Origin of the sequence: Nocardiopsis sp. NPDC058789 (assembly GCF_042745575.1) — a bacterium.
In the GTDB taxonomy this organism is placed as follows: domain Bacteria; phylum Actinomycetota; class Actinomycetes; order Streptosporangiales; family Streptosporangiaceae; genus Nocardiopsis; species Nocardiopsis eucommiae.
This window is the reverse complement of the sequence record NZ_JBHYOW010000004.1, coordinates 14,114-71,611: the sequence shown is the minus strand read 5'-3', so window position 1 is coordinate 71,611 and position 57,498 is coordinate 14,114. Positions and strand designations below refer to the sequence as shown.

Annotated in this window: 44 protein-coding genes; 16 read left to right on the top strand and 28 right to left on the bottom strand. The window is 71.6% G+C overall.

What is annotated here, in order from left to right; translation table 11 throughout:
* Nucleotides 1-50 precede the first annotated feature (50 nt).
* The 5 genes from ACFW3L_RS06430 (at nucleotide 51) to ACFW3L_RS06410 (ending at nucleotide 4,466) form a co-directional block, all read left to right on the top strand.
* Nucleotides 51-1,178: a helix-turn-helix domain-containing protein gene (locus ACFW3L_RS06430; protein ID WP_378737073.1), complete on the top strand. Its 1,128-nt coding sequence runs from the start codon at nucleotides 51-53 to the stop codon at nucleotides 1,176-1,178.
* A 193-nt stretch (nucleotides 1,179-1,371) separates the two neighbouring features.
* Entirely contained in the window at nucleotides 1,372-2,805 is a 1,434-nt protein-coding gene (gene rimO / locus ACFW3L_RS06425) for a 30S ribosomal protein S12 methylthiotransferase RimO (RefSeq protein WP_378737071.1), read from the top strand.
* On the top strand, nucleotides 2,802-3,413 hold the full coding sequence (gene pgsA / locus ACFW3L_RS06420; RefSeq protein ID WP_378737069.1) for a CDP-diacylglycerol--glycerol-3-phosphate 3-phosphatidyltransferase: 612 nt from the start codon (nucleotides 2,802-2,804) through the stop codon (nucleotides 3,411-3,413). The genes rimO and pgsA overlap by 4 nt, the downstream gene beginning before the upstream one ends.
* Before the next feature lie 4 nt (nucleotides 3,414-3,417).
* Nucleotides 3,418-3,951 (top strand): CinA family protein, encoded by a 534-nt coding sequence (locus ACFW3L_RS06415; RefSeq protein ID WP_378737067.1) that lies wholly within the window; start codon nucleotides 3,418-3,420, stop codon nucleotides 3,949-3,951.
* A gap of 158 nt (nucleotides 3,952-4,109) precedes the next feature.
* On the top strand, nucleotides 4,110-4,466 hold the full coding sequence (locus tag ACFW3L_RS06410; protein ID WP_378737065.1) for a helix-turn-helix domain-containing protein: 357 nt from the start codon (nucleotides 4,110-4,112) through the stop codon (nucleotides 4,464-4,466).
* A 120-nt stretch (nucleotides 4,467-4,586) separates the two neighbouring features.
* On the opposite strand, the gene ACFW3L_RS06405 is transcribed toward ACFW3L_RS06410, so the two are convergent.
* The 5 genes from ACFW3L_RS06405 to ACFW3L_RS06385 all read right to left on the bottom strand — a co-directional run bounded on the left by ACFW3L_RS06405 (nucleotide 4,587) and on the right by ACFW3L_RS06385 (nucleotide 10,169).
* Nucleotides 4,587-5,051 carry an Rrf2 family transcriptional regulator gene (locus ACFW3L_RS06405; RefSeq protein ID WP_026129576.1) on the bottom strand — a complete coding sequence of 155 codons (465 nt, stop codon included), beginning with the start codon at nucleotides 5,049-5,051 and terminating at the stop codon, nucleotides 4,587-4,589.
* Nucleotides 5,052-5,296: 245 nt separating this feature from the next.
* The gene (locus ACFW3L_RS06400; protein WP_378737062.1) at nucleotides 5,297-6,766 is read right to left on the bottom strand and encodes a glycoside hydrolase family 3 protein; all 1,470 of its coding nucleotides are present in this window, start codon (nucleotides 6,764-6,766) and stop codon (nucleotides 5,297-5,299) included.
* A 90-nt stretch (nucleotides 6,767-6,856) separates the two neighbouring features.
* A complete protein-coding gene (locus ACFW3L_RS06395; protein ID WP_378737061.1) occupies nucleotides 6,857-7,825 on the bottom strand; it encodes a carbohydrate ABC transporter permease in 969 nt (322 codons plus the stop codon).
* A complete protein-coding gene (locus ACFW3L_RS06390; protein ID WP_378737060.1) occupies nucleotides 7,822-8,802 on the bottom strand; it encodes a carbohydrate ABC transporter permease in 981 nt (326 codons plus the stop codon). Before ACFW3L_RS06390 ends, ACFW3L_RS06395 begins: the two co-directional genes overlap by 4 nt.
* An 89-nt stretch (nucleotides 8,803-8,891) precedes the next feature.
* Nucleotides 8,892-10,169 (bottom strand): extracellular solute-binding protein, encoded by a 1,278-nt coding sequence (locus ACFW3L_RS06385; RefSeq protein WP_378737058.1) that lies wholly within the window; start codon nucleotides 10,167-10,169, stop codon nucleotides 8,892-8,894.
* A 259-nt stretch (nucleotides 10,170-10,428) separates the two neighbouring features.
* On the opposite strand from ACFW3L_RS06385, the gene ACFW3L_RS06380 reads away from it, so the two are divergent.
* Nucleotides 10,429-11,643 carry an ROK family protein gene (locus tag ACFW3L_RS06380; RefSeq protein WP_378737056.1) on the top strand — a complete coding sequence of 405 codons (1,215 nt, stop codon included), beginning with the start codon at nucleotides 10,429-10,431 and terminating at the stop codon, nucleotides 11,641-11,643.
* Between the two features lie 96 nt (nucleotides 11,644-11,739).
* On the opposite strand, the gene ACFW3L_RS06375 is transcribed toward ACFW3L_RS06380, so the two are convergent.
* From ACFW3L_RS06375 to ACFW3L_RS06365, 3 genes are all read right to left on the bottom strand, one after another.
* The gene (locus ACFW3L_RS06375; protein WP_378737054.1) at nucleotides 11,740-13,383 is read right to left on the bottom strand and encodes a serine/threonine-protein kinase; all 1,644 of its coding nucleotides are present in this window, start codon (nucleotides 13,381-13,383) and stop codon (nucleotides 11,740-11,742) included.
* A 70-nt stretch (nucleotides 13,384-13,453) separates the two neighbouring features.
* Nucleotides 13,454-13,933, bottom strand: coding sequence for a GNAT family N-acetyltransferase (locus tag ACFW3L_RS06370; RefSeq protein WP_378737605.1), 480 nt, complete (start codon nucleotides 13,931-13,933; stop codon nucleotides 13,454-13,456).
* 109 nt (nucleotides 13,934-14,042) lie between these two features.
* Nucleotides 14,043-18,605, bottom strand: a complete 4,563-nt coding sequence (locus ACFW3L_RS06365) for an ATP-dependent helicase (protein WP_378737052.1) — start codon at nucleotides 18,603-18,605, stop codon at nucleotides 14,043-14,045.
* Between the two features lie 121 nt (nucleotides 18,606-18,726).
* Between ACFW3L_RS06365 and ACFW3L_RS06360 the strand changes: the two genes are divergently transcribed.
* The 4 genes from ACFW3L_RS06360 (at nucleotide 18,727) to ACFW3L_RS06345 (ending at nucleotide 21,634) form a co-directional block, all read left to right on the top strand.
* On the top strand, nucleotides 18,727-18,921 hold the full coding sequence (locus ACFW3L_RS06360; RefSeq protein ID WP_378737050.1) for a DUF3046 domain-containing protein: 195 nt from the start codon (nucleotides 18,727-18,729) through the stop codon (nucleotides 18,919-18,921).
* A gap of 181 nt (nucleotides 18,922-19,102) precedes the next feature.
* The gene (recA, locus tag ACFW3L_RS06355) at nucleotides 19,103-20,224 is read left to right on the top strand and encodes a recombinase RecA (RefSeq protein WP_378737048.1); all 1,122 of its coding nucleotides are present in this window, start codon (nucleotides 19,103-19,105) and stop codon (nucleotides 20,222-20,224) included.
* Nucleotides 20,217-20,810, top strand: a complete 594-nt coding sequence (locus tag ACFW3L_RS06350) for a regulatory protein RecX (RefSeq protein ID WP_378737046.1) — start codon at nucleotides 20,217-20,219, stop codon at nucleotides 20,808-20,810. The genes recA and ACFW3L_RS06350 overlap by 8 nt, the downstream gene beginning before the upstream one ends.
* 194 nt (nucleotides 20,811-21,004) lie before the next feature.
* Nucleotides 21,005-21,634 carry a class I SAM-dependent methyltransferase gene (locus ACFW3L_RS06345; RefSeq protein ID WP_378737044.1) on the top strand — a complete coding sequence of 210 codons (630 nt, stop codon included), beginning with the start codon at nucleotides 21,005-21,007 and terminating at the stop codon, nucleotides 21,632-21,634.
* Between the two features lie 226 nt (nucleotides 21,635-21,860).
* Here ACFW3L_RS06345 and ACFW3L_RS06340 read toward each other — a convergent pair whose 3' ends face one another.
* From ACFW3L_RS06340 to ACFW3L_RS06320, 5 genes are all read right to left on the bottom strand, one after another.
* A complete protein-coding gene (locus ACFW3L_RS06340) occupies nucleotides 21,861-23,948 on the bottom strand; it encodes a S9 family peptidase (RefSeq protein ID WP_378737041.1) in 2,088 nt (695 codons plus the stop codon).
* 230 nt (nucleotides 23,949-24,178) lie between these two features.
* Nucleotides 24,179-25,348 carry an amino acid ABC transporter permease gene (locus tag ACFW3L_RS06335; RefSeq protein ID WP_378737039.1) on the bottom strand — a complete coding sequence of 390 codons (1,170 nt, stop codon included), beginning with the start codon at nucleotides 25,346-25,348 and terminating at the stop codon, nucleotides 24,179-24,181.
* Complete coding sequence (locus ACFW3L_RS06330; protein ID WP_378737037.1) at nucleotides 25,345-26,019, bottom strand: amino acid ABC transporter permease; 675 nt, start codon at nucleotides 26,017-26,019, stop codon at nucleotides 25,345-25,347. The genes ACFW3L_RS06335 and ACFW3L_RS06330 overlap by 4 nt, the downstream gene beginning before the upstream one ends.
* A gap of 79 nt (nucleotides 26,020-26,098) precedes the next feature.
* Nucleotides 26,099-26,950, bottom strand: a complete 852-nt coding sequence (locus ACFW3L_RS06325; protein WP_378737035.1) for a glutamate ABC transporter substrate-binding protein — start codon at nucleotides 26,948-26,950, stop codon at nucleotides 26,099-26,101.
* Between the two features lie 67 nt (nucleotides 26,951-27,017).
* Nucleotides 27,018-27,761 (bottom strand): amino acid ABC transporter ATP-binding protein, encoded by a 744-nt coding sequence (locus ACFW3L_RS06320; RefSeq protein WP_378737033.1) that lies wholly within the window; start codon nucleotides 27,759-27,761, stop codon nucleotides 27,018-27,020.
* A gap of 559 nt (nucleotides 27,762-28,320) precedes the next feature.
* Here ACFW3L_RS06320 and miaB point away from each other — a divergent pair.
* Nucleotides 28,321-29,787, top strand: coding sequence for a tRNA (N6-isopentenyl adenosine(37)-C2)-methylthiotransferase MiaB (gene miaB, locus ACFW3L_RS06315; protein WP_378737603.1), 1,467 nt, complete (start codon nucleotides 28,321-28,323; stop codon nucleotides 29,785-29,787).
* Nucleotides 29,788-29,850: 63 nt separating this feature from the next.
* Here the strand turns inward: miaB and ACFW3L_RS06310 are convergent, their stop codons facing one another.
* Together ACFW3L_RS06310 and ACFW3L_RS06305 are read right to left on the bottom strand one after the other, a co-directional pair.
* On the bottom strand, nucleotides 29,851-31,149 hold the full coding sequence (locus tag ACFW3L_RS06310; RefSeq protein ID WP_378737031.1) for a cytochrome P450: 1,299 nt from the start codon (nucleotides 31,147-31,149) through the stop codon (nucleotides 29,851-29,853).
* Nucleotides 31,150-31,168: 19 nt separating this feature from the next.
* A complete protein-coding gene (locus ACFW3L_RS06305) occupies nucleotides 31,169-31,924 on the bottom strand; it encodes a TetR/AcrR family transcriptional regulator (RefSeq protein WP_378737029.1) in 756 nt (251 codons plus the stop codon).
* Nucleotides 31,925-32,168: 244 nt separating this feature from the next.
* Between ACFW3L_RS06305 and ACFW3L_RS06300 the strand changes: the two genes are divergently transcribed.
* The gene (locus ACFW3L_RS06300) at nucleotides 32,169-32,849 is read left to right on the top strand and encodes a class III extradiol dioxygenase subunit B-like domain-containing protein (protein WP_378737027.1); all 681 of its coding nucleotides are present in this window, start codon (nucleotides 32,169-32,171) and stop codon (nucleotides 32,847-32,849) included.
* A gap of 12 nt (nucleotides 32,850-32,861) precedes the next feature.
* Here the strand turns inward: ACFW3L_RS06300 and miaA are convergent, their stop codons facing one another.
* A complete protein-coding gene (gene miaA, locus ACFW3L_RS06295) occupies nucleotides 32,862-33,854 on the bottom strand; it encodes a tRNA (adenosine(37)-N6)-dimethylallyltransferase MiaA (RefSeq protein ID WP_378737025.1) in 993 nt (330 codons plus the stop codon).
* A 110-nt stretch (nucleotides 33,855-33,964) separates the two neighbouring features.
* On the opposite strand from miaA, the gene dapF reads away from it, so the two are divergent.
* Nucleotides 33,965-34,789, top strand: coding sequence for a diaminopimelate epimerase (dapF, locus tag ACFW3L_RS06290; protein ID WP_378737023.1), 825 nt, complete (start codon nucleotides 33,965-33,967; stop codon nucleotides 34,787-34,789).
* A 17-nt stretch (nucleotides 34,790-34,806) separates the two neighbouring features.
* On the opposite strand, the gene ACFW3L_RS06285 is transcribed toward dapF, so the two are convergent.
* The 4 genes from ACFW3L_RS06285 to aceB all read right to left on the bottom strand — a co-directional run bounded on the left by ACFW3L_RS06285 (nucleotide 34,807) and on the right by aceB (nucleotide 40,781).
* Nucleotides 34,807-36,156 (bottom strand): (Fe-S)-binding protein, encoded by a 1,350-nt coding sequence (locus ACFW3L_RS06285; RefSeq protein ID WP_378737021.1) that lies wholly within the window; start codon nucleotides 36,154-36,156, stop codon nucleotides 34,807-34,809.
* Between the two features lie 44 nt (nucleotides 36,157-36,200).
* Nucleotides 36,201-37,427 carry an FAD-binding oxidoreductase gene (locus ACFW3L_RS06280; protein WP_378737019.1) on the bottom strand — a complete coding sequence of 409 codons (1,227 nt, stop codon included), beginning with the start codon at nucleotides 37,425-37,427 and terminating at the stop codon, nucleotides 36,201-36,203.
* Between the two features lie 46 nt (nucleotides 37,428-37,473).
* Nucleotides 37,474-38,958, bottom strand: a complete 1,485-nt coding sequence (locus tag ACFW3L_RS06275) for an FAD-linked oxidase C-terminal domain-containing protein (protein ID WP_378737017.1) — start codon at nucleotides 38,956-38,958, stop codon at nucleotides 37,474-37,476.
* A gap of 218 nt (nucleotides 38,959-39,176) precedes the next feature.
* Nucleotides 39,177-40,781 carry a malate synthase A gene (gene aceB, locus ACFW3L_RS06270; protein ID WP_378737015.1) on the bottom strand — a complete coding sequence of 535 codons (1,605 nt, stop codon included), beginning with the start codon at nucleotides 40,779-40,781 and terminating at the stop codon, nucleotides 39,177-39,179.
* Between the two features lie 335 nt (nucleotides 40,782-41,116).
* On the opposite strand from aceB, the gene hflX reads away from it, so the two are divergent.
* Both hflX and ACFW3L_RS06260 read left to right on the top strand, forming a co-directional pair.
* Entirely contained in the window at nucleotides 41,117-42,628 is a 1,512-nt protein-coding gene (hflX, locus tag ACFW3L_RS06265; protein ID WP_378737013.1) for a GTPase HflX, read from the top strand.
* 467 nt (nucleotides 42,629-43,095) lie between these two features.
* Nucleotides 43,096-44,304 (top strand): amidohydrolase family protein, encoded by a 1,209-nt coding sequence (locus ACFW3L_RS06260; protein ID WP_378737011.1) that lies wholly within the window; start codon nucleotides 43,096-43,098, stop codon nucleotides 44,302-44,304.
* Nucleotides 44,305-44,388: 84 nt separating this feature from the next.
* Here ACFW3L_RS06260 and holA read toward each other — a convergent pair whose 3' ends face one another.
* The 5 genes from holA to ACFW3L_RS06235 all read right to left on the bottom strand — a co-directional run bounded on the left by holA (nucleotide 44,389) and on the right by ACFW3L_RS06235 (nucleotide 51,103).
* A complete protein-coding gene (holA, locus tag ACFW3L_RS06255) occupies nucleotides 44,389-45,351 on the bottom strand; it encodes a DNA polymerase III subunit delta (protein WP_378737009.1) in 963 nt (320 codons plus the stop codon).
* 62 nt (nucleotides 45,352-45,413) lie between these two features.
* Complete coding sequence (locus ACFW3L_RS06250) at nucleotides 45,414-47,756, bottom strand: ComEC/Rec2 family competence protein (RefSeq protein WP_378737007.1); 2,343 nt, start codon at nucleotides 47,754-47,756, stop codon at nucleotides 45,414-45,416.
* A gap of 6 nt (nucleotides 47,757-47,762) precedes the next feature.
* Nucleotides 47,763-49,280 carry a helix-hairpin-helix domain-containing protein gene (locus tag ACFW3L_RS06245; RefSeq protein WP_378737005.1) on the bottom strand — a complete coding sequence of 506 codons (1,518 nt, stop codon included), beginning with the start codon at nucleotides 49,278-49,280 and terminating at the stop codon, nucleotides 47,763-47,765.
* 368 nt (nucleotides 49,281-49,648) lie between these two features.
* On the bottom strand, nucleotides 49,649-49,918 hold the full coding sequence (rpsT, locus tag ACFW3L_RS06240) for a 30S ribosomal protein S20 (RefSeq protein WP_378737003.1): 270 nt from the start codon (nucleotides 49,916-49,918) through the stop codon (nucleotides 49,649-49,651).
* Between the two features lie 195 nt (nucleotides 49,919-50,113).
* A complete protein-coding gene (locus tag ACFW3L_RS06235; protein WP_378737001.1) occupies nucleotides 50,114-51,103 on the bottom strand; it encodes a hypothetical protein in 990 nt (329 codons plus the stop codon).
* Between the two features lie 270 nt (nucleotides 51,104-51,373).
* On the opposite strand from ACFW3L_RS06235, the gene lepA reads away from it, so the two are divergent.
* Complete coding sequence (lepA, locus tag ACFW3L_RS06230; protein ID WP_378736999.1) at nucleotides 51,374-53,215, top strand: translation elongation factor 4; 1,842 nt, start codon at nucleotides 51,374-51,376, stop codon at nucleotides 53,213-53,215.
* Between the two features lie 98 nt (nucleotides 53,216-53,313).
* On the opposite strand, the gene ACFW3L_RS06225 is transcribed toward lepA, so the two are convergent.
* Genes ACFW3L_RS06225 through ACFW3L_RS06215 form a run of 3 tightly spaced genes read right to left on the bottom strand, consistent with a single transcriptional unit; the run spans nucleotide 53,314 to nucleotide 57,082 of the window.
* A complete protein-coding gene (locus ACFW3L_RS06225; RefSeq protein ID WP_378736997.1) occupies nucleotides 53,314-54,219 on the bottom strand; it encodes a sugar ABC transporter permease in 906 nt (301 codons plus the stop codon).
* The gene (locus ACFW3L_RS06220; RefSeq protein WP_378736995.1) at nucleotides 54,216-55,832 is read right to left on the bottom strand and encodes an ABC transporter permease subunit; all 1,617 of its coding nucleotides are present in this window, start codon (nucleotides 55,830-55,832) and stop codon (nucleotides 54,216-54,218) included. Before ACFW3L_RS06220 ends, ACFW3L_RS06225 begins: the two co-directional genes overlap by 4 nt.
* A 2-nt stretch (nucleotides 55,833-55,834) precedes the next feature.
* A complete protein-coding gene (locus ACFW3L_RS06215) occupies nucleotides 55,835-57,082 on the bottom strand; it encodes an extracellular solute-binding protein (RefSeq protein WP_378736993.1) in 1,248 nt (415 codons plus the stop codon).
* Between the last annotated feature and the right edge of the window lie 416 nt (nucleotides 57,083-57,498).

Below are 57,498 nucleotides of genomic sequence, written 5' to 3'. Positions count from 1 at the left end.
GGTAGCAGAGTGGGTAGACGTAGGCACAGACAGTCGCGGGGGGAGTGCGCATGGCGACGATCGGCCAGACCCTGTCCGCCGCACGGATCGCGGCGGGTTGCTCCTTGGAGAACCTGAGCACACGCACACGTATCCGTATGCAGGTCCTGAGGGGGATCGAGAACGAGGACTTCGTCCCCTGCGGAGGGGACTTCTACGCGCGAGGACACATCCGGAGGATCTGCAAGCTCTTCGGTGTGGACCCCGCACCGTTGCTGGAGGAGTTCGACAGGGAACACGCGTCGCCTGAGAAGGCCACCTTCGTCCCTCCGCCCCGGCACCCGTCCGCGAAGCCCAAGGCGGCCAGGGTCGCGGCGGCCCACGGCGGACGAACCCACGCCGGAGCCGACGAGCGCCAGGCGTCCCCGGACGTTCGGCGCACCTTCGGCGACGAGGAGGCCGACCCGGAGCAGCGGGCCGAGAGCTGGGGCCACTTCGAACGCAACCAGCGGCTGGCCCGGCCGCCACAGCGCAACAGACCCCGGGGGGTCCCGACGGCCGGGGCCAACGGTGGGGCGGCGGTACCGGAACCGCGTCGACCCGGACGGCACAGCAGGCCGGAGAGCCCGCCGCCGGGGGCCCGACCGGGCGCCGCCCGAGCCGCCGCGCCCCGGAGCGGCGTCAGCAGCACCAGGACCCGCCGCGCCGAGGCGGTCCGGCGACACTGGCCCTGGGCCGTCGTCGGCATCATCCTGATCGCCGCCGTGTTCGTGGGTGTGCGCACCTGGCAGGGCTGGGAGGAGGGCAATCCCGTCCGGACCGCCTTCGAGTCGGCCCGGTCGGGCGGCGAGGGAGGTGCCGACTCCGTGCTGCTCCCGGAGGACGCGGCCGTCCCCCTCGACCGCGCCGAGACGGTCGAGGAGGCCCCGGCCGAGGTGGAGCCGGTCGAGTTCACCGTCTCCTTCACCGCCAGCGACCGCAGCTGGATCGAGGTCAGCGAGGCCGACGGCGAGGCGATCTACACCGGGTTCCTCCTGGAGGGGGAGACCCAGGACTACGCCACCGAGGTGCCGCTGAACCTGTGGATCGGCAACGCGGGCGCGATCGACGTGGCCGTGGACGGTGAGGACCACGGCCCCGCCGGCGAGATCGGAGAGGTCCGGGAGGTCACCATCGGGGCCGAGGGCCTCGAGAACTGACGGGTTCCCACGGCGCGGCACGGCACCACGTGCGACGAGGCCGGGGTACGGGCGGGTAGGTCAACCACGGTAGTGTGGGGGGCTGCGGGCGGCGACCATCGACGCCTTCGTGCGAGCACGACCCGACCGGTACCCCGGCCTTCGGCCGCGCCGCGCCCGCTGCACCCGTAGCTCTCCCACACGCTTGGAAGCCATGTCATCGCGCCGTACTGTCTCACTCGTCACCCTGGGGTGTGCGCGTAACGAGGTCGACTCCGAAGAGCTCGCCGGTCGCCTTGCCGCTGGCGGCTGGGACCTCGTCGACGACGACACCAAGGCCGACGTGACCGTCGTCAACACCTGCGGGTTCATCGACGCCGCCAAACAGGACTCCATCGAGACCCTGCTGGAGGCGGCCGAGGGCGGCGGCAAGGTCATCGCCGCCGGCTGCATGGCCGAGCGCTACGGCTCCGAGCTGGCCGAGGCCCTCCCCGAGGCCAACGTCATCGGGTTCGACGACTACGCCACCATCACCGACCGGCTCGACGACGTCGTCGCCGGACGCAAGCTGGCCCCGCACGACCCGCGCGACCGCCGCACCCTGCTGCCGATCAGCCCGGCCGAGCGCGACGCCTCCCAGGTCCACGTGCCCGGACACGCCGCCTTCACCGACTCCGAGGGCGCTGAGGGCACCGAGCTTCCCTACCGCGCGGCCACCCCGCGCCGCCGCCTGACCGGCGGCCCCGTCGCCAACCTCAAGATCGCCTCCGGCTGCGACAGACGGTGCACCTTCTGCGCCATCCCCGCCTTCCGGGGCGCCTACATCTCCCGCCAGCCCGACGAGATCGTCCGCGAGGCCGAGTGGCTGGCCAGCGAGGGCGTGCGCGAGGTCTTCCTCGTCAGCGAGAACTCCACGTCCTACGGCAAGGACCTGGGCGACGTGCGCGCGCTGGAGAAGCTGTTGCCGCGCCTGGCCGCCGTCGAGGGCCTGGAGCGGGTCCGGGTCAGCTACCTCCAGCCCGCCGAGGTCCGCCCCGGGCTGGTGGACGTGCTCACCAACACCCCCGGTGTGGTGCCCTACTTCGACCTCTCCTTCCAGCACGCCAGCGGCCCGCTGCTGCGCCGCATGCGCCGCTTCGGTGACCGCGAGCGCTTCCTCGAGCTGCTGGAGACCGCCCGCAAGGGCGCTCCGGAGGCCGGTGCGCGCTCCAACTTCATCGTCGGCTTCCCCGGCGAGACGGAGGAGGAGTTCCAGGAGCTGGTGGCCTTCCTCAGCGAGGCCCGCCTGGACGCCATCGGTGTGTTCGGCTACTCCGACGAGGACGGCACCGAGGCCCTGACCCACGAGGGCAAGGTGCCCGAGGAGGTCGTCCAGGAGCGCGTGGACACCCTCAACCGCCTGGCCGAGGAGCTCATGGTCCAGCGGGCCGAGGAGCGGATCGGTACCGAGGTGACCGTCCTGGTGGAGACCGTCCTGGAGGACGGCGCCTACGAGGGCCGCTCCGAGCACCAGGCGCCCGAGGTCGACGGCAGCACCATCCTGTACGGCGAGGGTCTGGCCGTCGGTGACCTCGTGCGCGCCACCGTCATCCAGTCGATGGGGGCCGACCTCGTCGCTGAGCAGGACGGGGAAGCCGCCGACAGATGAGCACCCACGACCCCGCGGCCTCGCCCGCCCCCCAAGCTCCGCTGTGGAACATCGCGAACATCCTCACGATGAGCCGCCTGGTCATGGTGCCGGTCTTCGTCTGGTTCATGTTCCTGGACGGGCTCGGCTGGCAGCTCGCCGCGTTCTCCGTCTTCGTGATCGCCGCCATCACGGACCGGGTGGACGGTGAGCTGGCCCGCCGTCGGAACCTGGTCACGGACTTCGGCAAGATCGCGGACCCCATCGCGGACAAGGCGCTGACCGGCGCCGCGCTGATCGTGCTCTCCGTCCAGGGAGACCTGTGGTGGTGGGTCACCATCGCGATCCTGCTGCGCGAGTGGGGGATCACCGCCCTGCGCTTCGCGGTGCTGCGCTACGGCGTCATGCCCGCCAGCAGCGGCGGCAAGCTCAAGACCGTCCTCCAGATCGTGGCGATCAGCATCTACCTGTTCCCGTTGGGGCTGCTGCCCTTCACCAGCGTGTTCATCTGGATCGCGCACGGGGTCATGGCGGCGGCGCTGGCCGTCACCCTCTGGACCGGTCTGACCTACGTGGTCGACGCCGTCCGCCTCGTGCGGGCCAGGGGCGCCGACGGCGGGAAGCAGTAGGGCCGTGGACGGAGCGGGGGACACCCGGATCGGGGGAGAGGCGCTGGAGGCCGCGCAGGCCGCCCACCGCGCCCTCCTGGAGGCCGGGTCCACCGCCGCCACAGCCGAGTCCCTCACCGGCGGTCTGATCGGCGCCCACCTCACCGCGGTCCCCGGCGCCTCCGCCACCTACCGGGGCGGGGCCGTCACCTACGCCACGGACACCAAGGCCTCCGTCCTCGGGGTCCCCGAGGCACTGCTCGCCGAGCACGGCGCCGTCCACCCGGACGTCGCCGTCCACATGGCGTGCGGGGCGCGCCGACTCACCGGAGCCGACTTCGGGGTCGCCGTCACCGGCGTGGCCGGGCCCGAACCGCAGGACGGGCGGCCCGTCGGCACCGTCTACGCGGCGGTCGCGGGACCGGAGTCACACACCCGGGTCGTCCGGTTCAGTTTCACCGGGGATCGTTCGGGTATCCGCCTTGACACGGTCACGGGTGCGCTGAGGCTCCTGGGGGCCGCCGTTCGCGGGGACGTGGCGGGAAACACCCGGGCCTGATCCCTCCGGCTGGTCCACCTCCCCCGGGGTGAGGGAACAAAACCACCCCCGGGCACGGTTCCCCCTCCAGCGAACAGGACGGCAAGAGGTGCCCGAATCGGGCGTGGGGCAGGTACGGTGTTGTATATGAAGGTCGTTACCGGTGGGAGGGAGCGCGAATGATGGTCCTGCTTCGTCACCTACTTGGTGACGTGCTCAGGCGGCTGCGCCAGCGCCAGGGTCGCACCCTCCGCGAGGTGTCGGCCGATGCACGGGTCTCCCTCGGATACCTGTCCGAGGTCGAGCGGGGACAGAAGGAAGCGTCCTCCGAACTGCTCTCCTCGATCTGTGGGGCCCTCGGGGTTCCGCTCTCGCAGGTCCTCAGGGAGGTCTCCGACCAGCTGGCACTGGCCGAGCTCCAGGAGGCCGCACTGCTGGGCGACGCGGTCACGACCGACCCCGTTCCCGCGCAGGACCTCGGCATCGCGCCCGTCCCGGATCGCGTTCCGCAGGTCGCGGACATGGCCGGTGTGTGACACCAGGTCCCACCCGCACTCGTCAGCGCGGACCGTACGAGTCCGCACTCAGGAAGCCGGTCACCCCTCGGGGTGACCGGCTTCCGGCGTTCTGGGCGGCGCCCCGGAGGGGCTGTCCGTTCAGCGGTGGGTGTGGTTGACCCAGGACTCGGGGTCCTCGGCCAGCACGCGCACCTGTTCGGGGAGTTCGTTGGTGACGAGGTGCTGGAGGTTGACCCCCTCCAGGATGGAGCGCTCACTGGCGCGCAGGGCGATCCACACCTGTTGCAGGCTGCGGGCGGCCCCGTCGTAGTCGACGTGCTCGGGGCGTTCCCCGCGCACGTTGGCGAGCGGTCCGTCGACCGCTCGGATGATGTCGGCGAGGGAGATCTCCGCCGCTGGTCGGGCCAGCCAGTAACCGCCGACGGGACCCCGTTGGCTGCGTACCAGACCGGCACGGCGTAGCTGGGTGAGGATGTTCTCTAGGAATTTTCCGGGGATGGCCTGCGCGCGTGCGAGCTGCTCGGCCGTCACCGGACCGTCGCTGGCGACAGCGAGCTCTGCGGCCGCGCGAAGCGCGTAGTCGACCCGGGCTGAAAGGCGCATGCTGTGATTATGCCGTGGTTAGAAGGGCGAATGGGGCACCGGGCGCCGACGAGTGTTGCCAGCGGCCGGGATGCTACACGCCAAGGGTACTTCTCCTACCGACTTTCGGGGACATGGGTGATGTCCCCCCTCGTGTCGGAACCGGAGAACACCCGCGGCCCGGTCCCTGGTGGAGTGGTGGGGACCGGGCCGAGGCGGAGCGTACGGGGTGGGTACGCCCTGGGAGGGGTCGAGGGGCGGGCGGCCTACCGCGCGGCCTCCAGCGCGCCCGTGGAGCCCAGGAGCTCGGCGGCGCTGAGCCCGTTGACGTGCGCGGCGCCGTAGGTGCTCACATAGGCCCCGCAGTCGGGCCGCCAGATGGGCAGGCCCATCTCGACGACCACGGCCTTCGGGTAGGCGCTGATCAGGGCGTTCACGAACGCCTGGGCGGTCGGGTACCGGTGCGCGTCGCGCACCACGACGACCAGGTCGCGGCCGGAGGCGGCGGCCAGCACGGCGGTGGGGTCGTCGGTCTCCGGGGAGACCCGGACGGTGTCGCTGAACCAGGGGCCCAGGCCCCACGGCACGTCGCCGACGGCCACCCCGGCGGGGGCGTCCACCTCGACCACGTACGGGTTCTCCAGCGGCGGGAGGTCCCCGTCCACGCGGACGGCGCGGCGGGCGCCGGTCAGGCCGACCCGCTCGGTGTCCTCCGCGTCCGCGCGGCCCTCGGCGGAGTCCCTGATCCACTGACGCAGCCGGGCGTTGCGGTCGGCCGCCTCCTCCAGCCGCTCACCGGCCAGGCGGCCCTCCCGGACGGCCTCGACCAGTGCCGTGCGGACCTGGGCGACCTGGTCCGCGTAGACGAACCGGCCCAGGCACAGCAGGTCGCACCCGGCGGCCACCGCGAGCACGCTGGCCTCGGGGATGCCGATCTCACCGCTGACCCCGCGCATGTCCATGGCGTCGCTCACCACGACCCCGTCGAACCCGAGCTCGCCGCGCAGCAGGTCGTTGAGCAGCGCCTGGTTGAGCGTGGCCGGGCCGTCGCCGCCGCCCAGACCGGGCAGCTCGATGTGCGCGGTCAGGATGGATCGGACCCCGGCGTCGATGGCCGCCCGGAAGGGCAGCAGTTCACGCCGGTGCAGCAGGTCCGCGTCGGCCTCCACACGGGGCAGGGTGTGGTGCGAGTCCTGGGAGGTGGCGCCGTGGCCGGGGAAGTGCTTGGCGCACGCGGCCACTCCGGCCTCCTGGAGGCCACGAACGGAGGCGGCGGCGTGTCGGGCGACCAGCTCGGCGTCGGCTCCGAAGGAACGGGTGCCGATCACCGGGTTGTCGTCCGCGACGTTGACGTCCACGGAGGGGGCCAGGTCCAGGTTGAAGCCCAGACCGGACAGCTGGTGGCCGAGCGCGCGCAGGGTGGCCCGGGTGAGGTCGGGGTCGTCCACCGCGCCCAGGGCGGCGTTGCCGGGGTAGTCACTGCCCCGGGCCTGGCCGATACGGGTGACGTCGCCGCCCTCCTCGTCCAGGGAGATCAACGGCGTGTCCGTGGCCTCGCACAGGCTCGCGTTGAGCGCGGTGACCTGCTCGGGGCTCTCCAGGTTGTTGTGGAAGAGACAGACGCCGGAGATCCCGTCCGCCAGCCCGTCCAAGATCCATCGGGGGGCCTGGAGGGACTCGAAGGGCACCAGCAGCGTGGCGTTGGCCAGACGCTCCAGTGTCGGGTCGTGCGGCATGACGAACTCCGTTCGGTGAGCAAGGGTGCCCAGGGGAGGGCAGACGCGTGGCGGGGATGGTGTGGTGTGACGGTCGGTCGTGTCGGGCGGTCAGCCCTTGACGGCCCCCATGGTCAGGCCGGAGACCATGCGGCGCTGGACGAAGAGGAAGAAGATCATCACCGGGATGGTCAGCAGGGTCGAGGCGGCCATGATCGGACCCCACTCCGTGCCGAAGCGGCCGAAGTAGTAGGAGAGGGTCAGCGGCAGCGTGTAGTTGTCCGTGCTCCGGCCGAGGAAGGTCAGGGCGACGATGAACTCGTTCCACGCCGTGATGAACGCGAAGATGCTGGCCGCCACCAGGCCGGGTGCGACGAGCGGCATCAGGATGCGCCAGAAGATGGTCCAGCCGCTGGCGCCGTCGATGGCCGCGGCCTCCTCCAGCTCCTTGGGGACCGCGGCGACGAAGCCGCGGAGCATCAGGATGGTGATCGGCAGCGACACGGCGGTGTAGACGATCAGCAGGCCGGAGAGGTTGCCGAGCAGCTGCACCCCGGTGGCCTCCGAGAGCGACCGGAAGTTGATGAAGATCGAGATGATCATCGCTTCCATCGGCACCATCTGGATGACGATGAGCAGCATGATGAAGGCGGAGCGGAGCTTGAACCGGAACCTGGCGACGGCCACCGCCGCCAGCAGGGAGAACAGGGCTCCCATGGCCACGGCGCCGAGGGTGACCAGGAGACTGTTGGCGAGGAAGGTCCCGAAGTTCACCCCGGGGATGAGCTGGCCGTTGATCACCCGGTCGAAGTGTTCCAGCGTGGGCGCCTGGGGGAACAGCCGCTGGTCCCGGGTGAAGATCTCGCCGGTCGGCTTGAAGGCCGTCGAGACCATCCAGTAGACGGGGAAGACCGAGAACAGGAAGACGGCGATCCCGGCCAGGTACAGGGGGAGGTCGCGCAGGCGGCGCAGCGGGCTGCGGCGGTGGACGCGTCGCGGGGTCCCGGTGCCGCCGGAACCACCCGACGTGGAGCCGGGAGCGGCGGTCGCGGGACGAGCGGTCTTGTCGACGGCGGTCATCGGGTCTCCCCCTGGCGGATCATGATGCGCAGGTAGTACGCGGTGACGGCGAGGATCATGACGGTCATGACCACCGCGATGGCCGAACCCATGCCGTAGTTGGCCGGGCTGGCGCTGAACCCCTGCTGGTAGATGTAGTAGGAGAGCAGGTAGACGTCCTTGTTCTGGAAGCTGTTCGCCAGGATGTACAGCTGGGTGAACACGCGCAGGTCCCAGATGATCTGGAGGACCAGCAGGAGCGCGAACAGCGGACGCAGCATCGGGAAGGTGACGTTCCAGAACGACTTCCAGGCGTTGGCGCCGTCCATCCGGGCCGCCTCGTAGAGCTCGGACGGGATGCTCTTGAGACCGGCGAGCACCGACACCGCGACGAACGGGAACGACTGCCAGACGATCACCATGATGAGGATGCTGAACAGCGACAGCGGTTCGAGGAACCAGTTGTACTGGAGCCATCCGTCACCGACGAGCCAGTTCGGCAGACGGTCGAGGACGACGTTGACGAGGCCGCGCTCGGGCAGGAACAGCCACCGGAACACCAGGGAGGCGCTCAGGGCCGGCGTCGACCAGGCCAGCATCATGCCGATGGCCACGAAGGTGGAGAACCACTTGGGCAGCTTGTGCAGCAGGATGCCGATCAGCGTTCCGAGCACCATGGTGATGCCCACCATGAGGACGCAGACGACGACCGTGTTGCGCAGGATCGACCAGAAGGCGGGGTCGGTGAGCAGGCTCTGGTAGTGAGCGAAGTCGTTCCACTCCGGACCCGGCTGGTTGGGCATCAGGTTGCGGGTGGTGAAACTCGTGAACGAGTACCAGACCATCTGGACGATCGGCCAGAGCAGGACGACCGCCAGCAGGATCACCGACGGGATGATGAGCAGGTACGGGATCGGCTTGGGCCGCCTGGCTCGGGCGGGGGCCTGACCCACGGCGCCGTCCGGTTCGGCTGACGCTTTGTCGACGGTTCTCGGCATGGGCTTCTCAATCAGGGCGGGTTCGACCGGAAGGGGCGGGCGCGGGGTCCGCGCCCGCCCTCACGGCTGTGCTCAGAAGGGACGGGCTCTTACTCGACCGGCTCGTTGAGGATGGTGGTCAGCTGCTCGTTGGCGCCTTCCATGACCTCTTCGGGGTCGCCGCCCCGCACGATGTCGAGCACGGCGCCGGGCAGGATCTTGTTGTCCAGGTCGGCGGCGTTCCAGCGCGGGGTGCTGGGGAAGAAGCGCGTGTTCTGCATGCTCGTGGCCGCGGCGGCGCGGGCGGGGTCGTTCTGGTACTCGTCCGCCTGGAGCAGCTCCGGGTAGGCCGGGAAGAAGCCCGCGACGTCGGCGTAGGCCTTGCCGCCCTCCTGGTCGCCCAGGACGCCGAGCAGGTCGAAGGCCTGGTCCGGGTACGAGGTGAGACCGAAGACGGTCAGGGCCGAACCACCGGCGAAGACCGGGGCGTTGCCCTCGGCGCCGGGGATCGGGGCGGAGGCGATGTTCTCCAGGACCTCCGGGTCCTCGGCCTGCTCCTCGATGGAGCCCAGGGCCCAGCCGCCGTCGATGTACATGCCGAGCTGGCTGTTGGCGATGTCGGCCAGGGCGACCAGCTCGGTCTCACCGACGTAGCTCTGCGGGGAGATGCCGTCCTGGGTGAGCCCGGCGTAGAACTCCACGGCCTCGACGGTCTCGGGGTCGGTGAGCCGACCCGTCCACTCCTCGCCGTCCTGGACGGCGATCTCGCCGCCGTTGCCCCAGATGAAGCTGGCGATGCCGTTGGTGAAGTCGGTGGGCGCGGCGAAACCGGGGACGCCGTACTCCTCCTCGATAGCCTCGGAGACCTCGATGAGCTCGTCCCAGGTCGCGGGCGGCTCGTGGCCGATCTCCTGGAGCCAGTCGGCGCGGTAGTAGAGGGTGCGCACGCCGGAGAACCACGGGACGCCGTACTGGACGCCGTTGTACGTGCCGTACTCCAGGGCTTCCTGGTCCATGTCGGCGGCGGGGGCCCACTCGCCGACGTGGTCGCCGATGTCGAGCAGCGCGCCCTGGGAGGCCCAGCTGGAGACCTGGTCGTTGCCGACCTCGAGGACGTCGGGAGCGTCGCCGCCCGCGATGGCGTTGGTGATCGACTCCTGGGCGTCACCCCACGGGATGAACTCGACGTTGACGGCGGTGTCCGGGTACTGCTCCTGGAAGCGGGTCTCGGCTTCGTCGAAGTACGCGACCAGGTCGTCCTGGGAGGTGCCCATGACCCACACGGTCAGGGAATCAGGATTCTCGCCGGAAGAACTGTCGTCGCCACCGCCGCAGGCGGCCGCGAGCATCACCACGGCCGAGGCCAGAGCGATCTTGGGGAACCTCATGTGAACGTATCTCCCTTCGCACGTCACGCCGGGGCTCGGCGCCTGTGCTCGAAACGACCTGGGATCATGAACGGACCCGGGCGCCTCGACGTCTCTTATGGGGGTGTGCTGGGACAGCACTGGTTGTGGCCGCCCCGCCGGCGCGGGTACCGGTGGCCCGAATACAGCCTCGGACCTGCCGGGACGTGACCTCCTGTGAGGTTGTCAGCTAAATTAACAGGAAACTTTCCTAATAAAAACAGGGTGAGGTGTCACGGTTATGTCTCAACGTCCGGGGACTCCCCGGCTGCTGCGCCAGCTCAACGATCGCGCGGCACTGGAACTCCTCTTGTCCGGCGGTCCGTTGACCAGGACCCAACTCGGCACGAGGACGGGCCTGTCCAAGGTGACGGCGTCCCAGCTCCTCTCCCGTCTGGAGGAACGCGACCTGGTCCGGGTCGTCGGCAGCCAGGCGGGGGGCAGGGGGCCCAACGCGGCCCTCTACGCGGTCGTCCCGGAGAGCGCCTACGTGGCGGCGCTCGACGTCAGCGCGGGACGGGTCACCGCCACGATCGCGGACATCACCGGCCGGGTCATCAGCGAGGTGACGGTCGACCCCAGCGCCTCCGACGATCCCGTCGCCCTGGTGCACACCGCCGTGATGCGCCTGGCCGAGACCGCCGAGGTGCCGCTGGACAAGGTCCGCGCCTGCGTGATCGGCACCCCCGGTGTCGTCGACCCCCGCACCGGTGACATCCGGTTCTCCTTCGACCTCATGTCCTGGCACGAGGGTGTCCTGGAGGCCCTGCGCAGCGACCTCAAGCGCTCGGTCATGCTGGAGAACGACGTCAACCTGGCGGCGCTGGCCGAGTACTCCGAGGGCGCGGCCGAGGGCGCGGACGAGTTCGTGCTCATCTGGCTCAGCGCGGCGGGCGGCGTCGGTATGTCCACGATGATCGACGGCCGTATCCTCCGGGGCCGTTCCGGTGGCGCGGGGGAGATCGGCTACCTGCCGGTGCCCGGCGCCCCCATGCCGGTCGACGTGGGCCTGACCGGGAGCTACGAATCCCACCTGGCCCAGGGGGACCGGGAGCTGCCGCACGGCTTCCAGGCACTGGTCAAGGCCAAGCAGGTGGTCCAGCTCGCCGCCGAGCACGGCATCCCCGGCGACGGCGTCACCGAGGTCGTGGCCGCGGCCTCGGCCGGTGACACTCCCGAGAGCGACGCGTTCCTCGACGCCTTCGCCGACCGTCTCGCCCGGGGCGTGGCGGCGGTCAGCGTCATCATCGACCCGGGCCTGGTGGTCCTGGGCGGCGACGTCGCCAAGGCGGGCGGCCCCAAGCTCGCGGAGCGGGTCCAGGCGGCCACCGCGCGGATAGCCCCCAACGTCACCGAGGTGGCCATGGGCACCGTCGAGGGCAGCCCCGTGGTGCGGGGCGCCCTGCTGCACGCCCTGGAACGCGCCCGGGACGAGGTCTTCTCCTCCACCGTCTGAACCCCCGTCCCCCACCGACTCCGCGCCCCGGCACCTCACCCGCCGGGGCGCGCGGGCGTGGTCGCGCCCGGCGGGACGTGGACGCGCGCGGTGGGGTCAGTTCCCGGTGTCGGGGCCGAAGGAGTCGATGACGGCCTGGAACTCGTCCTGGCGCTCCTCGCGGAGGTCGGCCGGGAAGTTGAAGCTGATCCGGTAGGAGATCCCCCGGCTCTCGTCGGTGATCTCCCGGGTGAACATCCACCGGTCCGGCGACTCGCGCTCCTCGTGGCGGAACAGCACCTCGTAGACGGCGCTCTGGAGGCGGCCCTCCAGCTGTTCGGTCTCCAGCCGCTGCTGCCGGACGTCGCTGAAGTCCTCGTCCTCCTGGAGCAGCTCCTCCATCCGCACCATGGCGCCCTCGGCGTCGCGGACCAGGAAGTCGTACTCGGTGGCCACGACCGTGACGGACCCGTGCTCGTCACCGGTGACCAGGTCGTACGAGGCCAGCCGGGTGGCTGACTCGCCGCCGCCCTGGAGGTCCCCGTCGCGCACCGTCCAGTCCTCCGGCATGACCAGCCCCACCACGCCGTCCCCGAGGCGGACGTGTCCCTCGGGCGCGTCGTCCGAGAGGGTCTCGGGAAGCGTGTCGGACGCGCCCTCGGCGTCGGAGGGGGCACCGCTCGGCTCGGGGGTCGGCTCCTCCTCGGTGAGCTGGGCCTCCGCCTCGTTCCAGTCCCCGTCGGCCAACAGGGCCGGGACGGTGAACCAGCCCAGCACCAGCACCCCCGCGAGCACGGCGGAGCCGATCCACAGCGGGGCGCGGGAGCGCCGGGAGCCGCCCGCCGGAGCGGTGGGCGGTGCCACCGCGAACACCCGGGGTGCCGAGGCGGTGGGAGCGGGCGCGTCGAGCAGCTCCAGCGCCCGCTCCGGGAGCAGGCGCCGCCGGGGGTCCCGCACCAGCAGCCCGGCGACCACGGCGGCCACCGGTCCACGCGCGGGCACCGGGGGAACGGGCTGGGTGAGCACCGCCGTGAGGGTCCCCGTGAGCGTGTCCCGCTTGAACGGGGACTCCCCGGACAGCGCCGCGAACAGGGTGGCGCCCAGGCTCCAGAGGTCCGAGACCGCGCTCGTCTCGTCGTCCTCCAGCCGCTCCGGAGCCGCGTAGGCCGCCGTGCCGAGGATGGTCCCGGTCCCGGTGAGCGCGGTGCCCTCGTGGTCGGGCAGGTTGGCGATCCCGAAGTCGGTCAGGACCGGCCGGGCACCGCCCTCGCTCAGCATGATGTTGGCGGGCTTGACGTCGCGGTGGATCACCCCGGCCCGGTGGGCGGCCCACAGGGCCCCCAGCAGCGGTCGGGCGATCCGCTCCACCTCGTCCTCGGACAGGGGCCCGGTACGCCGGAGCCGGTCCCGCAGTGACTCACCGTCCAGCAGCTCCATGACGATGAACGTGACGCCGCCCTCGTCCAGGACGTCGTGCACGGTCACCACCGAGGGGTGGGAGACCCGCGCCGCCGCCTGGGCCTCGCGCACCATCCGGGCCCGGGCGCGCTCGCGCTCGCGCGGCGGCATGTCGTGGGGGAGGTGGACCTCCTTGACCGCGACCTCCCGGTTCAGCCCGGTGTCGTGGGCCCGCCACACCGTCCCCATGGCCCCGCTGCCCAGTTCGCCGAGGAACGTGTAACGCCCGACCGATCCGCGCGGGGAGGTCTGGCTGAGGTCGGCGGTCGGGCCGGAGGGGTCCGAGGGATCGGTGGGGTGCATGACCCCATCCTCTCAACACCGCGAAGCGGGACGAAAGCGAAGGTGGCCCTCCGGGGCGGAACGCCCTCGGTCAGCCGCGCCCGAGCGGCCGCGCCATCGCGATCCTGGGCCGGACCATGATCCCCGCCTCCTCCTCGACCTCCCACTGCCGTTCCAGCTCGGGGCCCCACCGTTCCCGAGGGAGCTCCTCGAAGCCCCGGCGCCCGTACCAGGGGCCGTTCCACGGCAGGTCCCGGAAGGTGGTGAGGGTGACCCGGTCGTACCCGTCCTCCTCGGCGTGGGCGCACACCGCGTCCAGCAGGGCCCCGCCGATCCCGCGCCGCCCGTGGTCCGGGTGCACGGCGAGCTGTTCGAGGTGGACGGCCCCGTCCAGGACGACCGTGGCGGCCAGACCGCACACGCCCTGGTCGGTGACGGCCACCAGCACCCGCTCCACGTGGTCGAGCATCTCCCGGGGATCGTCCGGCGGGAGTTCCAGCCCGGCCTCGGCGAAGAGGGTGTCCGCGGCGAGGGACACCTCCACCAGGGCGTCGGTGTCCCCCGGCTCCATGGGACGGATCACGAGTGGCAAGGCCACCTCCTGCGTAGGGTGCGTGTGGTCGAGGCTGATCCTCGCACCATGACGCGGCTCGGTCAGGGGTCCCACCGCCGTGCCGCGCTCAGCGGCGCAGACGCAGCCCCTTCGGGGTGACGTGGAACCCGGCCGCGACCAGCGCGGTGTCCGCCGGGGTCCCGAAGACCTCCGCGCCGTCCGCCCGCTCCACCGTGAGCGACTCCACCCCGCCCGCGTCCACCAGTTCCGCCACCGCGCGGGCGGCCCGCTCCAGCAGCGCCGGAGTGGAGCCGAAGGTCAGCACCGACCGCCCGCCCCGGCCCACGAACAGGGTCGGGCGGCCGCCGTCCAGCACCACCAGTGCGCCCGCGACCCGTCCCGGCCGGTGGGACGCCTCCACACCCGCCGCGCCCGCGGGCCAGGACAGCGCCGCGCCGAACGGGTTGGCCGGATCCGTGGCGGCCAGCACCACGGGCGGGGTCGGACCGCCCGGATCCTCACCGGACAGCGCCCGCAACCGGTCCACCGCCCCGGGCAGCGCGAACTGCGCCCCGCCCAGCCCCTCCACGAAGTACCCCCGGCGCACCCGCCCCGCCTCCTCCATGGACCGCAGCACCCGGTACTCGTCCGACGAGATGCCCCGGCCCTGCTGCCCCTTGAGCAGGAGCCCGTCCCGTTCGAGCCGGGCCTCCACCCGCGCTAGCGTGCGCCGGGTCGGGTCCGGGTCGGGCACCGGCAGCGCCGACCAGCGGCCCGCCGCCGTGGGAGGACCGGACCGCGTCGGCATCACCGGACGGCGCCGGGCACGGGAGGAGCCCCGGCGCGTGACGGGGCCCGCACCCAGCGCGGCGCGCAGCGGGGCCAGGGTGTCGTTGGTGACGCACCCCGACCACACCAGGAGCCACACGGCCGCCACCAGGTCCGCGTCGGAGACCACCGCCCCGCCCAGGGCACGGGCCACGCGGTCGGACACGTCCCGGAAGAACAGGGCACCGCCCTCCCGCAGCACCTCCAGGACGGTCTCGGCCAGGGAACCCTCCTCCGGCGGGACCGGATCGGGCAGCAGCAGCGGGGCCTCGTCCGCCGGGGCCAGCGCCAGCCAGCCGTCCTCGCCCGGCAGCGACCCGGTCCCCGCCCAGACGACCTCACCGGCCTGCGTGAGCGCGTCCAGGGACACCGGGGAGTAGCCCTCCACCCGGGCGGGCAGCACCGTCGACTCCAGCGACGAGGCGACCAGTGCCGTCCCGCGCAACGACTCCACCGCCTCGAACACCGCGTCGGGGCCGCGCAGTCGCGCGTCCGGGACGGCACGCTGCCACAGGGGCACGAACCGGGCCAGCGCCCGTGGTTCGACCGGTTCGACCTCCCTGCGCAGCCGGGCGACCGAACCCCGCCGCAGACGGCGCAGCACGTCGTCGTCGCACCACTCGGTACCGCTGCCGCCGGGCCGGAACCCGCCCCTGACCACCCGTCCGCGTCCCGCCAGCTCCCGCAGGGCACCCTCCACCGCGTCGCGCCCCAACCCGAGCCGCGCGGCCGCCCGCGCCGAGGTGAACGGCGCGTGCGTGCGCGCGTACCGGGAGACCAGGTCGACCAGCGGCTCCGCCACCGGCTCCAGGAACACCTCCGGGACACCGGGCGGGGGCTCCGCGCCCAGGGCGTCACGCAGCCGGGCCACGTCCTCCACCGCGCACCACCGCTCGGCCCCGGCCACCCGCATCCGGACCACGCGGCCGGAACCCTCCAGCTCCTCCAGCCACTCCCGCCGCGCGCCCCGCTCGGCCGCCTCGGCCGTGGTCAGCGGCCCCACCTCCCGCAGCAGGTCGGCGGAGCCCTCCAGGTCCCGCACCGGCGCGGCGATCCGCTGCAACAGGGCGTCGGTGTGCTCCACCACCTCCGGGTCCAGCAGCTCCCGCAGGTCCGCGCTGCCCAACAGGTCCGCCAGCAGCGACGGGTCCAGGGTGAGCGCCTGCGCGCGCAGCTCGGCGGCGGGCGCGTCCCCCTCGTACAGGAACGCCGCCGTGTACTCCATCAGCAGCGACCGGGCGAACGGTGAGGCCTGCGGGGTCTCCACCTCCACCACCCGCACCCGCCGCGCCCGCACGTCGGTGAGCACCTCGGCCAGCGCGGGCACGTCGAACACGTCCCGCAGGCACTCCCGCACCGTCTCCAACACGATCGGGAACGACCCGTACCGGCCCGCCACCGACAACAGGTGCTGGGCGCGCAACCGCTGCTGCCACAGCGGCATCCGCCGGTCCGGGCGCTGGCGGGGCAGCAGCAGCGCCCGCGCCGCGCACTCACGGAACCGGGACGCGAACAGCGCCGAGCCGGTGAGCTCGTCGGTGACCACGGCCTCCACGGTCCCGGGGTCCAACGACACCAGGTCGGTCAGCTCACCCGCACGCAGGAGGCCGCCCGCCTCCACGTCCGGCAGCCGCAGCACGATCCCGTCGTCACCGTGCACCACCTGCGCGTCCGTGCCGAACCGCTCCCGCACGCGCCCGGCGATCGCCAGCGCCCACGGGGCGTGCACCCGGGCACCCAGCGGAGAGTGCACCACCGCCCGCCAGTCGCCCACCTGGTCCCGGAAGCGCTCGATCACCACCGTGCGGTCGTCGGGCACGCTCCCGGTCGCCTCCCGCTGGTCGGCCACGTACTCCACGAGGTTGTCGGCGGCCCAGCCGTCCAGCCCGGCCTCCGTGGCCAGCTCGCGCCCGGCGACCCGGTCGCGATCGGCCAGCTCGCGGGTCATCGCGCCCACCGCCCGGCCCAGCTCCGCCGGGCGCCCCAGGGCGTCCGCCTTCCAGAACGGCATCCGGCCCGGCCTGCCCGGGGCGGGGGAGACCATCACGCGGTCGGCGGTGATCGCCTCGATCCGCCACGAGGTCGAACCCAGCACGAACACGTCGCCCACCCGCGACTCGTACACCATCTCCTCGTCCAGCTCACCGACACGCGTCGGTGCCCTGCTCGACGACTCCGAGGCCAGGTGCACGCCGTACATGCCCCGGTCCGGGATGGTGCCGCCGCTGATCACCGCCAGCCGCTGGGCGCCGGGTCGGGCCCGCAGCACGTCCTCGTCGCGGTCCCACACCAGGCGCGGGCGCAGCTCGGCGAACTCGTCCGAGGGATAGCGGCCCGACAGCATGTCGAGCACCGACTCCAGGACCGCGTCGCTCAGGCGGGCGAAGGGCGCCGCCCGGCGCACCAGCGCCGCCAGCTCGGGCACCGTCCAGTCGTCCATCGCCACCATCGCCACGACCTGCTGTGACAGCACGTCCAGGGGGTCGCTCGGCATCTCCAGCCGTTCGATCCCGCCCGCGCGCATGCGCTCGGTCACCACGGTGGTCGCCAGCAGGTCGCCCCGGTACTGCGGCAGGAACACCCCGCGCGAGGTCTCACCCACCTGGTGACCCGCGCGGCCCACCCGCTGGAGGCCGCTGGCCACGGACGGGGGAGCGGCCACCTGGACCACCAGGTCCACCGCGCCCATGTCCACCCCGAGTTCGAGGCTGGAGGTGGCCACCACACACCGCAGCCGCCCCGCCTTGAGGTCGTCCTCGATGAGCTCCCGCTCGGCCTTGGACACGGACCCGTGGTGGGCGCGCGCGATCACCGGGGCACCGCCACGGCTCTGCTCCGACTGGCCGATCACCTGGGCGGCGACCTCCTCACCGGGCAGACCGCCGTCGACGCGTTCGGCGTGGAGGTCGTTGAGCCGGGCACACAGCTTCTCGGCGGTACGGCGGCCGTTGGTGAACACGATGGTGGAGCGGTTGGCCTCGACCAGGTCCAGGACCCGGCGCTCCATGTGCGGCCACACCGAGCCCCGGCTCATGGTGTTGCCCGCGCGCGGGTCCGGGGGCAGGCCCTCGGCGGTGGCGGGCGGGCTCCCGGGTTCGTCCAGGTCGGGGACGGACGCCTCCACCCGCAGGTCCATGCGCGGGGTGTCCGGCGGTGCGACGATCACGGCGCCCGCACCGGGGGTGCCCCCACCGGTTCCGGTCAGGTAGGAGGCGACGGTCTCGCGCGGGCGCACGGTGGCGGACAGGCCGATCCGCTGGGCCGGGCGGTCCAGCAGGGCGGCCAGGCGCTCCAGGCTCAGCGCCAGGTGGGCGCCGCGCTTGGTCCCGGCCAGGGCGTGCACCTCGTCGACGATGACCGTCTCCACCCCCGCCAGTCCCTCGCGCGCCCGGGAGGTCAGGACCAGGAAGAGCGACTCGGGCGTGGTGATGAGGACGTCCGGCGGGTGGGTGGCCATCCGGCGCCGCTCCTGGGCCGGGGTGTCGCCGGTGCGCACCCCCACGGTGACCGGGGACAGGGCCTCCCCGCCGCGCTCGGCGGCGGCCGCGATCCCCGCCAGCGGCTGGCGGAGGTTGCGTTCCACGTCCACGGCGAGCGCCTTGAGCGGTGACACGTACAGGACCCGGCAGCGCCTCGTCCGGTCCGTCGGCACGGGGGCGTGGGTGAGGCGGTCCAGGGACCACAGGAAGGCCGACAGTGTCTTGCCGGACCCGGTCGGCGCCACCACCAGCGTGTCGCGGCCGGAGGCGATCGTCCGCCAGGCCTCGGTCTGGGCGGCCGTGGGACCGTGCGGGAAGGCCCGTCCGAACCAGGTCCGGGTCGCCGTTCCGAAGGGTGCCAGGGGGTCGGTCGCTCCGCTCATCGCACCAGTCTGCCCAAGGGGGCCGACAGATCGGCGCAGGACACCCGGTGCCCGGGACCCGGTGGAACCCGTCCTGTGGACGAGTCCCACCGGCTCCCTCCGGTCACTCATACTGGGGCCGATGAGACTCACTGTTTTCTGGCACAACATGCACGCCCAGTTCGGCGAGGCCTACGCGGACAGCCTGGCCAAGGACTACGTCATCGAGAAGCTCGGCTCCCGCACGGTCAACCAGGCGCTGGCCGACGGGATCTCGGCCAAGGAGGTGTGGCGGGCCGTGTGTGACGCGTTCGACCTTCCCGCCTCCGTGCGCTGACCCGTCCTTCGCCAAGCCCGCGTAAAAACCGGGACGCCAGGGGTTCGCACCGGATTTCGAACATGAGTTCGGGTAGTCTGGGTTCTCGACGGGCGGACGCCGAGCGTCGCGATTGTCGTACCGACCGCGTAGCGTCATGCGCATCATGAAGAAAAAGGCATCAACCCAACAGGGGAATCCCGTGGCATCTGGAGACCGAGACAAGGCTCTCGAAACAGCGCTCGCGCAGATCGAGCGGCAGTTCGGCAAGGGCTCCGTCATGCGCTTGGGGGACGACGACCGTCCGCCGATCGAGGCGATCCCCACCGGCGCCATCGCGCTGGACGTCGCCCTGGGTATCGGCGGCCTGCCCAAGGGCCGGGTCGTCGAGGTCTACGGCCCCGAGTCCAGCGGTAAGACCACCGTCGCGCTGCACGCGGTGGCCAGCGCCCAGAAGATGGGCGGCATCGCCGCCTTCGTCGACGCCGAGCACGCGCTCGACCCCGAGTACGCCAAGAAGATCGGCGTCGACACCGACAACCTCCTCCTCTCCCAGCCGGACACCGGTGAGCAGGCGCTGGAGATCGTCGACATGCTCATCCGCTCCGGCGCCGTCTCGATCATCGTGATCGACTCCGTGGCGGCCCTGGTGCCCCGCGCCGAGATCGAGGGCGAGATGGGCGACAGCCACGTCGGCCTCCAGGCCCGGCTCATGTCCCAGGCGCTGCGCAAGATCGCCGGTGCCCTGCACTCCACCGGCACCACCGCGATCTTCATCAACCAGCTCCGCGAGAAGGTCGGCGTCATGTTCGGCTCGCCGGAGACCACCACCGGTGGCAAGGCGCTGAAGTTCTACGCCTCGGTCCGCCTGGACGTGCGTCGCATCGAGACGCTCAAGGACGGCACCGACGCGGTCGGCAACCGCACCCGCGTCAAGGTCGTCAAGAACAAGGTCGCGCCGCCCTTCAAGCAGGCCGAGTTCGACATCCTCTACGGTGTCGGCGTCTCCCGTGAGGGCAGCCTCATCGACCTGGGCGTGGAGCACGCCATCGTGCGCAAGTCCGGTGCCTGGTACACCTACGACGGCACCCAGCTCGGGCAGGGCAAGGAGAACGCCCGCAACTTCCTGCGCGAGAACGTGGACGTGGCCAAGGAGATCGAGAAGAAGATCAAGGAGAAGCTGGGCATCCCCGGACAGGGTGACGACAGCGCCTCCGGCCCCGCGGAGCCCGCCAAGACCGACCCGGTCAAGGTCGAGGAGCCCAAGGCGCCCGCCAAGCGGGCCGCCGCCAAGACCACCAAGGCCGCCGCCCCGGATGCGTGAGGGGCGCCGGTCAGCCGACCGCGCCGGAGCGGCCGAGGCCGACCCGGTGAGCGCCGACGAGGAGGCCGCTCCGGGCGGGAGACCCGGAGCGGACCTCGAGAACAAGGCCAGGAACCTGGTCCTGAGGATGCTCACCCACTCCCCGCGCACCCGTGCCCAGCTGGAACGCTCCCTGCACCGCAGGGAGTACCCGGACGAGGTGGTGGAACAGGTCCTCAACGGCCTCGACGAGGCCGGGCTGATCGACGACGCCGCCTTCGCCCAGGCCTGGGTCTCCTCCCGGCAGCACGGCAGACACCTGTCCCGCCGGGCCCTGACCCAGGAACTGCGCACCCGGGGAGTGGAGGAGGAGACCGTCCGTGAGGCGGTCTCCGAGGTCAGCGACGAGGACGAGCAGGAGGCGGCCCGCGCCCTGGCCCGCAAGAGCCTGCGCGGAAGTCGTGGCAAGGACAAGGAGTCCCGGATCCGCCGCGCCCTGGGTGTCCTGGGTCGCAAGGGCTACCCGGGCGGTCTGTCCTACCGCATCGTGCGCGAGGAGATGGAACAGGAAGGCCTGGAGGCCGACCTGGACCACCCCGACCTCTAGCCGCCCGCTCGGGGGTGCGCTCATCCGTGCGACGTGGGTTCCGGCGGGTGATCACGCCGTGCCGGCCGCCCTCGGGCGCACCGGTCCCCACGGGACGCGGGTCGGAACGGCCCCGGTCGCCGTGAGCGTGGGCGGGGGCGGGGAGCGACGGCCCGCGCGACGCGGGCCACGCGCGGATGCTAGCTTCCCTTCCCATGACGGAGCACCAGGACCGGACCAGGGCGGCCTACGACGGGGTCGTCGAACTGTACGCGTCGTTGTTCGCCGGTCGGCTGGAGACCCAACCGTTCGCGCGGAACATGATCGGCACCTTCGCCGAGCTGGTGCGCGGGACGGGGAACCCACGGGCGGCCGATGTCGGCTGCGGTCCCGGGCATCTGACGGCCATGCTGGACGACCTGGGGTTGGACGCCTTCGGCCTGGACCTCTCCCCGGCCATGGTCGAGCACGCGCGGCGGGCGTACCCGTCCCTGCGGTTCGACGAGGCGCGGATGGAGGCGCTGCCGGTCGAGGACGGCGCGCTCGGCGGCGTGCTGGCCCACTACTCGATGATCCACACCCCGCCCGAGGAGCTGCCCGCGCTTCTGGCCGAGCAGGCGCGCGTCCTGACCACAGGGGGACTGCTGCTGGTCTCGTTCTTCGCCACGGACGGGCCGGAGACGATCCGCTTCGACCACAGGGTGGCACCCGCCCACAGCTGGCCCGCGGACCGGCTCGCCGGGCTGCTGACCGGGGCCGGGTTCACCGTGGTGGCCCGACTGCTCCACGATCCGGCCTCCGAACGCGGCTTCCTCGACGCCCACCTCCTCGCCCGCCTCGGCTAGGGCGTGCCTGTGCGGGTGCCTTCGCCGGTGGTGGTGGGGCCGCCGTCGTGTGCGCTGGACGCGGGCTCGCACAGCGGGGCCCGACCGGGTCTGGCCGTCCGGGCCTCATCGGCGCGGCGAGAGGCAGCGTGGCGACGCGAGCGCCGCGGAACGATCCGGGAAACACGCCCCAGAGCCCGTCCCAGCGCGCCTCACTCGGCCCGCCCCGACCGGGGCCGCACGGCGATCAGGACGGTTCCGTGGCTTCCCGGATCACGGGCTCACCGGTCACGGCGGTCACACCGGCCTCCGGGGTCACCTCGGGCAGCTGCTCCACGACGGGGAGATCGTCCTCCGGCTCCTCGCGCGGCGCGGGAGGATCGGTGGTGAGCTCCAACGGGGCCACGTCCGGCGTGAAACCGAAGACCCCCGCGTAGAAGGCCAGCTCAGCCTCCAGGGTGCGAACGCGCGCGGCCTCGGACCGGAAGCCGTGCGCCTCACCCTCGAACTCCAGCAGCGCGTACGGCACCTCCCGCCTGCTGAGCCCCGTGGCCATGCGGGTCGCCTGGTCCGGGGTGACCACCCGGTCCTCCAGACCCTGGAAGAGCAGTACGGGGGCCGTGATCTCACCGATCCGGTTGATCGGTGACCGCTCCCGGTAGGTTTCCACGAACCCCGGCAGGGTGCCCACCAGCGTGTCCGTGAAGCGGGACTCGAAGTCGTGGGTGGACTTGACCAGCCCCAGCAGGTCCGTGACACCGAAGTACGACACCCCGCAGGCGAAGGTGTCACCGGTCAGGGCGAGCAGGGCCGTGAGTCCGCCCGCGCTCGGGCCCCGGATGGCCAGACGCTCGGGGTCGGCCAGCCCCTGCTCCACCAGGGCTCGGGCGGCGGCGGTGCAGTCCTCGACGTCCACCGCGCCCCACTGCTTGTGCAGGCGCTTGCGGTAGGAGCGCCCGTAGCCCGTCGAACCGCCGTAGTCCACGTCCACGACGCCGATCCCACGGCTGGTGAAGTAGGCCTTGACCAGGTCCAGCGAGCGCGAGGCCTGCCCCACCGGGCCGCCGTGCGCCCACACCACGTAGGGGGCCGGACCCTCCGAGGAGACCTCGGGGTTGGTGGGCGGGTACACGTTGGCGTGCACCGTCGCCCCGTAGCGGCCGGGGAGCGTCTCCGTGCGGGGAACGGGCAGGTACGCGGGGTCCACCGGCACGTCGGAGCCCACGAGGACCTCCACCGTGCGGCGGTCCGGGTCCAGCCGCACCAGGCACGGGGCGGTGTCCGCCGAGGCGGCGAGGGCCACCACGCTGGTCCCGTCGGAGTCCAGGTGCGACCACGCGGTCAGGTCGGTGCCGACCGGTTCCAGGTCGAGGGTGTCCGGGTCGTACACGCTCGGCCGCATCGCGGTGTCACCGTGCAGGGTCACGATCCGACCGTCGTCCAGCAGTCGGAAGCAGCGCTCGCCCAGGCGCCACGGCGGGGAGTGGAACTCCTCCTCGGCCGGGTACAGCGCGATGGCCTGGCCCTTCAGACCCGCCTGGTAGAGGTTCCAGAAGCCCGGCCAGTCCGAGGCCACGTACAGTGTGGAGTCGTCCGCCCAGACGGGGGCGAGCACGGACTCGTCCACGCCGCCCTTGAGCGTGTACTCCCCGAGCAGCCCGTTCTCGGTGAGCTCGCCCACCCGCAGCTCGGTGCCGTCCCAGGGCATCCTCGGATGGTTCCACCGTACGTAGGCGAGGTGGGTGCCGTCCGGTGAGACGGTGGGGGAGGCGTAGAAGTGCGCGCCGGAGACCAGCTCGCGGATCGCGGACGGGTCGTGCCCGCCCCGCCCCGAGAGCGGCACCGCGACGATGGAACGGCGCACGCCGCCGTCGACGTGCTGCTCCCGCACACACAGCAGCTGCCGGCCGTCGGCGCCCAGCGCCGGGTCGGCGTAGCGCAGGGCCCCGGGCGCCTCGGGTTCGGGTGTCAGCGGGACCGGGTCCTTCGCACCGCGTTCGAGCAGGTAGAGGCGCTGGTCCTCGGCGTTGGCGAAGACCACGCCCACCCGGGCGATGGCCTTGTCGTCACGGCGGGGGACCGGCAGGTGGGAGCGGCCGCCGTACTCGTGCACCCTCGTGCCCACGCTCCACGGGGCGGGGAGCAGGTCGCGCACGGTGCCGTCCGCGTCCCGGCGCACGAGCGTGGTGCGCCCCTCCTCCCCTGGTCGGTACTCCTCCCACCAGACCTCCTCGCCCAGGACGGAGGGGTACGCCATCTGGCGCACTCCTCGGGCGACGTCACCGGCACTGATGGGTGATGGCCAGGAGCCGTGGGGGCTCGACAGTTCAGACATGTCCCGCTCAGGATGGGTCGTGGGTGTGATCAGATGACATGTCGACCTTAGTGCTCCATGGCCTTCGTGTGCAGTCCCGGTGGGGCCACCTGTGGACGGTGGGGCGCGGTGGGGGTCGGTGGGAGACCCCGTCGCCGCCCCCGTGCGTCCACGGGCCCACGACGACGGCCCCGCGGAACGCACTCGGGGGTGCGTCCACGGGGCCGTCGCGGGGTGCTCTGGGGGCTCGGTTACGAGCTCGAACCCCCGTCGCCGCCGGAGCCTCCGCCGGAACCGGAGTCCCCACCGGAGCCCGAGCCCCCGTCAGGAGCGGAACCGCCCTCGCCTGGCTCGGGACGCGGCTCGGGCTCGGGACGCGACTCGTCCCGCTCGGAGCCCTCCTCGGTCTCGACCACGACGACGTCGCCACGGGGCTGGGCCGCCGCCCCGCCGGGCTGACCGCTCGGTGCGGCGGTCGGGCCGGTCACGTCGGTGGGCGCGCCGCCCGCCGCCGTCGCCTTGGCGGAGGGCCGGCCCCGTCGGGCGTTGCGGCGCTCCAGCCAGATCGCGAACCGGCTGAGCGACAGGTTGATGATGATGTAGATGACCGCGCAGATGATCGCCGCGGGGATCACGTTGCTCTCCCGGGTGGCGACCAGCGTGAAGCTGCGCAGGAGCTCCGGGAAGGCGATGATGTAACCCAGCGCGGAGTCCTTGAGCAGGACCACCAGCTGCGCCACGATCGCGGGCATCATCGAGGTGACGGCCTGCGGGATCAGGATCGTCCACATCGTCTGGGTCCGGCTCATACCGATGGACTGCGCGGCCTCGGCCTGCCCCTTCGGCACGGCGAGGATGCCCGCGCGGAACACCTCGGCCAGCACCGAACCGTTGTACAGCGTCAGGCCCGTGACCACCGCGACCAGCGCGGTCACCTGGAAGGTGCCCGTCGGGATGTCGAAGAGCTGCCAGGCGACGATGGGCAGCGCCATCGTGAAGAAGATCAGCATCAGCAGCGGGATGCCGCGGAAGAACTCCACGACGGCCCCGGACGGGATGCGGATCCACCAGCGCTCGGAGAGCCGTCCGATGCCGAAGACCAGGCCGAACAGCACCGCGAGCACCGACGCGGTCAGCGCCGCAGTCAGCGTGTTCTGGAGACCGGGGAGGACGTAGCCCGTCCACGTCTCCGGCCGCAGGAACGGTTCCCACTTCTCCGCGGCCCACTGCCCGGACGGATTGACCGCCCAGGTCTGCGCCGAGAAGAGGGGGGACTCGCGCTCGCTCAGGGTCCGGTTGAACCCCAGGTACAGCACGGCCAGACCGACCAGCCCGAGGGCCACGGTGACGATCGTGTAGAGGACGTTGCGCGCCCGGGCCCTGGGCCCCGGAGCGTCGAAGAGAACGGACTGCGCGCTCATCGGACCACCGCCACTCGCTTGGCGAGCCAGCCGAAGAAGTAACCCATCGGCAGGGTCAGGATCAGGAACCCGATCGCGAATCCGACGAAGGTCGGCAGGACCGGGGCGACGCCCTGGTCGAACATGAGCTTCATCTCCCGGGACGCCTCCTGGACGCCCAGCCCCGCGACGGAGGCGACGGTGGTGTTCTTGGTCAGCGCGATCAGCACGCTGCCCAGCGGGCCGACGACGGTGCGCAGCGCCTGCGGGATGACGATCAGCCGCAGGTTCTGGGTGAAGGTCAGGCCCAGGGAACGGGCCGCCTCGACCTGGCCCAGCGGGATGGTGTTGATACCGGCGCGCAGCGATTCGGACACGAAGCACGCGGTGTAGGCGGACAGTCCGATGACCGCCCACCAGAACACGTCCCAGGCCACGCTGTCGGCCAGGCTCAGCCCGAGGGCGCTGTTCAGGCCCAGTCCGCAGAAGAGCAGGACCAGGGTGAGGGGCGAGTTCCGGATGCCCTCGACGTAGGCGGTGGACAGACCGCGCAGCAGCGGGACGGGGGAGACCCGCATGGCGGTGAGCAGGACACCGAGGACGAACGAGAAGACGGCGCTGAACAGGGTGAGCCGGACGGTCCATGAGAAACCGTCGACGACTTTGTCGATGTTGCTGAGAAAGGCTTCCATAGGTCCCAGCCGGTCAAGGCTCGGAAGGTGGGGCCGGGCGGTCCCGACCCCACCTTCCGAACAAGGTCAGATGACGGTTTTAGGCGCAGGCCTCGAGCTCGGGGACGGACTCCTCGAAGGCGAAGTCGGTCTCACCGAAGGCGCTCTCCAGGTACTCGACGGCCGAACCGTCCTCCCACATCTTGGTGATGGCCGCGTTGACCTCCTCGCAGCGCTCGGTGGAGCCGGCGGGCAGGCCGACGCCGTACTTCTCCTCGCCGAACGGGTTGTTCACCAGCCGGTAGTCCTCGGGGTTCTGGGCGGCGAAGCCCGCGAGGATGGTGTTGTCGGTGGTGACGGCGTCGACGGTGCCGTTGCTGAGCAGCTCCAGGCACTCGGAGTAGTTGCCCGCCTCGCGCAGCTCGGCGTCGATCTCCATCTCCTCGGTGATGTTGTGCGCCGAGCGGGAGCCGGAGGCCGAGCACAGCACCTTGCCGCTGAGGTCCTCGGGGCTGTTGATGTCGGAGTTGTCGGCCTGGGTCAGGATGTCCTGCTTGGCGACGTAGTACGGACCGCCGAAGTCGACGACCTGGCGGCGCTCGTCGGTGATCGAGTAGGTCGCGAGGATCATGTCGACCGTGCCCTGCTGGAGGAAGGACTCACGGTTGGCGGAGGCCGCCTCGGTCCACTCGATCTGGTCGGGGGAGTACCCGAGCTCACCGGCGACGTAGGTGGCGACGTCGACGTCGAAACCGGCGGGGGTGCCGCCCTCGCTCAGGCCCAGGCCCGGCTGGTCGTACTTGACGCCGATGGTGATGGTGTCACCGTTGCCGCCACCGTCGCCGGAGCCGCCGTCACCCTCGCCGCCGACGTCGGCGGTGCCACAGGCGGACAGGGTCAGGGCGAGGACGGCGGCGCCGCCCAGGATGGTGTTGAAACGACGTGCTCGCATGTGGGGTACCTCTTCCTTGAGCGTGCGAAGAACGCGAAGATCTGGGGGAGCCCGAAGGCTCGGAAACCTAGTGGGTCAGGATCTTCGACAGGAAGTCCTGGGCCCGCTCCGACCGGGGGTTGGTGAAGAACTCGTCGGGGGTGTTCTCCTCGACGATCTGGCCGTCGGCCATGAAGACGACCCGGTTGGCGGCACGGCGGGCGAAGCCCATCTCGTGCGTGACCACGACCATGGTCATGCCCTCGCTGGCGAGGTCGGTCATGACGTCGAGGACCTCCTGGACCATCTCGGGGTCCAGAGCGGAGGTCGGCTCGTCGAAGAGGATCACCTTCGGGTTCATCGCCAGCGCGCGGGCGATGGCCACGCGCTGCTGCTGACCACCGGAGAGCTGGGCGGGGTACTTGTGTGCCTGGTTGCCGATCCGCACCCGGTCGAGGAGCTCCATGCCACGGGCCTCGGCGTCGGCCTTGGACTGGCGGAGCACCTTCATCGGGCCGAGCGTGACGTTCTGGAGCACGGTCTTGTGCGCGAACAGGTTGAACGACTGGAACACCATGCCGACGTCGCTGCGCAGCTTGGCCAGGCCGCGGCCCTCGGCGGGCAGGGGCTGACCGTCCAGGGAGATGACACCGGAGTCGATCGTCTCGAGCCGGTTCATGGTGCGGCAGAGCGTCGACTTGCCGGACCCGGACGGGCCGATGACGACTACCACCTCGCCGGAGTTAACCGTCAGATCGATGTCGCGGAGCACGTGCAGGTCGCCGAAGTGCTTGTTGACGTTCTCCAGCACGACGAGAGGAGTTGAAGTCATGCATCGGAACCTAATGGGTCCAAGTTGCCGTGTCATCACGAAAACGCTGCTTGACCCAGGAGTAGCTGACTTGTTACGGCGTGATCGGCAAAACCGTTATCGATTTCGTTGTGTAGGACGGATTCTGTCGCGCGGAGTGTCGGAGTCACTCTCCAGAGTTTCCGGTGGTGGCTCTCCGTGACGGCGTCGGAACTCCGAGCCGACCATGGTGGGCGCCGTCCCTCCAGGTCACGCGGGAGGTGTGGTGCCGGGTTCCGTAACAGGGATTGCGGGCGTGTTACGGAGCGTCCCTTTTCCCGGAAACTGGCTTTCCGCCTTAAGGAGGACTTCAGGAAGACGGGAGGAGGCTCGGGGAACGCCCTCGGAAACCACGCTCCCGATAACCGGCCGCTGGCCTGTCCCCGATGATCCGGGAGACCGAATCCGGTCCGGCGGAGCGCCCCGACCGGCGGTCCGGCCGACACCGCCCCGAGGCTCCGGACCGGACTCCGCGCGAGCGTCCTGGAGGCCGCCGCGAAGCGGATAGCCTGGAACGGTGAGCCAGAGTCGTACCTACCAAGTGCGGACCTACGGCTGCCAGATGAACGTCCACGACTCCGAGCGCCTCTCCGGTCTGCTGGAGGACGCTGGGTACGCTCGCGCAGCTGAGGACACCACCGCAGACATCGTCGTCTTCAACACCTGTGCGGTCCGTGAGAACGCGGACAACCGCCTCTACGGCAACCTCGGTCACCTGCGCCCGGTCAAGGACGCCAACCCGGGGATGCAGATCGCCGTGGGCGGCTGCCTCGCCCAGAAGGACCGCGGGGAGATCGTGCGCCGCGCCCCCTGGGTGGACGTGGTGTTCGGAACCCACAACATCGGCTCCCTGCCCGCGCTGTTGGAGCGCGCCCGCGTCCAACGCGAGGCGCAGGTCGAGATCGCGGAGGCGCTGGAGCACTTCCCGTCGACGCTCCCCAGCCGTCGCGAGTCCGCCTACGCGGCCTGGGTGTCGATCTCGGTCGGCTGCAACAACACCTGCACCTTCTGCATCGTGCCCGCGCTGCGTGGCAAGGAGAAGGACCGGCGCCCCGGAGACGTGCTCGCCGAGGTCCGCGCCCTGGTCGACGAGGGCGTCACCGAGGTGACACTGCTCGGCCAGAACGTCAACGCCTACGGCAGCGAGTTCGGGGACCGGCAGGCCTTCTCCAAGCTGCTGCGCGCCTGCGGTGAGATCGAGGGGCTGGAGCGGGTCCGCTTCACCTCCCCGCACCCGCGCGACTTCACCGACGACGTCATCGAGGCCATGGCCGAGACGCCCAACGTGATGCCGCAGCTGCACATGCCGTTGCAGTCCGGGTCCAGCAGGGTCCTGAAGGACATGCGCCGCTCCTACCGCCAGGAGCGCTTCCTCGGCATCGTGGAGAAGGTGCGCGCGGCGATGCCCCGGGCCGCCATCACCACGGACATCATCGTGGGCTTCCCCGGTGAGACCGAGGAGGACTTCGAGCAGACCCTGCACGTGGTCCGGGAGTCCCGGTTCGCCATGGCGTTCACCTTCCAGTACTCCAAGCGCCCCGGCACCCCGGCCGCCACCATGGACGGCCAGGTCCCGCCCGAGGTCGTCAAGGAGCGCTACCAGCGGCTCGTCGAGCTCCAGGACCAGATCTCCTGGGAGGAGAACCAGAAGCTGGTCGGCCGCGAGGTCGAGCTGATGGTCTCCGAGGGCGAGGGCAAGAAGGACGGCGCGCACCGGCGCCTGTCCGGCCGCGCCCCCGACAACCGTCTCGTGCACTTCGCCGTGGGCGACGCCGAGGAACCCCGCCCGGGCGACATGGTCACCGTCGAGGTCACCTACGCCGCCCCGCACCACCTGGTCGCGGACTCCGGCGTCAGGAACCTGCGCCGCACCCGCGCCGGTGACGCCTGGGATGCCCGCCAGGGCAGGCCCGTCCAGGTCACCAAGCCGGACGTGCTGCTGGGCATGCCGAAGATCGGTGTTCCGGACGAGCAGCCCGCCCCCGCTGGCGGCTGCTGCGACGCCTGACCCGTATGCCTCCGAGGCCCCCGACGCACACGCGCCGGGGGCCTCGTGCCGTCCGGGCGCGGCTCACACCTCGGCTGGCCGGAGCCGGATCGGCAGTTCCCTCAGGCGCAGCGTCCCCGGGACGGCGTCGGACACCGGCGGGCGGCCGGGCACCAGGGACAGCTCGGGGTAGGTCGTGAGCAGGGAGCCGAACGCGACCTCCCCCTCCTGGCGGGCCAGGGCCGCGCCCAGGCAGTAGTGCGCGCCGTGCCCGAAGGCCACGTGGGCCTCGCCGGGCCTGCCCTGCTGTCGGGTGACGTCGAACCGGTGCGGTTCGGAGTGGACCTCCGGGTCGTGGTTGGCGCCGGAGATCAGCGCCACCGCCCGCTGCCCGGCGGGCACCACCCCACGTTCGAGCCTGACCTCCTCCGTGGCGTACCGGGCCTTGGCCGAGACGGCGGTCCCGCCGACGCGGAGCATCTCGTGGACGGCGGTCGGCAGCAGTCCGGGGTCGGACCTGAGGAGGGCGAGCTGGTCCGGGTGTTCCAGGAGCGCGCGGGTACCGTTGCCCAGCAGGTGGGCGGTGGTCTCGTGACCGGCGATGACCAGGGTGAACACCAGTGTCACCAGTTCGCTCTGGGAGAGTCGGCCGCCGTCCTCGTCCCGGGCGCGCACGAGGGCGTCGAGCAGGTCCCCGCGCGGGTGTTCCCGGCGTTCGGTGATCATCGCCTCGACGTGGTCGATCATCGCGCCGAGGGCCTCGTTCATCACCTCCGGCCGGGCGGGGTCGAACTGGGCCAGCTGGTGGCTCCAGGCGTGCCACCGGGCGCGGTCGGCCACGGGGACCCCCACCAGGTCGCAGATGACCGTGATGGGCAGCGGGTAGGCGAAGTGCTCGATCAGGTCGACCACCCCGTCCTCGTCCGTGTGGTCGGGGAGCGCCGCCAGAAGGTCGGCGCTGATCCGCTCGACGCTCGCCCGCATCTCGTTGACACGACGCACGGTGAACGTGCGGGAGACGAGTTTGCGCAGGCGGGCGTGGTCGGAGCCGTCCTTGTCCAGCAGTGACTCCGTCAGGTAGGTGACGAGGTCGCGGCGGAGTCCCAGCGCCACCATGGCGTCCGACCGCCGTGTCGTCTCCAGCCCCTGGGGCACGTTCTCGGGGTCGACGACGAACCGCCGGTCGCTGAGGATGGTGCGCACGTCGGCGTCGTCGACGAAGGCCCGTGCGGGCTGACCGTCGAGGAAGACGACCGGGGCCGAACCGCCCGCGGCCCGGATCCGTTCGATCACCTCCAGCGGCCGTGCGGCGAAATCTTCGGCGCGCATGTTGATGGGTTCGGGGTCGCGGGAGTGGTCCGTGGCTGGTGCGGCGGTGGTCATGTGCCCCTCCTCGTGGGGTCTACGTGCTGCGCTTGACGCGTTTCTGTTCCTCGATCTCGCCGGTCAGGAGCCGGTCGAGTCCGGAGAAGAGGGTGATGGCCCCCGCCTGCACGGCCTCCATGGCGGTCGCGGTCACGTCCTGTTCCATGAGCAGGCGGATGCTGCGTGCGGCCAGGTCGGCCCGGGTGGTGCGGTCGGGAACGGGGTACCCCTGCTGGGCGAGCAGGGGTTCGGCGAGCAGGTGTCCGATGACGGTGGAGCTGTAGGCGTAGAACTGCTGTTCCGAGGGGAGCAGCGGGCTCAGCACCCCGTGCTTCTCCAACAGGTCCCAGTAGTCGCGCAGGACCTTCTGCCGGGCCTCCGCGAGGTCCTTGACCAGCTCTGGAAGGGTGCGGGAGAAGGACCTGAGCTCCTCGCTGCTGTTGTTGTAGAGCGCGTGGACGACGGGGGAGTCGAACTGGAGGAGGTAGATGTGGCGCGCGATCTCGCTGGGTCGGGCCGCCTCCGGGTCCTCGCGCATGAGCTCCAGGAGGCGACTGACGATGTCGTGCTGGGCGCGCATCACCACAGTGAGGAAGAGCCGTTCCTTCGTGGGGAAGTGCAGGTAGACGGTTCCCTTGCCGACCCCCGCCCGGCGGGCGACGTCGTCGATGGTGGTCTTGCGCTGACCCCAGGCCACGATCAGCTCCTCCGCGGCGTCGAGGATGCGGTCGGCCCGTAGCTCGCGTTCGGAGGCGGGCCGGTCCTGGGCGTTGTGGTCGGCGGACGGGGACACGTACGGCTCCTTCGGTACGGGGGCCGCCGGTGAGGGCACTCACCAGCCTTGACGCGAAGACCATATCCAGACCTCCCCTCCCGGACCGCATCCTTCTGACTCTGTGACTGGATTTCAAATCTGGTCACAGAGTCAAAGCTAGGCCAGATCGCACCCCGGGACAAGCCCCCGTCGAGGGAAACCGAGGATGCGAGTCGAAGGGGATCGCCCGAACCGGAGCGGACGGGACGATAGCCTCGCCCCTGTGTTGATCGCCGCCGCCGTGTGCCCGCATCCGCCCGTGCTCTTCCCCGAGGTCGCCCGGGGGGCGGCGCCGGACCTCGACGGTCTGCGCGCCGCGTGCGACCGCGCCGTCGCCGGGCTCGGCAGGGCCGGGGCCGACCGTCTCGTCGTGGTGGGCCGGGGCCCGCGTGAGCACCTGTTCGGGTCCGAGGCCGGTGGAGACCTCGCCGACTTCGGAGTCGTCCTGCGCGTGGGACCGGAACCGGCCGTTCTGGACCTGGCGGCCACGACCGGCCGCTGGCTGGCCGAGCGCGGCGGCCTGACCCCGGACGGCTACCTGGAGGTCTCCTCCGGGACCACCCCGGAACGCGCGGCGGGGCTCGGCGCGGAACTCGCGGGGTCGGCGGACCGGGTCGCGCTCCTGGTCATGGGGGACGGAAGCGCCCGCAGGACCGAACACTCACCGGGGTACGTGGACGCGCGGGCCGTCCCCCACGACGACGCCGTCGCCGAGGCCCTGGGGGCGGCGGACACCGCGTTCCTCGCCGGGCTCGACCCCCAGCTGGCCCTCGAACTCATGGTGGCCGGGCGCCCCGCCTGGCAGGTCCTGGCCGGGGCCGCCCGGGAGGGCGCCCTCACCGGGGACCTGCTCGCCTACGAGGCGCCCTACGGCGTGGGGTACTTCGTGGCCGCCTGGGCGTGAGCCCGGGGGCGCTCAGCGCTGCGGGTTCGGCAGGAGCGTCGCGACGTCCACCAGGGCCTCGCCCGGCTCCTCGGTACGCCCCGACAGCGCCGACTCCACCTGGGTCATCGCCCGCTCCAGCAGGTTCGGGGCGTCGTAGGGGAGCCAGTCCACCCGGGGGTCACGGCGGAACCACGACTCCTGGCGACGGGCGAACCGGCGCGTGGCCTGTGCGGTCTGCTCCTTGGCCTCGGTCTCGGTGATCTCACCGTCCAGCTGGGCGAGCGCCTGCGCGTAGCCGAGCGCCTTGGACGCGGTGCGCCCCTCGCGCAGGCCCTGCTTGTCCAGGCGACGGACCTCCTCCAGCAGACCCTGGTCCCACATGCGCTCGACCCGCAGGTCGATGCGCTCGTCGAGTTCCGGGCGCGGGGCGGTCAACCCGAGCTGCACACACGGGTAGAAGGAGGTGTGGTCGGGCAGGTTGGCGGTGAACGGGCGCCCGGTCAGCTCGATGACCTCCAGGGCACGGACGATCCGCCGTCCGTTGCCCGGCAGGATGGTGCGGGCGGCCTCGGGGTCGGACTCGGCCAGCCGGGCGTGCATCAGCCCGGGGCCGACGTCGGCCAGCTCGTTCTCCAGCCGGGCCCGCACCCGGGGGTCGGTGCCCGGGAACTCCATGTGGTCCAGGACCGCGCGCACGTACAGCCCGGAACCGCCCACCAGAACGGGGATGACGTCCCGGTCGGCGCAGTCGTCCACCCGTTCCCGCGCGAGGGTCTGGTAGGTGGCGACGTCGGCGGGTTCCCGCACGTCCCAGAGGTCCAGCAGATGGTGCGGCACGCCCCGCCGCTCGCCCACGGGGAGCTTGGCGGTACCGATGTCCATGCCCCGGTAGAGCTGCATGGAGTCGGCGTTGATCACCTCACCCCGGCGCCCGGTGCGTTCCTCCAACCACTCCGCCAGATCGACGGCCAGGTCCGACTTGCCCACAGCGGTCGGGCCCACGACCGCGATCACCTTGATCATCCCTCCAGCGTAACCACGTCCGGCCCGCTCCGGGGCCGGAGCGGGTGAGAGATCGGTGGGAGTTCGGCGGGACCTCGGCCCGTTCGATGACCTGGGCGCGCGCGTCTAGGATGGCCAGCATGCGATTCGCCAAGGGCCACGGAACCGAGAACGACTTCGTGATCCTCCCCGACCCGGACGGGGAGCTCCAGCTCACGGAGGAGACCGTACGTTCGCTGTGCGACCGACGGGCCGGTATCGGGGGTGACGGTGTCCTCCGGGTGGTGCGCACGAACGCGCTGGGCGAGACGCTCGCCCCGGCGGCCCGCACCGCCGAGCGGACCGCGTGGTTCATGGACTACCGCAACTCCGACGGCAGCGTCGCGGAGATGTGCGGCAACGGGGTGCGGGTCTTCGCGCACTACCTGCGGCACGCCGGTCTCGTCTCGGAGGACCGGTTCGAGGTCGGCACCCGTGACGGCGCCAAGGGCGTCGTGATCGAGTCCGACGGCGACGTCACCGTGGACATGGGCCGGGTGGAGCGCCTGGGCACCTCCTCGGCCAAGCTCGCCCGACAGGTCGTGCACGGCGCCCGCATCTCGGTGGGCAACCCGCACCTCGCCTGCGAGGTCGACGCTCCGGTGGCCGGGATCGACCTGACCGCACTGCCGGTGCTCGACACCGAGGCCTTCCCCCAGGGAGCCAACGTCGAGGTGTACTCCGAGGTCGGCCCCGGCGTGCTGGAGATGCGCGTGTACGAGCGGGGTTCCGGCGAGACCCGCTCCTGCGGCACCGGGATCGTGGCGGCGGCCGCCGCGGCCACCCCCGAGGGCGAGGACGCCACGTGGCGCGTACGGGTTCCCGGCGGTGAGTGCACGGTCCACGTGGACGCCTCCGGCGCCCGCCTGAGCGGCCCCGCCGTGATCGTCGCCGAGGGCGAGACCCTCCTGATCTGACGGGACCGCCCGGCGGTTCAGCGCGGGGAGAGCGCCCCCGTGAACCGACCCGCGTCCAGCCCGCGCAGGGAGGCGTCCAGGATCTGGGCGGTGTGCGTCACCGCCACCGGCGAACCCGCGCGCTCCATGGCGGAGGCGATCTGGAGGGAGCACCCAGGGTTGCCCGAAACCAGCACCCGGGCCCCGGTGGAGGCCACGTCCGCTCCCTTGCGGTCGCCCAGTTCGCTCGCGGCCTCCGGCCTGAACAGGTTGTACACCCCCGCCGAACCGCAGCAGACCTCCTTGTTGGGCAGGTCGACCACCTCCAGGCCGGGGATCTGGCGGAGCAGCTCACGCGGCTGGCGGGTCACCCCCTGGCCATGGGACAGGTGGCACGCGTCGTGGTAGGCCACCCGGAGAGGGATCGGATGGCGTTCGGCGCGGGGGCCCAGGGCCACCAGGTACTCGGTCAGGTCCACCACCTTCGACGCGACCGCCCGGGCACGCTCCACCCACGCCGGTCCCGCCCCCGCCTCGTCCAGGGTCCGGTCGAAGTGCTTCATGCTGGACCCGCACCCGGCGGAGTTCACCACGACGCGGTCCACCTGACGGGCCTCGAACACCTCGATCAGGCCCTTCGCGAAGTCCGCCGCCTCGCCGAGCCGCCCCGAGTGCCCCGACAGCGCCCCGCAGCACCCCTGGGCGCGCGGGATCACCACCTCGCAGCCCTCCAGGGCCAGCACCCGGGCGGTGGCCGTGTTGACCTCGGGGAAGAACGCGCCCTGCACACAGCCCACGAGCATGCCCACCCGGGCGCGCCGCTCACCGACCGCCGGGACGAGCTCGGGCAGCGGGGGAGGGGGCGCGGACAGGGGCGGGGCGATCCGCTCCATGGTGGCCAGGGTCGGTGAGATCCGGTCCAGGAGCCCGGACCTGCGAACCAGCGCGGAGACTCCGCTCGCCTGGTAGGCGCGCAACGGCCCGCGCAGCGCCCGGAGCCGCCCCCGGTGCGGGAAGAGCGAGAACACGGCCCCGCGCAGCACGCGCTCGCCGGGGGACCGTCGGTGCTCCTCCTCCACCCGGTACCGGGTGTGCTCGATGAGGGCGTCGTAGGCCACCCCGGAGGGGCACGACGACACGCACGCCAGACAGCCCAGGCAGTTGTCGAAGTGCCCGACCGCCGTCTCGGTGAGCACGTCCTCCTCGTGCATCTGCCCCATGAGGTGGATGCGTCCGCGCGGGGAGTCCATCTCCTGGCCCCACAACACGTTGGTGGGGCAGGTGGGCAGACAGAAACCGCAGTGCACACAGTCGTTCAGCAGGTCACCGAAGAGCCGTTCGCGCTCGCCGGGTCCACCGCTGGCCGGTTCGGTCGGTAGGTCGGTCACGGGGCTCCCTGGTGTCGAGGCGGGCGGGTGGCGGGTCGGGTGGCTCAGATCCCCCCGGCGAACCGGCCGGGGGAGAGGCGGTGCCCGGGGTCGAGTGAGTCCTTCACCGCGCGCATCAGCCCCAGGCCGGGGACCTCGCCCCACGGGCTGATCCCGGCGGCGCGCACGTCCGGTTCGGAACGCAGCAGGACCAGCGGATGCTCGGTGGCCGACCGGACGCCGTCGACCACCAGCCCGATCCGCTCCGGGGCGGTTCCCGGGGGGAAGGACACGACCAGGGACCCGGTCGAGGCCGAACCCTGCGTGCGCGCGCCCGCGTCGACCGCCCCGGAGACCTCCGCGACCCAGGCGGCGGCCGCGACGCTCTGCGCCGGTGGGGTCGTGACCAGGGCGAGGGTGCCCTCGGCGGGGAGCAGACCCCAGCCCTCGGGCAACTCCTCGCGGACCGTGGGCGGGCCGTCGGCGCCGTTCTCGGCCAGGGCCCGCACCGTCCTCCCCGCGCGTGCCTCCAGCCCGGCCGGGGTCCCCTCCAACACCACGTCCAGCCGTCCGGGGCCCTCGGGGGGCCAGTCCAGCTCCACGGCCGAGGGCACCACGGAGGTCGCCCGCAACGCGGCCAGGGCCTCCTCGGCCCGCGACCGGGAGGACACCCGCGCGCTCACCACCCGCAGGGACTCCGGGAGGGGGTGCAGGCGGAAGGCGACCGAGGCGATCACACCGAGCGTGCCGAACCCGCCGGTGTGCAGCTTGGCGAGGTCGTACCCGGCCACGTTCTTGACCACCCGGCCGCCGCTGCTGGCCACCACCCCGTCCGCGCGCACCACCGTCATCCCGATCACGAGGTCGCGCAGGGCTCCCGAGAGCAGACGGCGCGGGCCGCTCACCCCCGTCGCCACGGCTCCGCCCACCGTGCAGCCGAGCCGGACCGGGTCGTAGGACAGTCGCTGCCCGGCCGAGGCCAGGGCCGCGTACAGGTCGGCCACCGGGGTGCCCGCACCGACCTCCACCACCAGGTCACCGGCGATGTGGTCGATCCAGGAGAGCGCGGAGACGTCCACCAGCAGGTCGAGGGAGCGCGGTGTCCCGCCCCAGTCCAGTGCGGTGCCGCCACCGCGCACGGTCACCGAGAGCGCGCTCCGGTGCGCCGCCGCCATCACCCCCGCGAGGGCGTCGGTGTCGGACGGCGCCGCCACGTACCGGGGCACGACCCCGCACACGGCGTCCTCAACGGTCGCCTCCCTCAGGTCACAGCCATCGACATCCAGGTTCACCCTCGGCCTCCCGGCCCTCGTCGTCACTCCGCCGCGGCCCGGCGGTTCAGAACTGCTCGGCCTCGCCGGACTCCACCAGCGGGTGCACCCCGGTGCGCACCCCCGGCCGCTCGCCACACAGGCGCGGTGTGGGCAGGAGCTTCTCCGGGTTGGCGATCCCGTCCGGGTCGAAGGCCCTCCGGAACAGGTCGAAGGTCTCCAGCGCGGCGTCGTCGAACATGCGGGGCATCTTGCACGCCTTGTCCACGCCCACCCCGTGCTCCCCGGTGATGGACCCGCCGTGCTCGATGCACAGGTCCAGGATCGCCCCCGACACCCGCTCGGCGCGCTCGCCCGCGCCGGGCTCGGAGTCGTCGAACAGCACGAGCGGGTGCAGGTTCCCGTCTCCGGCGTGGAACACGTTGGCCACCCGGATGCCGGACTCCGCCGACAGCGCGGCGATCCGCCCCAGCACCTCGCCCAGCGAGGTGCGCGGTACCACCCCGTCCTGCACGATGTAGGCCGGGCTGATCCGGCCCACGGCGGCGAAGGCGGACTTGCGGCCCTTCCAGATGAGGGCGCGCTCCTCGGCGCCGCTGGCCGCGCGGGTCTCGAAGGAACCCGCGTCCGCGCACAGGGCGGTGACCCTCTCCAGCTGGGCGTCGACCTCCTCGGCGGGGCCGTCCAGCTCCACCACCAGCACGGCGGCCGCTCCCTCGGGGTAGTCGCAGGCCACGGCGCGCTCGGCGGCCTCGATGGCCAGGGCGTCCATCATCTCGATGGCGGACGGCAGCACCCCGGCGGAGATGATCGCGCTCACCGCCTCGCCGCCCGCGTCCAGCGAGGTGAACGCCGACAGCAGGGTCACGGTCTTCTCGGGGGAGCGGGTCAGGGACACGGTGACGCGGGTGGCCACGCCCAGGGTGCCCTCGGATCCGACGAACGCCCCGATGAGGTCGTACCCGTGCGCGCCCGGTGCCTTGCCGCCGAGCTCGACGATCTCGCCCGCCGGGGTGACGATCTGGAGTCCGCGCACGTGGTTGACGGTGAACCCGTACTTGAGGCAGTGGGCGCCGCCGGAGTTCTCCGCGACGTTGCCGCCCACCGAGCACACCTGCTGGCTGGAGGGGTCGGGTGCGTAGTAGTAGCCGTGGGGGCTCGCGGCCCGGGTGACGTCGAGGTTGGCCACACCCGGTTCGACCACCGCGCACTCGTTCTCCACGTCGATCTCGACGACGCGGCGCATGCGGGAGGTGACGAGGAGGACGCCCTCGGCGTGGGGGAGCGCGCCCGCGGACAGACCGGTGCCCGCCCCGCGCGGGACGAAGGGGACGCGGTGCTCGGCGCAGAGGCGAATCACGGCGGCGACCTGCTCGGTGGTGGTCGGCATGACCACGACACCCGGGGTGGCGCGGTGGTAGGTGAGGCCGTCGCTCTCGTAGACGCGCCGTTGGGAGGGGTCGGTGAGGACGCCGTCGTCACCGCAGATCTCACGCAGCCGGGGGATCAGGGTGGCCAGCACCGTGGGCGTGTCGGGTGCGGACGTGGTCATGGGCGCCTCCCGGTTCCGTCCGGAGAGCACGGCTGGGGGTGGCGCTCTCCGACTGCGGCCTCGCAAGGGGACCGTACGACCGTGCCCCCTGCCGAGGCAAGGGGCACGGTGGAAACGGTATTTCGTTTTGTGAAACCGATGCGGGGCGGTCCGCGAGTTGGACTCGGTGGACCGGCCCGATCCGTCCAGGTTGGCCGCGCTGGACGGGTTCCGGTCGGCTACGGCATGCGCTCGTAGGCGGGCAGGGTCAGGAAGTCGACGTAGTCGTCGTCCAGCGCGACCTCGGTGAAGAGCTCGCTGGCCTGCTTGTACAGGTCCTCGTTGAAGTGGGCGCCGAGGGCCTCGCGGATGGCGGCCAGCTCCTCACCGATGATCTGCCTGACCAGGTCGGCGGTGACCTTCTCGCCGCCGTCCAGAGTGACGTCGTTGTGCAGCCACTGCCAGATCTGGGACCGGGAGATCTCGGCCGTGGCGGCGTCCTCCATGAGGTTGTGGATGGCCACCGCGCCGTTGCCGCCCATCCACGCCGCCAGGTACTGGAGGGCGACGTTGACGTTGCCGCGCAGACCGGCGAGCGTCACGCCGCCGGGGGTCTGGTCCACGGCGAGCAGGTCGGCGGCGGACACCTCGACCTCGGGGCGCTGCTTGTCGATCTGGTTGGGGCGGTCGCCCAGGACGCCGTCGAAGATCTCACGGGCGATCGGGACCAGGTCGGGGTGGGCGACCCAGGAGCCGTCGAAACCGTCGCCGGACTCGCGGGACTTGTCGTCGCGGACCTTGGCGAAGGCGTTCCGGTTGACCTCCTCGTCCTTGCGGGACGGGATGAAGGCGGCCATGCCGCCGATCGCGTGGGCGCCGCGCTTGTGGCAGGTCTTGACCAGCAGTTCGGTGTAGGCGCGCATCATCGGTGCGGTCATGGTGACGGCGTTGCGCTCGGGCAGCAGGAAGCCGCGACCACGGGTGCGGTGGGTCTTGATGATGCTGAAGAGGTAGTCCCAGCGACCGGCGTTGAGACCGGCGGAGTGCTCACGCAGCTCGTAGAGGATCTCCTCCATCTCGAACGCGGCCGGGATGGTCTCGATCAGGCAGGTGGCGCGGATGGTGCCGCGCGGGATCCCCAGACGCTCCTGGGCCAGGACGAAGATGTCGTTCCAGAGGCGGGCCTCGAGGTGGCTCTGCATCTTCGGCAGGTAGAAGTAGGGGCCCCTGCCCTTGGCGATCTGGCGCTTGGCGCTGTGGAAGAAGTACAGCGCGAAGTCCACGATGCCGCCGCTGGTGCGCTGGCCGTCGACGAGGACGTGCTTCTCGTCCAGGTGCCAGCCGCGCGGGCGGACCACGATCGTGGCCAGCTCGGAGTCGTCCTTGAGGGCGTAGGTCTTGCCCTGGGGGGAGGTGAAGTCGATCTCGCGGTCCAGGGAGTCACGCAGGTTGAGCTGCCCCTGGATCATGTTCTCCCACAGCGGGGTGTTGGCGTCCTCGAAGTCGGCCAGCCACACCTTCGCGCCGGAGTTGAGCGCGTTGATGGTCATCTTGCGGTCCGTGGGACCGGTGATCTCGACGCGGCGGTCGGTGATGCCGGGGGCGGCCGGAGCCACCTTCCAGCTGTCGTCCTCGCGGATGTGCCGGGTCTCGGGGAGGAAGTCGAGGTCCTCGCCAGCGGCGATCCGCTCCTCGCGGGTCCGGCGCGCGGCCAGCAGTTCCTGGCGGCGTGACTCGAAGGTGCGGTGCAGCTCGGCGACGAGGGCGAGGGCGTCCTCGGTGAGGATCTCGTCGAACCGATCGTTGAGGGGGCCGGTGATCTCGACCCCGTGCGTGGCGCCCATGGATAACCTTCCGCAATACGAAACAAGCTTCTGGGATGTGGAAATGAAGCTACTATCTTGATGTCGAGCGGTCAACGTCACTCACGTGCTTGATCAGTGAAGATCTTCATCAAGGCGGAAGTATGTCCAAAGTTCCGACGGAAGATCTGCGCTTCTTGAGTGTTGGAGCTACTCCAAGGATCTCACGCGTCCGCGCGGACACATGGCCTGTGTCACGTTCCCTGCGATAATTCGGATGCCCTGCCCGAGCGGAGGTGCGAGCATCGTGACCACGGCCGTCGTACCCGCTCCGGGAAGAACCATGGCGGCACATGCGTTGACCCACCTGGAGGGATATGAATACAGCTGACACCCACGGAAGCGACCGCGCGGGGCACCAGGCCCACAGCGAGGACGACTTCCGTGAGGAGAGCACCGTCTGCGGCGGAGCCGCTGGCGGTGACCACTACGAGGACCAGGGCCACACGCCCGACCAGGGTGAGATGGAGCTGGCCGAACGGCACGCGCTCCGCCGCGTCCAAGGGCTCTCCACCGAGCTCACCGACGTCACCGAGGTCGAGTACCGGAAGCTGCGCCTGGAGCGGGTCGTGCTCATCGGCGTCTGGACCAGGGGGACCCAGACCGACGCCGACAACTCACTGACCGAGCTGGCCGCACTCGCCGAGACGGCGGGCGCCCTCGTCCTCGAAGGACTCACCCAGCGCCGCTCCAAGCCCGATCCCGCGACCTACGTCGGCAAGGGCAAGGCCGCGGAACTGCGCGACATCGTCGAGGCCACCGGCGCCGACACCGTCATCTGCGACGGCGAGCTCACCCCGGGCCAGCTGCGCCAGCTGGAGGACGTCGTCAAGGTCAAGGTGGTCGACCGGACCGCTCTGATCCTCGACATCTTCGCCCAGCACGCCAGCAGCAGCGAGGGCAAGGCCCAGGTCGAACTCGCCCAGCTCAACTACCTGCTCCCGCGACTGCGCGGCTGGGGTGACTCCCTGTCCCGACAGGCGGGCGGCTCCGGCGGTGGCGGTGCGGGCGGCGGCGTCGGCACGCGCGGTCCCGGTGAGACCAAGATCGAGACGGACCGCCGACGCATCAACGACAAGATGGCCAAGCTGCGCCGTCAGCTCGCCCACATGCGGACCGCGCGCGAGGTCAAGAAGGACGTTCGCCGCAGCCGCGAGGTGCCCTCGGTGGCGATCGCCGGGTACACCAACGCGGGCAAGTCCAGCCTGCTCAACCGGCTCACCGGCGCCGGGGTGCTGGTGGAGAACGCGCTGTTCGCCACCCTGGACCCGACCGTCCGTCAGGCCCGCACGCCCGACGGTCGCGGCTTCACCCTGAGCGACACCGTGGGCTTCGTCCGGCACCTGCCGCACCAGCTGGTCGAGGCGTTCCGCTCCACCCTGGAGGAGGTGGCCGACTCCGACCTGATCCTGCACGTGGTCGACGGCGCCCACCCCGACCCGGAGCAGCAGATCAGCGCGGTCCGCGAGGTGTTCGCGGAGATCGAGGCCGTGGACGTGCCCGAGCTCATCGTGGTGAACAAGGTCGACGCCGCCGACCCGGACACGCTCAGGGCGCTGCGTACCCGCTACCCCGACCTGGTCGAGGTGTCGGCGCGCACCGGTGAGGGTGTGCCCGAGCTGGTCACGGCACTGGCCGAGGCGCTGCCGGAGCTCGCCAAGGAGGTGCGCGCCCTGGTCCCGTACTCGCGAGGCGACCTCATCGCCCGGGTGCACGAGGAGGGCCGCATCCTCAGCGAGGAGCACACCGGGGACGGGACGGCGCTGCACGCCTTCGTCCCCGAACTGCTCGCCGCCAAGCTCGACGAGTACGCGCCCAGCAACGCCTGAGACCCGGCACGGGCGAACACGCGGCCGGGACGTCCACGGGACGTCCCGGCCGCGTCGTGTCGCGACCACGGACTCCCGGGGAGCCGCGCCAGCGGCACTCACGTTCCCGAGGAACACGATCGGAGCTCGATCGCGAGAAGGAAGGCCAGCTCAGGGAGGGTCCGGGTGGTCTTCATCACGCTGCGGGCTTGCGAGTTTCGCTCGGTAACGCTCGCATTCGTCCCCTCGGGGAGGTGTACACGGGCTCCGAGGATGGACTACGGTTTTGGAGCACTGGCCGGCAGTGATCGCTGTCCCCCCGGGCCGATGCGAACCCCCACTGTCACGGCACCGCGAGGCGACTCCGGGTCGCCCACGGCCCTGTCGGAATCGTTTCCAGATACGAGGTCGCCATGCCCGCCCGTGCACGCCACGTCCCTGCTCCGCGCGTCCCGCGGCGGATCTGACCGGCGAGGGCGGACCACCCCATGACGGTAGTACTCCTCACCAACATCGGTCGGCTGTGGACAGGGATCGAGCTGCTCACCAAGGCCGCCATCCTGATGGACGACGACCGGATCGCCTGGGTCGGTCACGCGGCCGAGCTCCCCCAGCGCATCCCCGGAGTGATGGAGGACCTCACCGAGGTCGACGAGGTCGTCAACATCGGCGGCGGACTCGTCACGCCCGGCCTGGTCGACGCCCACTGCCACCCCGTCTACGCGGGCGACCGCTACGCCGAGGTCAACATGTGGGCCAAGGGCGCCACCCGCGCGGACATCTTCGCCGCGGGCGGCGGGGTGTCCACGACCGTCACCATCACCCGGGGAACCGACCCCTGGACGCTGTGCAACGCGGTCCGGGAACGGCTCCGGCACTGGGTGCTGTCCGGCAGCACCACCGTGGAGGCCAAGACCGGCTACCACCTCACCCGGGACGGCGAGCTCGCGGACGTGCGCCTGCTGCGCTCCCTTGAGGAGGAACCCGGGATGCCCCGGCTGCACGTCACGTTCTTCCCCGCGCACGGGGTCCCGCCGGAGTTCTTCGGCCGTCCCAAGGAGTACGTGGCCACCGCCGCCTCCTGGCTCAGCGACGCCGCCATGGCCGGGGCCGACGGCGTGGACGTCTACTGCGACAACCAGCAGTTCACCACCGAGGACGCCCACATGCTCCTGGGCGTGGGCCAGTCGGTGGGCCTGCGCACCACCCTGCACGCCTGCTCGCGGCCACGGCACGGCGCCGTCCGGATGGCCGCCGAACTCGGCTGCTCCTCGGTGGACCTCGTCCACGAGGCCGACGACGAGGACCTGCTCGCTCTGGCGTCCACCCGCACACCCGTGGTGGCCTGCCCCACCACCGCCCTGCACGAGCGCCGTACCCCGCCGGTGCGCGCCCTGCTCGACCACGGTGTCCCCGTGGGCCTGGGCACCGACCACAACCCGGGTCAGTCCGGCACCACGTCCATGCCGCTGGTCATCTCCCTGGCGGTGTCGATGTTCGAGATGACCGTCCAGGAGGCGCTCAACGCCGCCACGGCGGGCAGCGCGCACGCCCTGGGCCTCAACGACCGGGGCATGATCGCCCCGGGCATGCTGGCCGACCTGGTGCAGTGGGACGCCGACCACGAGGGTGCCTTCGCGTGGTCGATGGGCCTGCACACGCTGCGCGTGTGGCAGGGCGGCCGGACCATCCACTGAGCCCCGTCCGGACCCCCGGGCGCGTGGACGCGGCGCGAGCCGGAACCGAGTCGGAGTCCGGCGGGCGGTGCGGCGCCGCTCCGCTCAGCGGGTGCCCCGGGCGCGGGCGATCTCGATCACCGCGCGCTCCAGCGCGTACTCGGGATCGCGTCCGGCGCCCTTGATCAGCGCGTCGGTCTCCGCGATCACCGCCATCGCACGGGTCACCCCGGCGGCGCTCCACCCGCGTGCCTGCTGGCGCAGGGTGCGCAGCTTCCACGGCGGCACCTTGGCGCGCTTGGCCAGCTCCGCCTCGTTCACACCGCGCGGAGGCTGGGCGGCCACCGCGATCCCGCGTACGGCACCGGCCAGGGCGCTGTTGATGAGCACCGGGGCGGTGCCCACCGCCAGCGACCAGCGCAGCTGCTCCAGGGCCTCGGGCAGGCGCCCCTCCACGGCGCGGTCCGCGACGGTGAACCCGGAGGCCTCCGCCCTGCCGGAGTGGTACCGGGCCACCGCCGCCGCGTCCACCCTGCCCTCGGTGTCCGCGATCAGCTGGGTGCAGGCCGCGGCGATCTCGCGCAGCTCGGTGCCGACCGCGTCCACCAGGGCCTGTGCGGCGTCCCCGGTGATCTGCCGACCTGCCGAGGAGAACTCGCCCTTGACGAAGGCCACCCGCTCGGGCCCCTTGGTGGGTCCCTTGCAGTCCACCCGCCGGGCCCCGGCCTTCACCGCCGCCTGGAGCAACGCCTTGCCCTTGGCGCCGCCCGCATGGGTGAGCACCATGAACACGTCGTCGGCGGGCGACCCCAGGTAGTCGGTGACGGTCGCCGCGAGGTCCTTGACCAGGTCCTGGGAGGACCGGAGCACCACCACCCGGCGGTCACCGAAGAGCGAGGGGGACGTGACCTCCACCAGGGTGGTCGGTCCCACCTGGGAGGGAACGAGGTCGTGGACGTCCACCTCGGGGTCCTCCTCGCGGGCCGAGGCGACGACGGCGGCCACGGCACGGTCGACGAGGAGCTCCTCGTCGCCGACGATGAGCGTGATGAGGGCGGGTGCAGGCATACAACGAGGATGCCACGCCCCACCGACCAACCGGTGCCCGATCACCTGTTCCCCGCCCCGGATCACCCCTGTGGCCCGGTGCCCGGGTCCGGGCCACGGGTGGCCACGCGTACCGGTCCGCCCAGGACGGCCACGTCCCCGTCGAGGTCCGTGCGGGCGTGCACCCGGGCCACCTCCTCCAGCACGCCCACCGTGAACGGGGTCGGGTGGCCGTAGGAGTTCTCCCGACCGGCCGAGGTGACCGCCACCGTCGGGTCCGTGGCGGTGAGGAAGGCCGGGACCTGGGTGCTCGCGCCGTGGTGCGGGGTGGTCAGCACCGTCACCGAGAGCAGTTCCGGCTCCGGCTCGCGTAGCAGCGCGCTCTGCGCCTCCACCTCGATGTCCCCGGTGAGCAGCACCGACATCTGCGGGCCGTCGGCGCGGACCACCACGGAGGTGTCGTTCACCGATCCCACGAACCCCTCCTCCGGCCAGAGCACCCGCAGCAGCCACGGACCCACCCGGAACCGCTGGCCCCGTTCCGCCTCGTTCAGCTCCACTCCCTCCTCGGCCAGGAGCCGCCCCGCCTCCCCCTCACCGAACCCCGGAGGTGCCAGCGCCGCCGGAACCCTCCGCTGCCGCAGCACGCCGGGCGTTCCGTCGACGTGGTCGGCGTGGTCGTGGCTGAGGACCAGCAGCGGCACCGTCCGGACCCCCAGCCGGTGCAGGCAGCCGTCCACCAGGTCCGGGTCGTCCCCGGTGTCGAAGACCACCGCCTCTCCCCGTCCGACGGCCAGGACGAAGGCGTCCCCCTGCCCCACGTCGCAGGCGACCACGGCCCACCCCGCCGGTGGCCACCCACCGGGCACGCACCGCGCGGCCAGCCCCAGGACCAGCACGGTCACCGCGACGGCGGCGAGCACGCGCCGGGTCCGGCCCCGGGTCACCAGGAACACCACCAGCACCACGGCCAACAACAGACCGCCCACCACGTCTGACCGCCAGGGCAGTGCGCCATAGGGAACCCGGGCCCCGGTCTCGGCCACCAGGGCGATCCAGGACACCCCCAGACCGGGCAGGGGCACCAGGAACGCGGCGGCCCCGGGCCACACGGAGGCCAGCGCGGTCAGCACCGAACCCGCCACGGTCACCACCGCCACCACGGGCGCGGCCAGCACGTTGGCCGGGACCGCCACCCAGGACACCTCGCCGGACAGCAGCACCAGCACCGGCGCGACCGCCACCTGGGCCGCCACCGCGACGGCGAGGGCCTCCGCCACCGGGCGCGGCCAGCGCGAGGACCAGGCCCGCGCCCAGCCGGGCACGAGCACCAGGATGCCCGCCGTGGCCAGCACCGACAGCGCGAACCCGTAGGACGCGGCCAGGCCGGGCGCCACGAACAGCACCCCCACCACCGTGACGCACAGGGCTCTCATGCCCGCCTGCGCGCGCCCGGTGGCCAACGCCAGCAGTCCCAGCGACCCCATGAACGCCGCCCGCACCACACTCGGCTCCGGTCGGCACACCAGGACGAACACCCAGATCATCAGGGCGCCGCCCAGCACCGAGCACCAGGTGGGCGCACGCGCCCACCGTGCCACCCCGAGGACGAACCCCGTGAGGATCGCGAGGTTGGCGCCGCTCACCGTCAGCAGATGAGTCATCCCGGTGGCCCGGAAGTCCTCGGCCGTGCGCTCCGGCAGAGCCGACACGTCACCGACGATCAGTGCGGGAAGCAGGCCCCGCTCGGGTGCGGACAGCCCGGCCGACGCCTCGCGCAGGCCGGAACGGACGCCACCGGCGAACTCCTGGAGGCCGCCGGGTTCACCGATCCGCTCCGGGGGTCCCCGAACGAGGACCAGGGCGGCGGTCAACCGGTCGTCGTCCGCGCCCAGGAAGGCACCGCGTGCCTCGAAGGACTGGCCCGGCAGCAGGTCCGACCACCCGTCCCCGGAGGCCAGCACCACCACCGGCGCCCGCGACGCGCGCTCCACGCCGTCCACCCGGACCCACGCGGTGCGTGCGGGCACCACCCACGCGGCCCGGCCCGGACGCGACAGCCCCGCCCTGGCGCGGGGGTCGGTGGAGACCACCGCGCGGAAGGCCGTCTCCCCACCGTGCTCCGCTGCGGCTGAGGCGGCACTGACGGCCGTCCGGTGGACGTGGACCCCGGCCACCGCCGCCACCGTCGCGCCGCAGGCCAGTGTGGCGACCAACGCCAACGCCGACGACTCCGCCACGGGATGCGTCACCAGGAGCGCCACCAGCGCGGCGCCGCCCAGAACCCCCGCGAACGACCACGCCAACCACGGCGGTGCGGCCAGCGCGCCGAGGGCCGCCGACCAGGCGGCGACGGCGGGCAGGAGCAGCCGGAGATCCGGTGGCCGGTCCAGCCCGTGGGCGTCGGTGCCCAGCCAGCTGACCACCCCGCCTCACCCCACCGTCACGTGGGGTTCGAGACTCCTGAACGTCTTCTCCGCGATGCCGTCGACGCCCAGCAGGTCCTCGGTGGAGCCGAACGTGCCGCCGAGCGACTCCCGGTGGGCCAGGATCTGCTGGGCCTTCTTCTGCCCGATCCCGGGAAGGGTCTCCAGCTCCGACTGCCCGGCGAGGTTGAGGTTGACGAGGGGACCGCCGCCCTCGGGGCCCTCACCCGACGCCCCGTCCGGCTGGGGGACCCCCACCAGGACGCGCTCCCCGTCCGTCAACGGACGGGCCAGGTTGACCAGGTCCAGGTCGGCCTCGGGCAGCGGACCGCCCGCCTCCTCCACCGCGTCGGCCACGCGTGATCCGCCGGGCATGGTGTACAGGCCGGGCCTGACGACCTCACCTCCCACGTGCACCACCACGTCCGCGCCCGGTTCCTCGGCGGCGCCACTCCCGGCGTCGTCATCCCCGGACCCGGGCTGCTCGGTCCCGTCCCGTCCGGCCGGGGAGGCCTGGCTCGCCAGCTCGGTCACGACCACCTCCTCGGGGCGGTCACGCACGACCAGGAGGGCTCCCGCGACGGCGAGCAGGCCGAGCACCAGCAGGGCGACCACCGCGCGCCGTGACAGGGACGAGCGGGCGCCCCAACGCTCGGCCACCCGGTCCAGGACCGAGTCGGGCGCCTCCGGGGTCAGCTCCGTGTACCCGGACGGGGGGCGAACCGCCGCCGCACCGCGCCGGTGCCGTCCGCCCGCGTCTTCGTCGGGCGGAGGCTCCGGGGTCTCCGCCGACCCGGACGGCGCGGGCGCTCCGAGGCTCCCCTCAGGCGCACTCGGGACGTCGGGGCCAGGGGTGGGGGCGAGCGCGGTCGACGGGGCGGGGACGGAGGGCGTGACCACACCGGAGCGCCCTCCGGACGCGTGGGCCCCGGGCTCCGGTGCACCTCCCGGATCCCAGCTCGTGGAGTGCTCCTCCCGGGGGCCCTCGCGGTGCCGCTGTTCCGGGACACCCTCTCCGAGGGCCGTGGCGAACACGGCGCCCGGTCCCGTGAGCTCGCTGGTCCAGGGGGACGGGCCGTTCCGGTGGTTCTCCGGGGCGGCATCCGGAGGGGCGGCATCCGGAGGGACTCGACGCGCAGCCGGGGCCTCCGTGACAGGGGGTACGGCCAGGGCGTCCGGCGTGATCCGGACGGTGGGTGCCGTCTCCGGGTCGAGGGGGTCCTCCGGCAGCAGCACCGCCTCGTCCGGCGGCCCCGCGGTTCCGTTCCACAGGGGGCCGGGCGGGGACGGAGAACTCCAGTGCCCGCTCCCCACCGAGGCCCGGCCCTCAGGGAGGTAGGGGGAATCGGACCCGTCCACCGCGTAGGGCGGCCGGGGGAGCACCACCGCCGGTGCGGAAGCAGGGCGTGGAGCGTGGTCGCGTGGCGGCGGGAGGGCGGGGGAGGAGTCCAGCCCGAGGGCACGGAGCCGTTCCTCGGGGGCCGACAGGGGAGGTGTGCGCCGTGACCGGCGCGAAGCGGTCATACAACCCACGCTAGGGACGCCGGACCGCCCTGTCACCGGCTGGTTTCCACCTGTGGACAACTCCGCGGGGCGAGGCTCGGGGCAGCTTCCGGGCAGGCGGACGCGGGCGGAGCGGGAGGCTCCCCCGATATCGAGCAAACCAGGAGTCGGGCCCCGGCTCCAGGCACACGGGCGACCTGTGGACAACTCCGAGGGGTTGAGCGACCTGGCCTCAGGACCCTGCCCGCGCCCGTGTCGCCGGTACCTCCGGGGAGCCTCGGACGGGCCGACCGGGAATCCGTGACCGATCAGGGGCCCCGGGGCCCGGGCACGACGAAGGGCCCGGTCCTGGTGGACCGGGCCCTCGCGAAGCCTTGTGCCTTGAGCCCCTAGGCGGACTGAAGGTCGTGCAGGCGCTTGGCGATCGCGCTCTTGCGGTTCGCGGCCTGGTTCTTGTGGATAACGCCCTTGCTGCTGGCCTTGTCCAGGGTACGAGCGGCCTCGCGCTGCGCGATGACGGCCTGCTCGACGTTCCCGGCCTCGGCAGCTTCGCGGAACTTCCGAACGGCCGTCTTCAGGGAAGAGCGCACCGCCTGGTTGCGGACACGAGCCTTCTCGTTCTGCCGAATGCGCTTCTTCTGCGACTTGATGTTCGCCATGCGAAAACGTGCTCCAGTTACTGTGATCTTCGCGTCGGTCGAACAGGCGGCTCATCCCATGGGCAGCCGTTCCATGAGAGGCCTGCGTGGGCGCCGACGCAGGGTGTGTGTGAGTCCACAGGGCTCAAATTCGAACGTGGAAGTCCGAGACACGGACTTCTCAGTATGCCGTACCGGGTGGACCACTCGGAACCGTCACGGCTCACCCACCGGGGACAGCCAGGCGTTACGGTACGCGGTCAGGTCGCCTTCGTCGGCCTCGTCCACCAGGTACAGGGACACACCCAGGGTCATGCCCTCGGGGACCTCCTCCGCCCGGGACATCCCCAGCCGGACGGCGGCGAGGGCCGTCAGCGCGGTCTCGTTCTCAGTGAGCGGCCCCCACTGCTCGCTCTCGTAGGCGGGCACCCCGAACCTCACGGTGACGTCCTCGCGAGTGCGCAGCGCCGTCACCGCCTCGGTCACCTGCCGCACCATGAACCCGCCGTACAACCCCGCCGTGGGCATGTCCGCGCCCACCCCGGGGAGCACGACCTCGTCCGCGTGCTCGGTCACCCGGTCCAGGTACCCCTTGGACCAGTACTTCTCCTCGCCGCCCGCGACGAAGGACGGAACCCTGCCTCCCGGAGCCAGCTCCACGTGGTGGGCCCGCACGGACAACAGCGCGTCCTCGTCCAGCTCCTCGCGCACCATCTCCATGAGGGTGGGCAGGGACGGGTCGTTCACCGTCACCGGGCGGATCTCCAGGTGCACCCCGTCGAACCCGTCCGCGCCGACCTCGGCGACGGCCGGAGCCAGGGCCTCCCTGGCCGGGGCGTCGAACCGGTCCCGGATGAGCGAGGAGCCCGACTCCACGTGCCGCAGCCAGGCCAGCGCCTCCACGTCGGGGTGGTGCGCCTCCAGCCACGACAGCAGCGCCCCGGTGTCCGGCACCCGCTCCACGGCGCCGTCCGCGTCCACCTCGCCCGCGTACACGTACAGCGTGCTCACCGCACCGGTGTCCAGCAGCGCCTCCAACGCACCGGTGTCCTCCCACGAGCCCACCCACGCGGCGTCGGCGCCCTGCGAGGCGGCCCACTCCTCGGGTGACCCCGAGTACTGGTAGGCCAGCAGCGCACCGGCGCCCACCAGCACGACCAGGACCGCCGCCACACCCGCCAGCAACCGCTTCAGAAGCCACTTCACCCGTACGCCACCCGCTCTCGTCCGGCGCCCTGGTCCCCTGGGCAGCCGCATCGCCCGTTTCCGGTCCCAGGTCGCATAATCTGGACCCAGGTCCCGCGCTCGCGCCCATACTGCCGTATCCTCCCCGGCCGACTCCGGTGAGGACGGTCTCGGCGCCGTGGGATGATGGACGATGCCGTGGCCGGATGGTCCCTGCCATCCACGAGCCCGGCGGGGCGGCGCCACCCCAGGCGCACGACGACCCACACCCAACCCTGTGAACGGAGCACGGTGGCACAGCCGAACTGGACCGATCCCGCGCTGATCCGCAACTTCTGCATCATCGCGCACATCGACCATGGCAAGTCGACGCTGGCCGACCGGATGCTCCAGATCACCGGCGTCGTCGAGGACCGTCAGATGCGGGCCCAGTACCTGGACCGCATGGACATCGAGCGCGAGCGCGGCATCACGATCAAGTCGCAGGCCGTGCGCATCCCGTTCACCGCGCTGGACGACCGCACGTACACCCTCGACCTCATCGACACCCCCGGCCACGTGGACTTCACCTACGAGGTGTCGCGCTCCCTGGCCGCCTGTGAGGGCGCGATCCTGCTGGTCGACGCCGCGCAGGGCATCGAGGCCCAGACCCTCGCCAACCTCTACATGGCGCTGGACAACGACCTCACCATCATCCCGGTCCTGAACAAGATCGACCTCCCCGCCGCGCAGCCCGAGAAGTACGCCGAGGAGCTCGCCGGAATCATCGGCTGTGAGGCCTCCGACGTGCTCAAGGTCAGCGCGAAGACCGGTGAGGGCGTCGAGGACCTGCTCAACGAGATCGTCAACCAGATCCCGCCGCCCGTCGGCCGGGCCGACGCCCCGGCCCGCGCGATGATCTTCGACTCGGTCTACGACACCTACCGCGGCGTGGTCACCTACGTGCGGGTCGTGGACGGCCACCTCAGCCCGCGCGAGCGCATCCAGATGATGTCCACCAAGGCCTCCCACGAGATCCTGGAGATCGGTGTCAGCTCGCCCGAGCCCACCAAGAGCCAGGGCCTGGGCGTGGGCGAGGTCGGCTACATCATCACCGGCGTGAAGGACGTGCGCCAGTCCAAGGTGGGTGACACCATCACCTCCCTGTCCAAGCCCGCCACCGAGATGCTCGGCGGCTACCAGGAACCCAAGCCCATGGTGTTCTCGGGGCTGTACCCGATCGAGGGCACCGACTACCCGGTGCTGCGGGACGCCCTGGACAAGCTCCAGCTCAACGACGCCGCCCTGGCCTTCGAGCCGGAAACCTCCGCCGCCCTGGGCTTCGGCTTCCGCTGCGGCTTCCTGGGCCTGCTCCACCTGGAGATCACCCGGGCCCGGCTGGAGCGCGAGTTCAACCTCGACCTCATCTCCACCGCGCCCAACGTGATCTACCGCGTGGACATGGAGGACGGCGCCGAGCACGTGGTGACCAACCCGAGCGAGTTCCCCACCGGCAAGATCGACGGGATCTACGAGCCGATGGTCAAGGCCACGGTCCTGAGCCCCTCGGACTACATCGGTCAGATCATGGAGCTGTGCCAGGACCGCCGCGGCGAGCTCCAGGGCATGGACTACCTGTCCGAGGACCGCGTCGAGATGCGGTACACGCTGCCCATGGCGGAGATCGTCTTCGACTTCTTCGACGCGCTCAAGTCCCGCACCAAGGGCTACGCCTCCCTCGACTACGAGCCCATCGGTGAGCAGAAGGCCGACCTCGTCAAGGTCGACATCCTCCTCCAGGGCGAGCCGGTCGACGCGTTCTCCGCGATCGTCCACAAGGAGAAGTCCTACGCCTACGGCGTGGAGATGACCAAGAAGCTGCGTGAGCTCATCCCCCGGCAGCAGTTCGAGGTCCCGGTCCAGGCCGCCATCGGCGCCCGGGTCATCGCCCGTGAGAACATCCGCGCCATCCGCAAGGACGTGCTCTCCAAGTGCTACGGCGGCGACATCAGCCGTAAGCGCAAGCTGCTGGAGAAGCAGAAGGAGGGCAAGAAGCGGATGAAGATGGTCGGCCGGGTCGAGGTGCCCCAGGAGGCCTTCATCTCCGCGCTGTCCACCGACACCAGTGGTGCCGAGGACAAGAAGAAGAAGTAGGACGGCCCCGGTCGGCGCACCGCCGACCGGGACCGGCCCGCACAGTGAGAGGGGCGCTCCCGCCGGGAGCGCCCCTCTCGTCGTGTGCCGCGCGGGCCCTACCCCTTGACCGCCCCGGCGGTCAGGCCGTCGCTGATGTAGCGCTGGAGGAACCAGAACACGATCAGCGTGGGCAGGGACAGCATCAGCGCGCCCACCGCGAACATCCCGAAGTTGGCGTTGCGCTGTGAGGCGACCAGTTGGTACAGCCCCAGACCCAGCGTCTTGGCGTCGGAGTCCCGCAGGAACACGCTCGCCATCAGGAACTCGTTGATGGTGGAGACGAACACCAGCAGCGCCACGATCGCCAGCACCGGGGTCACCAGCGGCAGCATGATCCGGAAGAACACCTGCGCGTGGGTCGCGCCGTCGATCTGCGCCGACTCGTCGAGCTCCTTCGGCACCGTGTCGAAGAAGCCCTTCATCAACCACGTGTTGATGCTCAGCGCACCGCCCAGGTACACCAGCAGGAGACCCCACCGGGTGTCGAAACCGACCGCCGGGTAGAGCTCACCGATGGTGGAGAACATCAGGTAGATGGCCACGATCGCCAGGAACTGCGGGAACATCTGGATGACGAGCAGACCGACCAGGCCGACCCTGCGCCCTCGGAACCGCATCCGGCTGAAGGCGTATGCCGCCAGTGCCGAGAACAGCACCGTCACCGCCGCGTTGGTGGCCGCGAAGAACAGCGAGTTCGCGTACCAGGTGGTGAACGGCGTGTTCCGGAACAGGTCCCGGGCGTTGTCCAGGCTCGCCCCGGTCGGCCACAGCTGGGCGCTGCTCAGGGTGCCGAGGGGGTTGAGCGCGGCCGAGACCACGAACATCACGGGGAAGATCGCGAAGGCCACGACCACCAGCATGACCGCGTGCCGCCACCCCAGGCGGCGGGCCCACAGCGCGAACCGGGCGGCGCCGCTCCGGGTGTGGGGCGCGCGCACCGTTTCGGGATCGCCGACCGTCATCGGTCCACCTCCTTGAGGGCCTTGCTCCGGCTCAGGCTGACCACGGAGATCACGGAGACGATGAGGAAGATCATCACCGACAGCGCCGCCGCGTACCCGTACTGGGCCGTGGCCTCGTTGAACGCCAGCCGGTAGGTGTAGGTGATGAGCAGGTCCGTGCCGCCCGCCGTCGGGTTGTCCGGCGAGAACGGGCCGCCCCTGGTGATCAGCCACACCGCGTTGAAGTTGTTGAAGTTGAACGCGAACGTGGCGATGAGGATGGGGGTCATGGCGACCATGAGCAGCGGCAGGGTGACGTGTCGGAAGGCCTGCCACGGACCCGCGCCGTCGATCTGCGCCGCCTGCCCCAGCTCACGCGGGATGGCCTGCAACGCCCCGGTGGCCACCAGGAACATGTACGGGTAGCCCAGCCACACGTTGGCGAGGACGACGGCGGCCCTGGCGGTCCACACGTCGCCCAGCCAGTCGATCTGGAGCCCCAGCATCCGGTTGAACAGACCGAAGTCGGTGTTGAACATGTCCCGCCACAGCAGGAACATGGCCAGCGAACTCATGGCGTAGGGCAGGATCACCAGGACCCGGTAGAGCACCCTGCCGCGCATCCTGGGCACGTGCAGGGTCAGGGCGATCGCCAGGCCCACCACGAACACCAGACCGGTGACGGAGGCCGCGAACACCAGGTTCCACAGCAGGATGCCGAAGAACGACCCGGCGAAGGTCGGGTTGAGCAGGAAGCGGGCGAAGTTGTCGAGGCCCACGTTCACCTGCCAGCCCTGCGCCAGCCGCTGCCCGTCCTCGTTGTAGAAGGCGCCGCGTTCGTCGTCCGCGGTGTGGACCTCGCCGGTCTCGGTGTCGGTCACGCAGTCGCAGCCCTGGTCGTAGACCCGGACGGCGCTGCCCTCGAACGCGCTGGACAGGCCGCTGGAGCGGATGCCCGCACCGTCGCCGGTGGGGACCGCGAACTCCTGGAGCTCGTCGCTGCGCGCGTTCACCTCGGTGGGGCTGAGGATCGTGTAGCCGAACGCGTCGGTGACCTTCCCGGCCGGGTCGACGTCGGCGCCGGAGAGGTCGCTCAGACCGTCCGCGGTGCCCACGTACGCGTGCCCCTCGCCGTCGGTGAGCAGGAAGGCGAGCTCTCCGGTCCCGGGGTCGCCGGTGGTGGCGACGGTGAGCACGTACTCGGGCGAGTCGGGGTCCCGGGTGACCGAGAAGGCCTCGATGGCGGCGATGGCCTGGGCCTTGTCGCCCCGGTGGCCGTCACTGAGGTTGGTCACCGAGGTGCTCATCGTGTAGAGCACCGGAAGGATCTGGAAGGCCAGGAGGAACACGACGCCCGGGACCAGGTACTTCGCCGGGACCGCGCGTTTGGACAGGTAGACGTAGTAGACCAGGCCGACCACCACGGCGACCAGGCCGATGCCCCACCAGTTGCCCGCCACGTACAGCGGCAGGACCGCCCACACGCCGAAGGCGGTGAAGACGCTGAGCAGGGCGATCCTGACGAGTTGGCCGGCGAGCGACCCGTTGGCGGCGAACCGTCCCCCGGGCAGCGGGGGACGCGCGGGCGCCCCGGGTGAGGGGGCGCCCGCTCCGTCACGGCTGGAAGCGGCCACCTCTACTGGCCGATCTGCTCGGCGATGGTGTCGTGGGCGGCCTCCATGGCCTCGCGGACGTCCCCGCCCGCGATCGCCTGGGCCTGCGCCTGGCCCAGCGGGTCCCAGGTCTCACCCATCTCCGGGATGGACGGCATCGGCATGCCGTCCGCGCCGGCCTCCGCGATCGCCGCGATGGTGGCGTCGTCGGCGGAGACGGACTCCAGGGCCTCGTTCTGCACGGGGGTGCGCGGGTCGGCCTCGTAGAGGCTGAGGATGAAGTCGGTGGAGGTGACGTAGTTGGTCACGAACTCCTGGGCCAGGGCGCTGTTGGCGCTGCCCTCGGTGACGAAGAACGCGTGGTAGCCGATGTAGGGGCTGGCCGGGGCCTCGCCCTCGAAGCCGGGGATGGGGCTGATCTCGAAGTCGACGCCCGCCTCGTTGGCGTCACCGACGTTCCACGGTCCGGCGACGAAGAAGGGCGCCTCCTCCTCGTAGAAGAGGTTGGCGTCGTTCTCGACGTCGATGGAGCGGCGGAGCACGCCCTCGCCGTCCTCGCCGTACTCGGCGATCTTCTCCATGGCCGTGACGGACGCGTCCGAGCCCACACCGAGGTCGGTGGGGTCCCAGGTGCCGGTGTCGTCCTGCCCGAACAGGTACCCGCCCGCCGAGGTGAACAGGGCGTTCATCCGGAAGGGCTCGCCCTCCTGGCCGACCGCCATGGCCAGGACCTCGCTGGTGTCACCCGCGTCCTTGAGCTCGGTGCCGATCTCGACGAGCTCCTCGAAGGTCTCGGGGGCGTCGGGGGCCAGCGCCGTGTTGCGCATCAGGAAGATGTTCTCCTGCGAGTACGGGACGCCGAAGAGCTGCCCGTCGTAGGTGAGCGCCTCGACGGCGGTCTCGTCCACGCCCCCCGCCTGGTCGCCGGTGAGCTCGACCGGGGAGACGGCACCGTTGCGGACGAGGTTGCCGGTCCAGTCGTGGGCGCCGATGAAGACGTCGGGGGCGTTGCCCGCCTGATGGGCGTTGAGGAGGTCGCCCTGGATGTCGTCGAAGGTCAGCCCCTGGACGTCCACCTCGATGCCGTTGGCCTCCGCGAACGCGGCGGCGGCGCTCTGGATGGCGTCGGCGCGCTCGGGGTCGGACCAGATGACCAGGGTGCCCTCGGCGGCGCCGCCGTCGCCCCCTTCGGAACCGTCGCCGCTGCACGCGGTCGCCGTCAGGGCGATCGCGGCGATACCGGCGACCGCTGAAGCGCTGCGGGATCTCATGGTGTCTTCCTTTCGGGAGGACTGGAGGAGGTGGGGTGCACGCGGCTCACCGGCCGACCGGGTCCGTCGCGGGCGTGCGTGGTGATGTGACGTTAGCAATAACTTGCAGGCTTTGAAAGGCTTTGCAGACGCCCTGGATAAAGATGTGGAAACACCCCGGAAACGGAAGGGGTGTCCGGGTGCGGAGAGTCGCTTCGCGCTCGCCGTGGGTGGGGGTGTCACCCTTCGCGGCCCCAGGGGCAGCCGTTCGACCTCGGCCATCGTCTCCGCTCCCCACCCGCGGTGGCGGGGCGGGGGGTCGGATGCCGGGCGGGGAGCGGGCGGGGGGAGTGCTCCGCGAAGGAGGGGAGGGGCCACGACACGCTCGCGACCGGACTCACCCTGCTGCCCGGCGGCCTGGTGATGGGGCTGCTGGC

Excerpts from the sequence above, each read along its gene's own strand:
- ACFW3L_RS06375 (WP_378737054.1), bottom strand. The coding sequence starts at position 13,383 with ATGCACCCCACCGATCCCTCGGACCCCTCCGGCCCGACCGCCGACCTC.
- dapF (WP_378737023.1), top strand. The coding sequence starts at position 33,965 with ATGGCCAGCATGCGATTCGCCAAGGGCCACGGAACCGAGAACGACTTC.
- ACFW3L_RS06430 (WP_378737073.1), top strand. The coding sequence starts at position 51 with ATGGCGACGATCGGCCAGACCCTGTCCGCCGCACGGATCGCGGCGGGT.
- ACFW3L_RS06260 (WP_378737011.1), top strand. The coding sequence starts at position 43,096 with ATGACGGTAGTACTCCTCACCAACATCGGTCGGCTGTGGACAGGGATC.
- ACFW3L_RS06245 (WP_378737005.1), bottom strand. The coding sequence starts at position 49,280 with ATGACCGCTTCGCGCCGGTCACGGCGCACACCTCCCCTGTCGGCCCCC.
- ACFW3L_RS06275 (WP_378737017.1), bottom strand. The coding sequence starts at position 38,958 with ATGACCACGTCCGCACCCGACACGCCCACGGTGCTGGCCACCCTGATC.
- ACFW3L_RS06395 (WP_378737061.1), bottom strand. The coding sequence starts at position 7,825 with ATGACCGCCGTCGACAAGACCGCTCGTCCCGCGACCGCCGCTCCCGGC.
- ACFW3L_RS06330 (WP_378737037.1), bottom strand. The coding sequence starts at position 26,019 with ATGGAAGCCTTTCTCAGCAACATCGACAAAGTCGTCGACGGTTTCTCA.
- miaA (WP_378737025.1), bottom strand. The coding sequence starts at position 33,854 with ATGATCAAGGTGATCGCGGTCGTGGGCCCGACCGCTGTGGGCAAGTCG.
- ACFW3L_RS06380 (WP_378737056.1), top strand. The coding sequence starts at position 10,429 with ATGTCTCAACGTCCGGGGACTCCCCGGCTGCTGCGCCAGCTCAACGAT.
- ACFW3L_RS06340 (WP_378737041.1), bottom strand. The coding sequence starts at position 23,948 with ATGTCTGAACTGTCGAGCCCCCACGGCTCCTGGCCATCACCCATCAGT.
- ACFW3L_RS06405 (WP_026129576.1), bottom strand. The coding sequence starts at position 5,051 with ATGCGCCTTTCAGCCCGGGTCGACTACGCGCTTCGCGCGGCCGCAGAG.
- ACFW3L_RS06335 (WP_378737039.1), bottom strand. The coding sequence starts at position 25,348 with ATGAGCGCGCAGTCCGTTCTCTTCGACGCTCCGGGGCCCAGGGCCCGG.
- ACFW3L_RS06325 (WP_378737035.1), bottom strand. The coding sequence starts at position 26,950 with ATGCGAGCACGTCGTTTCAACACCATCCTGGGCGGCGCCGCCGTCCTC.
- hflX (WP_378737013.1), top strand. The coding sequence starts at position 41,117 with ATGAATACAGCTGACACCCACGGAAGCGACCGCGCGGGGCACCAGGCC.
- ACFW3L_RS06400 (WP_378737062.1), bottom strand. The coding sequence starts at position 6,766 with ATGCCGCACGACCCGACACTGGAGCGTCTGGCCAACGCCACGCTGCTG.
- ACFW3L_RS06320 (WP_378737033.1), bottom strand. The coding sequence starts at position 27,761 with ATGACTTCAACTCCTCTCGTCGTGCTGGAGAACGTCAACAAGCACTTC.
- pgsA (WP_378737069.1), top strand. The coding sequence starts at position 2,802 with ATGAGCACCCACGACCCCGCGGCCTCGCCCGCCCCCCAAGCTCCGCTG.
- ACFW3L_RS06385 (WP_378737058.1), bottom strand. The coding sequence starts at position 10,169 with ATGAGGTTCCCCAAGATCGCTCTGGCCTCGGCCGTGGTGATGCTCGCG.
- ACFW3L_RS06345 (WP_378737044.1), top strand. The coding sequence starts at position 21,005 with ATGACGGAGCACCAGGACCGGACCAGGGCGGCCTACGACGGGGTCGTC.
- ACFW3L_RS06360 (WP_378737050.1), top strand. The coding sequence starts at position 18,727 with ATGAGACTCACTGTTTTCTGGCACAACATGCACGCCCAGTTCGGCGAG.
- ACFW3L_RS06350 (WP_378737046.1), top strand. The coding sequence starts at position 20,217 with ATGCGTGAGGGGCGCCGGTCAGCCGACCGCGCCGGAGCGGCCGAGGCC.
- ACFW3L_RS06370 (WP_378737605.1), bottom strand. The coding sequence starts at position 13,933 with ATGGAGCCGGGGGACACCGACGCCCTGGTGGAGGTGTCCCTCGCCGCG.
- ACFW3L_RS06390 (WP_378737060.1), bottom strand. The coding sequence starts at position 8,802 with ATGCCGAGAACCGTCGACAAAGCGTCAGCCGAACCGGACGGCGCCGTG.
- ACFW3L_RS06365 (WP_378737052.1), bottom strand. The coding sequence starts at position 18,605 with ATGAGCGGAGCGACCGACCCCCTGGCACCCTTCGGAACGGCGACCCGG.
- ACFW3L_RS06410 (WP_378737065.1), top strand. The coding sequence starts at position 4,110 with ATGATGGTCCTGCTTCGTCACCTACTTGGTGACGTGCTCAGGCGGCTG.
- rpsT (WP_378737003.1), bottom strand. The coding sequence starts at position 49,918 with ATGGCGAACATCAAGTCGCAGAAGAAGCGCATTCGGCAGAACGAGAAG.
- holA (WP_378737009.1), bottom strand. The coding sequence starts at position 45,351 with ATGCCTGCACCCGCCCTCATCACGCTCATCGTCGGCGACGAGGAGCTC.
- rimO (WP_378737071.1), top strand. The coding sequence starts at position 1,372 with ATGTCATCGCGCCGTACTGTCTCACTCGTCACCCTGGGGTGTGCGCGT.
- ACFW3L_RS06310 (WP_378737031.1), bottom strand. The coding sequence starts at position 31,149 with ATGACCACCGCCGCACCAGCCACGGACCACTCCCGCGACCCCGAACCC.
- ACFW3L_RS06225 (WP_378736997.1), bottom strand. The coding sequence starts at position 54,219 with ATGACGGTCGGCGATCCCGAAACGGTGCGCGCGCCCCACACCCGGAGC.
- aceB (WP_378737015.1), bottom strand. The coding sequence starts at position 40,781 with ATGGGCGCCACGCACGGGGTCGAGATCACCGGCCCCCTCAACGATCGG.
- ACFW3L_RS06215 (WP_378736993.1), bottom strand. The coding sequence starts at position 57,082 with ATGAGATCCCGCAGCGCTTCAGCGGTCGCCGGTATCGCCGCGATCGCC.